We start from the raw sequence: 57,671 nt of genomic DNA, 5'->3' as shown, positions 1-57,671 counted from the left end.
AAACCGTGAAACGCTAACTCAACTCTACCGCACACTCGTTACCTCAAAACTTTTTGATGAAACGATTATCAATTTGCAGCGAGTTGGAATCATTTGTTGTTTTACGAGAGATTGAAAAAGAAAATCTAGACGGTATTAAACAAAAACTGGCGACATTAAAAAGTAAAATTGTACAACGAAGTTTTTCAGCCAATGAATTACGAGGCCACACCACAGCCTTCATAGAAGACCTTCAACAGCCCTATTAACTAGCCTGCCATCGCTTTAAATCGCTTAACGTATCAACATCCCAAAGCATCGGCAACAAGCTATATGTCAGTTTTGCACCTGTCAATGCCTTCAAGGTCTGGCTTAGTACCGTTGCTTCACCCCAATCAACCTGACTAAACATATTGTCGCGCACCTTGGTGCAACCAATTAATACAAAACCACCATCTTCTGCCGGCCCCAAAACCACCTTCGAGTCTGTCAGCAACTGAAAGGCTTCCATTAAATAATTGAGAGTAAAAACTGGGCAATCGGCACCAATCAACACAACCCTATTTGCCTCGTGAAGCCCTTGCTCAAGAGCATACTTCATCTTATCACCCAGGTTAGCGCCGCGTTGTTTGCGTAGGGCAAATTTATATTTCTTAGCAACCTGCTGAAAAAAGTCATGTTGTAAATCAGGCGCACACCATAGTTGGACGCTGTAATTACTGCTAGCAGCTAACTCAACAACACTGCTTAATAACGTTATATATACATCAGTTGCTGCCTTCACACCTAGTTCGGGTATCAAGCGCGTTTTTACAAAACCGTCTATAGGTGCCTTCGCAAAAATTTGCAGTACTGTATCAGCCATCAGATTTGCTATTATTGTTAGCTTGGAGCGTTTTATCCTAAACGCTAATCACCTATACTACCACGCTACAAAAAATATCCTTTCGTTATGAACCCAGATTTAGCTTCTCTTCAACCGTACCCATTTGAGAAACTCGCTAAACTCAAGCACGGTATTACACCACCCAATCAGTTAGAGCATATCGCTTTATCTGTCGGCGAACCCAAGCACCCTACGCCTCAAATAATTACCGATGCGTTGCTAAAACACTTACATACCCTTGGCCAATACCCAACCACAAAAGGGCTAGACGAATTACGTCAAAGCATTGCCGCATGGCTTTCTCAACGTTTTGATATAAACCCTAACGCGCTTGACCCAAACACACATATTTTACCGGTTAGTGGCACACGAGAAGCCCTCTTCTCATTCGCACAATGCGTTGTCCAACGAAGTGATAAGGCCATCGTTGCCATGCCAAACCCCTTTTATCAAATATACGAAGGGGCAACTTTATTAGCCGGTGCAAAACCATTCTTCATCAATTGTGATCAAGAAAACAATTACCTGCCCGATTACGACAAAGTAAGCACAAAAACATGGAAAAACTGCCAACTACTTTATCTATGTAACCCTGGCAACCCCAGTGGTGCAAACCATACCGAGGCACAACTAAGACAACTTATTGAACTAGCACACCGTTATGACTTCATCATTGCGGCGGATGAATGTTATTCAGAGATATACACCACTGAACACAATAAACCATTAGGTTTATTAGAGGTCAGCCAGAACATGGGCAACACAGATTTTTCACGTTGTGTTGTTTTCCATAGCCTGTCCAAGCGCTCAAACGCGCCGGGTTTGCGATCAGGGTTTATTGCTGGCGATGCTAAGGTTCTAAAAAGCTATTTTAATTACCGTACTTATCACGGCTGCACCATGCCAACGCTGACCCAACATGCCAGTATTGCCGCTTGGGGACACGAAGAACATGTTAATGAAAACCGCTTTCTTTATGCTCAAAAATTCAAAGATGTGCTGTCTATAATTGACGATAGCTTGGATGTAAAAGCACCCGACGCGGGCTTTTATTTATGGGCAAAAACACCTATTTCTGATATCGACTTTGCACAGCAACTGTTCGAAAAACAACATATCACCGTGTTACCTGGGCAGTTTCTAGCCCGCAATACAAACGACGGCAACCCTGGTTTAAATCATATTCGTATGGCGCTGGTAGCACCAGTGGGCGAATGTTTAGACGCCGCACACCGAATTAAACAATTCATACAAACTCTTTAAACTATCATTAAATTATAGGATTAACACATGCAAAACCTTGAAAACATTATCAATGAAGCTTTTGAAAACCGCGCTGACTTTGATTCAAAATCAGTCTCCTCAGAAATTCGCAGTGCCGTTGAACAAGCACTTGCTATGCTAGACAGTGGCGAAGGTCGTGTTGCAGAAAAAAAAGACGGCGACTGGGTGGTCAATCAGTGGTTAAAAAAAGCTGTTTTATTATCGTTCAAGATCAACGACAACCGCGTCATGGACCGTGATGAAAACCGCTTCTACGATAAAGTAGAGACTAAATTTGCTAACTACACTGAAGAAGATTTTAAAAATGGCGGTATGCGTGCTGTACCAGGTTCAGTGGTTCGTGCAGGTTCATACATTGCACCTAATGTTGTCCTCATGCCCTCTTTCGTTAATATTGGCGCCTATGTAGATAGCGGTTCCATGGTTGATGGTTGGGCAACAGTTGGCTCATGTGCACAAATCGGTAAAAATGTTCATTTATCGGGCGGTGTTGGTATTGGTGGTGTTCTAGAACCATTACAAGCAGGCCCTACCATCATTGAAGATAATTGCTTCATTGGCGCACGCTCTGAGATTGTTGAAGGCGTTATTGTTGGCGAAGGTTCCGTGATTTCAATGGGTGTTTACATCGGCCAAAGTACAAAAATTTACAACCGTGAAACAGGCGAAATTATGTATGGACGTATTCCTCCTTACTCTGTGGTTGTACCGGGCAATTTACCATCAAAAGACGGTACACATAGCTTATATGCGGCCATTATTATCAAAACGGTGGATGAAAAAACTCGCAGTAAAACTGGTTTAAACGATTTATTAAGGGATTAATATGCCCATCGTTATGTATGGTATTAAAAACTGCGACACCATTAAAAAAGCCAAAAAATGGCTGACTGATAATCGGATCGAGTTTACGTTTCACGATTACCGGCAAGATGGCCTAAACGAAGCTCTTTTAAGCGCTCTCGAAGGCCGCCTTGGTTGGCAAGCGATGATTAACAAACGAGGTACAACATGGCGCAAACTTGATGATGAGGTAAAATCATCAATCGATAGGGAAAAGGCCATTAGCATCATGTTAGAAAACCCCGCGATCATTAAACGTCCTATCTTAGATACCGGCAAAACCCTAGAACTTGGCTTTTCCGCTGATCAATACCAACAACTATTGTCTACATGAGTGATACATTAAACCTCACCCTTGCCTTACTTAAAAAGCAATCACTTACGCCTAACGATGCAGGCTGCATGGACTTGATGGCAGAGTACCTGCAAGAACGTGGCTTCAAAATAGAGTGGATGAACTTCGGCGAAACGCGCAATATGTGGGCAAGAAAAGGCAGCGAAGCGCCGTTATTTTGTTTTGCAGGTCATACCGATGTGGTACCCACGGGTCCACTAGAAGAATGGAGCACTCCACCTTTTGAACCTACCATCAAGGATGGCTTGGTCTATGCCCGTGGTGCCGCTGACATGAAAGGCAGTTTAGCGGCAATGATGACTGCTTGTGATCGTTTTATTACTGAACATAGCACTCACAACGGCTCTATTTCGTTCTTAATCACTAGCGATGAAGAAGGCCCCGCCCATGACGGTACTGTTAAAGTCATTGACACACTGAACCAGCGCAAAGAAAAAATCGATTTTTGTATCGTTGGTGAACCGTCGAGCCATAAACATTTTGGTGATATGGTACGCGTTGGTCGACGTGGTTCGATCAATGGTTATTTAACCTTATTTGGTAAACAAGGCCATGTTGCCTACCCCGAATTAGTCGATAACCCTATCCATGCCCTAGCCCCTATTTTGTCAAAAATAACGGCAGAAAAATGGGATGAGGGTAATGAATATTTCCCCCCAACTAGCTTTCAAATCTCTAATATTAATGCTGGAACCGGTGTTGAAAATGTTGTTCCTGGGCAACTTAATTTAGTGTTCAATCTACGTTTCTCGAGCGAATTAACACCCGAAGACATTAAACGGCGTATCACTTACATAGTGGACCAAAATTCAGATAATTATGAGCTTAGTTGGCAGGTATCGGGTTTACCATTTCTGACCGAGAAAGGAACATTAACCAACGCTGTTGAACAAGCCATTTATGAACTAACCGGCAGTACACCTGTTTTATCGACTGGCGGCGGCACATCTGATGGTCGCTTTATTGCCCCAAGTGGTGCCCAGCTCATTGAGCTAGGCCCCATTAACGAAACAATCCATAAGGTTAATGAATGCGTCCGTATTGACGATTTAGACACATTATCACTGACCTACTCTAAAATACTAGAAAATATTTTACTTTAACTACAAAACATAACTGGCTGATTTATATGAACTATGACTTTGATTTAATATCTATTGGTGGTGGTAGCGGTGGTATCGCTGGTGCGAATCGAGCAGCTTCTTACGGTGCTAAATGTGCAGTTGTTGAGCAAGCTAGGCTCGGTGGAACCTGCGTTAATGTTGGCTGCGTTCCTAAAAAGGTAATGTGGTTTGCCGCCTCGACAGCAGACATTATTCACTCGGCTAGCGATTATGGTTTTGACGCTTCACTCAATTCCTTTAACTGGCACTTGCTAAAGCAAAATCGAGACGCCTACATCAAACGCCTCAATGGAATTTATGGCAATAATTTACATAACAATAACGTCGAACATATTGAAGGAACCGCATCGTTTATTGATAGTCACACTATTCAGGTTGGTGACAAACAATATACGGCTAAACGTTTCCTCATCGCCACCGGGGGTAAACCGGCTATCCCCAATATTCCTGGTGCGCAATACGGTATTACATCGGATGGTTTTTTTGAACTTGAAAAACAGCCCCGCAAAGTGGCCATCATTGGTGCAGGGTTTATTGCCGTTGAGCTCGCAGGTGTCTTCCAAGCCTTAGGCACTCAAGTAACACTTATTATACGAGGTGACCACGCTCTTCGATCATTCGATAGTATGTTAGGTACTGAGTTAATGAAAGCCATGCAACACCAAGGTATTCAAGTTGAAACTCAAACCACACAAACGTCTATTGATAAAAGCCCCGAAGGAAAATTAACCATCAACACCACTACTGGCGTCGTTGACGGCGAATACGATGAAGTTATTTGGGCAATTGGACGTGAACCAAACACCGATTCATTATCTATTGAAAAGGCAGGTATTGAACTTGATAAACGTGGCTTTATCACCACCGATGAGTGGCAAAAAACATCTCAAGAGCATATTTTTGCCGTCGGCGATGTGACTGGGCGAGCTGCCTTAACACCCGTCGCTATTGCAGCAGCACGCCGCCTTTGCGACCGATTATTTAACGGCCAGCACGAGCGTAAATTAGATTACAACCTGATTCCTAGCGTCATCTTTTCACACCCGCCGATCGGAACAATTGGCCTCACACAAGAGCAAGCCATTGAGCAATTTGGCGATAACGTAAAAACCTACACCTCCACCTTTAACCCTATGACACAGGCGCTATCAGTTGATAAACAGCCCACCACTATGAAACTGGTAACCACAGGAAAAGAAGAAAAAGTGGTCGGTTGTCACCTGTTCGGTGAAAGCTCTGATGAAATTCTTCAAGGTTTTGCTGTTGCTATCAAAATGGGCGCAACCAAAAAGGACTTTGACGATACCGTTGCCATTCACCCAACAAATGCGGAAGAATTAGTGACGATGACCTAGCCTTTAATATCAATAGGCTCTTAGTCATCAACGGTCTTGTCACCAAAAAAAACACTAACCTAGGTGACACCGGGGCAGCATGAAAGGAGGTTAGCTCTAACCTCCTTTACGTCTTGCCTCACCGGCTTCAAATTCCGCTAATTGTTCAGGTGTTGCTGGTAATTGATATTTCTCTTTCCATTCGGCAAACGTCATGCCATACACAACCTCTCTAGCCGCTTCATAATCAATATCAACATCTCGTTCTTTCGCTTCAGCCATATACCATTTAGAAAAACAATTTCGGCAAAAGTCTGCCAAATTCATCAAATCAATATTTTGCACATCTGTCTTCGTTTGAAAGTGTTTAAGAATACGCCTAAAAGTGGCGGCTTCAATTTCTAATTGTGTTTGTTTATCCATCATTATTCTCCTTTTTAGGGTAAGTGGGGCCTTTCTAAATATTCATGTGATTGCATTTCAAGCAAACGACTGACTGTACGTTCAAATTGAAAAGCCAGCTTTTTACCTTGATACAACTTCTCAGCAGACACTTGTGCTGACATAATTAATTTAACATTATGGGCATATAACTCATCGACTAAATTAACAAAACGGTTCGCATGGTCATTACTCATATCATTCATTACCACAACGTCTGATATCAATACAGTGTGAAAACAGCGCGAAATTTCAATGTAGTCAGCTGAACCACGTGGAATATCACAAATGACTTGATAATCAAACCATACAACCCCTTCTGAGCAATGCTTTACATCAATAATCCGCCCCTCTATTTCAAGTGCTGACTCAGGTTCAACATCTGCAACGGTTAAGTGTTCAAACAACTCATTTAATACCTTGTCTGTTTGATCATCCAAGGGAGAATGATAGATTTCCGCCTGTTCTAATTCTCGCAATCGGTAATCTGTTCCACTGTCTAATTTTCTAACCTTACAGTTGGCCTTCAATGCCTCGATAGCGGGTAAAAACCTTGCCCGTTGTAGTCCATCCTTATATAAACCATCCGGCTCGATATTAGACGTTGCAACTAAACAGATACCACGCTTAAATAAAGCCTCAAACAAGCGGCCTAACAGCATTGCGTCGGTAATATCGGAAACAAAAAACTCATCAAAACACAACACCCTACAACGTTGTGATATTCCATCGGCCACCTTTTGTAGTGGATCTTCAACATTTTTTATCTCACCGAGTTGTTTATGAACTTTTTGCATAAACCGATGAAAATGTGTTCGCTGCTTTTCTTTAAATGGTAAAGAATCGTAAAAGATATCCATAAGATAGGTTTTGCCCTGCCCTACACCTCCCCATAAGTAGAGCCCTTTGGGCGCCAATAAAAGAGGTTCTGATTTGGCCTTAAATATAGAAAAAAAACCTTTCTTTTCAGTTAGCTGGGAGGGTGTATTGAGCAGCTCTTTATACAAATCATTTAAACACTGAATAATGATTTTCTGTGCATCATCTTTAATAAAACTTTTTTGCGCCAGATCAAGTTCATAGCGTTCTAATGGGCTCATAGTGAAATATCAATAATTGTGTTAAATTGTTAATTTGAAGATATTCAAGTCGTTACCAAGCCAGCAACTTAAATTAAGTATATTGTAGCAATTATCCCTCATGAACATTCAAGCAAATTTAACCGGTGTTAGCCTAATACCAAATCCTAAAAAGGCTGCCAACAAACCGACTGGCACACAGGAAGATTTAAATGAAAAGCACATAGCAAGTCAGGAGAAAAACAACCCGTTAACAACTAAAAACATTGAACGCGCTGAAATAATCCAAAAAATTGAAACGCTAAATGACAGTCAAAAAGCCAATATTCATATTGACAACCTAGACTACAAAAACCAAAAATCAATCCAGTCATACCTTGATCATCAGGCTCTAGAAAGCCAAACTCTACGCGATGAACTCCACAGTCAATTAGGCGTAGATTTTTCTGTTTAAATATACACCTCCTATACCATGAAACTTCTGACTGATTTTTTTCCAATATTACTATTTTTTATTGTCTACAAATGGCAAGGCATATACGCTGCAACAGTTGTCGCAATTATTGCGTCTGGCCTTCAGGTTGCTTCATTTTGGCTTAAAAATAAACGAGTCGATTCAACACATATAATGACTTTCTGCCTTATGCTTCTTTTTGGTGGCGCAACACTCTACCTACAAAATGAAACCTTCATTAAATGGAAACCCACAGTGATCAATTGGCTTTTTGCCTTTGCTTGCATTTCCACGCACTTTATTGGTAACACCCCTCTTGTTAAACGCATGATGAGCGGTGGATTAACACTTTCTGACAAAATTTGGACAAAACTAAATGGCATTTGGGCTCTTTTCTTTGTAGTACAAGGGCTTTTAAACCTGTATGTTATGTACAATTTCGACACAGATACTTGGGTAGATTTCAAATTGTTTGGAATGCTTGGGTTAACAATAATGTTTATTGTGGCTCAAGGCATTTACCTTACCAAGCACATCGAAGACCCTATAAACCAACCAGATAACCATAACTAGGAATTTTTCTACAGATAAAATGACAAACCGTACAGATATAATAAAAGACACTTTAAATAAGGCTATTCAGCCCGAGTTCATTCAAGTATTAGATGATAGCCAATCTCATGCAGGGCATGAAGGCGCTAAATCAGGTGGTGGGCATTTTTACCTGACCATTGTTTCTAATAAATTTGAAAATAAATCAAGAATTCAACGTCACCAGCTTATTTATCGAGCATTAGGTGACATGATGAAAAGCGACATTCATGCACTTAGCATTAAAGCCTTTACACCAGAAGAAAAACCGACAACAGGAGATTTAAATGAAGGGTAAATTAGTCATCATTGGTTCAATTTTACTAGCATCTATCGCCCCACAGGCATTCGCAAACGAAGACCCAACCATCGCTATTGTTAATGGACAAGAACTCAAACAATCAACCTTACAGTTTTACGCCCTAGAAAGGCGTCAAATCGATTCAAAAAACAATGTCCCAATGAACCAACTGGTTGATGATATCGTTAACATGCAACTCCTAAAAGAAGAAGCTCATAAGAATAAGTTAGACAAATCTTCTGACTTTAAGGCACGCATGAAGTTTATTAATTTAAGCATGCTTTCTCAAGTCGCTATGATTGACTTTCTTGACAACAACCCTATTCCTGAAGAGCGTCTAAAAGAAGAATATGATGCTAACATTAACGAAATGGATGTCACAGAACTTAAAGCTAGCCATATCTTAGTATCAGAAGAAGCGCAGGCGAAAGAAGTTATTGAGAAACTCAACAAAGGTACTCCATTCGCTACACTTGCCAAGGAATACTCAACAGGACCAAGCGGCCCAAAAGGTGGGGATTTAGGTTGGTTTGCTCCGCAACGAATGGTACCTGAGTTCTCGAAAGCCGTGCTTTCTTTGAAAGATAATGAATACACTAAACAGGCTGTACAAACTCAATTTGGTTGGCATATCATTTTACGCACTGGGAAACGTGATGGGACGCCGCCAACGTTTGAACAAGTCAAACCGAGCATTACGGCTAGTCTCGAACAAGAACATATTCAAAAACACATTAATGATTTAAGAAAAAAAGCAAAAATCGAAATCACACCACAAAAACCTCAATAGCCCTAAACACAACAGCATAGAGGCCATTTATCAAGGGCCTCTATGCTGCCCCCTACCTTTCTACGTTTACCCGCACCTCATCAATTAAGACGTGACCAGTTCACCTTATAAAACGCGTACTGCTCATCCTCTCACATCAGATAGATCTACTTTGTTTTAAATAAAAAACATACCCGCCTTCCCGCTCTCCCATCAAAAACCGAGCTGATCAATGATGGTATACCTGCCCATTGAGAAGCTTAAAAATCACCACCCCCTAACGTCTATAACAGCGCTAACAACTGGATTAAAACCTCGTATTATGTTATTTTGCGCGATTAAAATAACAATGGTTTTGAGGACAATTAATGCGCATAATTTTATTGGGTGGCCCTGGTTCCGGTAAGGGGACACAATCGCAATTTATCACTGAGAAGTACGGTATTCCTCAAATCTCCACGGGAGATATGTTACGAGCTGCCGTTAAAGCTCGCACACCATTAGGTATTGAAGCAAAAAAGGTTATGGATGTCGGCGGCCTTGTCTCTGATGAAATTATTTTAGGCTTAATCAAAGAACGATTAACAGAAGATGATTGTTCAAAAGGTTTCTTGTTAGATGGTTTCCCACGCACAATCCCACAAGCCATTGGCCTTGCAAACATGGGCATAGAGGTTGATCACGTCATACAAATTGCTGTCGATGACGAAGAAATCGTCCGTAGAATGGCTGGAAGGCGCGTGCACTTGGACTCTGGCAGAACATACCACCTTACTTATAACCCACCTAAACAAGAGGGACTTGATGACATTACTGGTGAGCCATTAATTCAACGTGCCGACGATCATGAAGACATTGTTCGCGATCGCTTAACAACTTACCACTCCCAAACAGCGCCACTTGTTGACTTCTATTCAAAGGCTGCTGAAACATCTGCAGTTAAATTCAGCACCATTGAGGGTGTTGGTGGTGTGCAAGACATTACTGCAAAAATATTCGCAGTACTCGACGACTAGGTGTTTGCCGAGCAAATTCTCGGCGATACAACAATAAAGCATTAGCTTAACTTTTGATTAAGCTGATAATTTCACTTAAAACTTAATGATTTTGCAAGGAATAACCTAAATGAAAACATATGATATTGCTGTTGTTGGCGCTACAGGCGCCGTTGGTGAAACGATGCTATCTATCCTTGAGGAAAGAAAGTTCCCTGTTGGAAATATTTACCCTTTAGCAAGCAGTCGCTCTGCTGGTGGCACTGTTCAATTTAATGGCAAAAACGTAAAAATCGGCAACCTCGCCGACTTTGATTTTAGTCAAGTTCAAATTGGTTTGTTTTCAGCAGGCGGTTCTGTTTCTGCAGAGTATGCGCCTAAAGCTGCCGCTGCCGGTTGTGTTGTTATTGATAACACATCACATTTCCGCTATGACGATGACATTCCACTCGTGGTGCCCGAAGTAAACCCAGAGGCCATCGCGCAACATACCAATAAAGGCATTATTGCAAACCCAAACTGCTCAACCATTCAAATGTTGGTTGCTTTAAAACCCATCTATGATGCGGTCGGTATTGAGCGTATAAATGTTGCCACTTACCAAGCCGTTTCAGGCACTGGAAAAAGCGCCATTGAAGAACTAGCTGGGCAAACAGCAAAATTATTAAATGGCAAAAATGCTGAGGCCAAAGTATACCCAAAACAAATAGCCTTTAATGCATTACCCCAAATTGATGTCTTCCAAGACAACGGCTACACCAAAGAAGAAATGAAAATGGTTTGGGAAACCAACAAAATTTTTAACGATGATTCAATCAAAGTTAACCCAACTGCTGTCAGGATACCTGTTTTTTATGGCCACTCTGAGGCATTGCACATAGAAACTAAAGAGAAAATCAGCGTCGAAAAAGTCCGTGAGCTAATGTCCTCATTTGACGGAATTACACTTCTTGATGAACGCATTGACGGTGGTTATGCAACAGCAGTTACCGAATCAGCAGGTCATGATGATGTTTATGTCAGTCGCATCAGAGAAGATATCTCTCATCCTAGAGGACTTAACCTCTGGGTCGTTGCAGATAATGTTCGTAAAGGCGCTGCATTAAACAGCGTACAAATTGCCGAAGTACTAGTAAAAAATTATCTTTAGTCTATAGTTGATATTAATAATATATTTCACTAATTTATGGATAGACGACTATCGTTAGTTTAGGAGCAACAAAATGAACAAGCCTACAAAAACTATTGCCGCACTTTGCCTGTTAAATTCTGCAAGTGCCCACGCATTAGGTGTCGGGGAAATTACAACGTATTCTGCCTTAAATCAGTTGTTAAAAGCGCAGATTCCGCTTGTTGGCTCCAAACAAGAAGACCCCAGCAATATAAAAATAGGCATTGCTTCAAGAGAGACTTTTGATAAAGCAGGAATTGATAGGCCACACTATCTAACCCAATTAAAGTTCACCCCTGTGCTAGGTAAAAACGGTGAAATTACCGTTGATGTTCGTTCGACTGCAACCATAAAAGAACCTTTCGTAAACTTTATTCTCGAAGTTGAATGGCCCCAGGGGCGTACATTAAAAGAATTTACTATTCTTTTAGATCCCCCCATCACAATGTCTGATGTTAGAACCAACCCACTAGAACTACCTCAAACACCCAGCATTACACCAGTAACACCCGTAAACGATGCATCGGTAACAACATATACACCTCCTACCACTACTGTGCAAACTGCACCTGCCAGTGAATATGGCCCAACAAAAAGTCGCGATACTATCTGGGGTATTGCTAAAAAACTCATTACTAATAATCGTACTGTCACTCATCAACAAATGATGCTGGCCCTTTATGACAATAACCCAGAAGCCTTCTACAAAGAAAATATCAATGCTTTAAAAAAAGGAGCGGTGCTTAAACTTCCAAGCACTGAACAGGCAGAAAGCCTCAGCCCTACACAAGCCAGCAATGAATATATTAAACACAATACACTCTGGTCTTCATCAACTACCGTCTCCAGTACGCCAGCGGCCGTTGCAAAACTAGACCAGAAAGACCAAGCCCTTGCAGCGACATCCGACGTTAAAAAAAAACTTGAAAATAACCTAGATGAGGCAAAACTAACCTTATTAACACCGAAGCAAGATACTGAAAAAAATATACCTATAGAAGGCAACACCACTGATACCCCAATAGGTTCAACAAGCTCTACAGAGCAAGCAAACATTGCCATTGAGATGGCTACAACCCTTGAAGAAGAAAACAAAGAGGTTAAATCACGTCTCAATGATTTAGAAAAACAAGTAGACAAACTACAACGTTTATTAGCTTTAAAAGATGAGCAGCTAGCACAATTACAAGCAGCAAAACCTGTCGTTGCTGAATCAACAGCAACAACTGTAAAGCCAGCCCCTATTGACACACCTGTCGAAAAAAAAGATAGCAAGGATAATGATAACACCCTTGCCCTTTATGGCGGCGGCGCGCTCCTTGTTCTACTTGGGCTATTTTTAGCACGTCGAAAAAAGCAACGTAAGGAAACACAGCCTGAGGACGTATTTTCTGATACACCAGCTGTTGTACCAACTATTGATACAGACAATACTGATACCTCATCTACTATACTCGAAGAAGAGCCTCTTTTAAGCGAATTCATACCCAGCGAATTCGGCAGCAGTGAACATACCCAAGAAGCGGACCCTCTAACAGAGTGTGATGTCTATATTGCTTATGGTCGATTCCAACAAGCAGAAGATCTTATCAAAAGCGCGATAGAATCAGAGCCAGAAAACCTAGCTCTTAAATTAAAATTGCTTGATGTTTACTTTTCATCCAATAACGCTGAAGCTTTTGAAGAACAGGCCAGTTCATTATCAGACCTAAAAGATTCAGACCCTGACGCATGGAATAGCATTGTTGATATGGGCATGGACATCTGCCCTGACTCACCACTATTTCTAGCACCAGCAGAAGAAAACATTGAAATTCAAGCAGCACCAATTCAAACTGATGACCTTGACCTTGACCTTGATTTAGAAATACAACAAGACATTGAGCCTGAAGAAGCTAACCACGACGAAGAACCAAAGAGTGAGTTTGAATTTGATTTTGACCTAATCAAAAATCAAGATACACCACAGGATCTGAGCAACCCTACCAGTGAGAGTATTGAAACCATGTTTTCATTAGCACAAGCTTCTCTCGAAATGGAAGACACAGAGTCGGCTCGTCAAACATTAGAAGAAATATTGGAGAACGGTAACGATTCCGACAAAGAAAAAGCACAAAAGATGCTCGATAGTTTGTAAAAAACCACCTTTAATGCGATCGTAAGCATAAAAGCTGCACCTCCCTTTTATGCTATAAAATGCTCAATACGAACGTACGTAGACAAACAGAACCGACCCTTTAATAAAGGCACCTTGCTCATTTGCAAAGAGTCTGCTGCTTGATTGTCATAAAGAACCCTACTTGAAAATACGTTTAATAATAACTAAACCTTGCGACTAGCGACTGCACAAACAAAGGCTCCATTACAGACGGTTTTCCTTTATAGGTTTTAATCATAAGGAAACTATAAAAGAGATGATTATTTCACGTAGAAAATTTCTAAAATTATTAGCGGTGGGTACCAGCACTTGTTTAACCTTGATATCTCCCCTCACTAGTTGGGCGGCATGGGCTAACGATGCCTTTAATGCCGACACTCTTAATAAGGCATACCAACATTTATTTGGCTCATCGACCCTCATTAACAGTAACGAGGTAAAGCTAAAGGCGCCTAAAACAGCAGAAAATAGCGATGCTGTTCCTATTTCGATCAAAACCAAGCTAAAAGGTGTCGACTCAATTAGTATTTTTGTACAAGACAACCCTCAACCTTTAACGGCGACCTTTCAAATCCCACCAGATACATTAGCATCTGTGTCGACCCGAATTCGTTTAGTTAAAACTAGCACCGTCATCGCTGTTATCAAAGCAGGAGACAAGCTATATAGTAGAAGCCAAGAAGTAAAAGTCTCATCAAGTGGGTGTACTCGTTAGCAACTTAATAATTCGTTATTAATCTCATCTTATTTGGAGATATAAATGAAAGTGAGAGCAAAAATAATAAATAACATCACTCATGTTAGGGTATTAGCTATACACCCCATGGAAACAGGTGAACGTATTGATAAAGACTCAGGCGAAAGGATATCCGCGAAATATATTCAAAAAATTAGCTGCGAACACAACGGTAAAGAAGTTTTTCTAGCACAATTTGGCACATCAATATCTCAAAACCCTTATCTGGCTTTCTCATTTAAAGAGGGTAAAAAAGGCGATATTTTATCGTTACGGTGGAATGATAATACCGGCGATGTAAAAAAGACTGACACAACCATTAAATAGCTTATTTCTAACTATTAACCTGTTGTTAAATAGGCATTAATAGCTTTATGTGCATGCCCTGCTTGCGACATTTCCATACGAAGGCTATCACGCTGACTCAATAAAAATTGAGTTAGGATTTTATTTTTATCTAGCACCAATTGAATACTTTCTGCCAATACTGCAGCTTCGATTTCTGGCGGTGTTTCAAACAAATGCTGTATGTCTGTATCGCGTGCTTTTTCAAGCTTTACCACTACATCCCATTCACCCTCTTGAGCTAGCTGAATGAGTTTTTCAGTATCCGCAAGAATAGAGTCAAGGCGTTGTAAATCACTTGGCATAAAAATTAACGTTGCGCAGCATCAGGGCTTATTGCATCCCACCCCATTTTAATTTGACTCAAAAGCTTACCCGCTTCATCAAGCAAGGCAGCATCATTCTTAATATTCGCCTGTAATAAAACGTGATTAATATATTCATAAAGTGCATCTAAATTCTTTGATATTTCACCACCTTGTTTGAAATCTAAACTCGCTCTAAGTCCTTCAATAATTGAAATAGCACTTCCAATTTGCTCACCTTTCTTAGCAACGTGCTGTTGCTTTAAAGCGCTTTTTGCAGACAATATTCGCGATAAGGCCCCATCCAATAGCATTTGGATTAACTTATGTGGTGATGCGTCCATTACACCACCATGTACGGATGTTTGTTGATACTGTTTTAATGCAGTTGCGCCATTCATAGGATTCTCCAATTATAAATGTACTTTAATTATTACTATTTGAATTATAAGCACCTGGTAAATTAGCCAGCTGCTGTGTTAAAAAATTACTCTGATTTTGTAAAGAACTTACCAGTATATCCATGGCGGTAAATTGACTTAATAGCCTACTTTCTAAGGACACTAACCGTCTATCTAGTGCTTCTCGCTGATCGGCAATATCATCCACGCTGACTTGTATACCGGCTGTTCTAGAATCAATGATTCCATTTGAGCCAATATAACCCTCAATAGCCATATCTAACGTATTGGCGATGCCATTACTCGCAGCAAATAATTGTCCAACTTGATCAAAATTACTGTCCAAAGCAGCGTTTAACGTCTCGCTATTTAAGGATAGCTTCCCCTCTTCATCTGTTGTAATACCTAGCTCTGCTAACGTGCTAAAAGGACCTGTAAGCCCAGTCACAGAAGAGGAAATTTCTTGTCTTATTAATGTACTAATACCGCGCAAAGTAGAGTCGCCCAATAGCAATCCTGCTGATTCTGTCGCCGCATCGTATGAACCCAGTGTATTAAAGGTATCAACTAAGCCGTTATAGTTGGCAATAAAGGTATCAATCTTAAACGTAATCGCCTCACGGTCTTGCGCAACCGTTAACTGCTCACCTGCACCAACTGAAACAGCATTAATCGTAATACCATCCAGCACATCCGAAAATGTATTGTTATTACTGCTGATTAATTGACCATCCACTTTTATTTGGCCATCTTGAGCTGCGCTTGGTGTATTTAATTGTGTATTGACTAAACGTGACAAACCAAATTCATCTGAATTTTCGCCATCACTATCGACTGCTGTTATTGTTATTGCATTATCTAAACCACTAGATGTTGCTGTAAAAACTAATTGTTGCCCCGAATCGACATTAATAATAGAAGCTGAAACACCTGTATTATCATTGGCAGCATTAATCGCATCTCTAATATCCGTTAGGGTATCTGTTGCATCAATCGTTAAAGAAAAAGAATCATCACCCTGGGTAAATGTTAGGGTGCCGTCTCCTATTGTATCCGTATCAGCAAAACCACTGGTTGTTATCAACTTGTGCGCTTGTGCTAACTGAACAACTTCAATGCCATATTGCGAGACATCCGCTGTTTCATCAGCCGTCGCAGTAAAAACCTCATCATTACTGGATAAAGCAGACCTGAGTTGAAAATCCGCTGTATCTTGCAAGTCTCGAACAGCCCCTTGAAAAATAGATAAAGCACTTTTCAAAGAACCAAACGCTGAAATATCACCTAAATATTCAGCTTCATTAAAGTCAAGCCTGTTTGATTTATCGACACCCTCTGCTTCAACCAACTGAGTGATCAATGTATTAACATCTATTCCAGACCCGATACCTGCTGATGAAATTGACATAATGGTTTCCTTATTTACATAATACTGAAATAACTATGCAAAAAGCTTGCCTCCTACGCACTTTCGTTTACCAACAAACCACGAGCCGCATCTTCTGATTGCGCCTTGTTTTCAGCCAAATACGCTGCCATTGCTAACACATCTTCAGACGGAAAATTCCGGATAACATCACCCGACTCCTTATCTGTTACCGTTATAACGGAACGACCAGTATCATCATGCACACTAAATTGTATAGATCGTTGAACGTTTTGAACAAAGCTATTCAAATCACTCACCGTTTCTTCAATTTTTTGTGCAGCTGATGACTGGCTACCGCTTACCTCTTCCGGCAAAGCTTGACCACCCATTGACTGATTACTTACCTTCTGTGCAATAACACTATCAGTTGATACGGTAACATTAGATGCCTTAGACGTTACCGCCTTTGGTGCCGAACTAACTAAATTTAATGTTTCCATAACTACCTCCTGTTTAGATTAATACTGGCTCTATTTTCATAAAGCCAGTATTTACCCTTAACGCCCTATTGCAACAAGGCTAATACGTTTTGTGGTAACGAGTTAGCTTGAGACAAAATTGACACACCTGCTTGCTGCAGAATTTGCGCTCTAGTCAACGCTGCAGTCTCTGCTGCAAAATCAGCATCTTGAATACGTGAGCGCGCTGCGCTTAAGTTCTCAGTCGTAGTTGCTAAGTTAGCAATGGTAGATTCAAAACGGTTTTGAATCGCACCAAACGTGCTTCGTAAAGAACTAACCGCTGATAACGCAGAGTCGACTTGACGAATGGTTGTTTCAGAATTTGCCACTGTATCAACCGATGCTGTAGACAAATCACCTGTTACAGCCGTAGATGCCGCTAAACCAATTGTTGTATTACCAACCGTGCCCGTTACTGCAATTGTATCGTTTGCAATAATACTTAGTGTATTATCCGTATTAAGTACAGCTTCAGCATTACCTGCCAATGAGGTATTAACAGCATCAACTAAACTTTGTACTGTTGAATACGTACCGTCTGAAACTGCAACTGAAGTTCCGGCACCGATCTGAATACTAAAGTCACCTGAAACTGTCACTGAGTTTGCAGCCACTAATGGCACATCAGTAACACCAGCTGTTGAACTAACAAGTTCAGCAGTAATTAGCGCTGCATTGGTACCACCAATTGCAAAACTTCCTGTAAAATTACTATCATCTGTTAACGTTATTTCAGTACCATTCACAGTTGCTGCGAATTCAGTCCCTGCTCTTGCAGCATTAATCACACCTTGTAGGTCTGCAGCACTCGTTATGTTGCTATTGAGTGTTACTGTTACCGCAGCATCTCCATCAGCATCATCAATTGTAAAAGTTCTGTTAGCTGAATTATCAGCATCTGAGCCTGTTACATCTTGCTGAACAGTTGCATCAGAAGCAGCAACTGTTCTACCTACTGTTGCTGCCAAACCAGCCGCTGTATCAGAAATAGTCGCTGTAGTAGTAGTTCCACCTGCATTACCTGCGCTCAAGCCACTCAGCGCCGTACCTGTGCCGGCTGACCCTGCATCAGTCACAGCTAAACCAAATGCAGCAACGAAGTCATCTACCGCATCTTGGGCTGTTGCACCGCCACCGAAATCGACATTAACCGTGACTGCCGTAGCGCTATCAACGGAACTAGCACTCGTAGAATCTGCGAGTGTAAATACAACGCCGTTTACTGTAACCGTATCACCAGCGTTAGGTGTTCCTGTAGAAAAATCTATTGTGTCAGTACCTGCAACTGCAGCTATAGAACTATAATCGGCAATTAAGTTGGCAGCATCAAATGTATAATCAGCAGCAGACCCAGTTACGGCGGCCGTGCCGGCCGAAATAATCGTCGATAAATCAACCGATGAGGTTGCCGTTGCAACAGCACCTAAGTCCGCTTGACGCGTGCTTGTTGACAAGTCCAAACTAATGGATTCACCCACATTTGCACCAACTTGAAACTGCGCAGAGCCAAATGTTCCATCAAGAATTTTCTGACCATTAAATGATGTTTGGCTTGATACTCGATCAATCTCTGCTAAACGTTGTTGAACCTCTAGATTCAACGCCGCTCTATCTGATGATGAGTTTGTTGAGTTAGCAGATTGAACAGCTAACTCACGGATACGTTGTAAGTTGTTACCAATCTCACCCAACGCGCCTTCAGCTGTTTGAGAAAGAGAGATAGCATCATTTGCATTTCGTGCCGCTTGGTTTAAACCACGAATTTGTGTGGTAAAGCGCTCTGAAATGGCAAGGCCGGCCGCATCGTCTTTAGCACTGTTAATACGTAAACCGGAAGAAAGTCTTTGTAACGACGTGTTTAACGAACTTTGTGATGTATCTAAGTTACGTTGCGCCGTCAAAGACGCAATATTACTGTTAATAAATTGAGGCATTTTATTGCTCCTATGTAAGCCTAATGCTTACTTTTTCTAAAACATGACGGATATATCTTTGAGTATGACTAGATATTCACCGCCTCCGCTTAAGGTATCGGCGCTATAAAAATATTCTTTAGGATTTATTTTAAGTTTTTTGTAGGTTACAACTAAGTGGCATCACCAAGCCTCAAACATCGACTCTATGAGTCAAAAATATTGACACCACATTTATAGAGTCGACCTAGGGTTTATTTAATTATAATAAATTAAATAATGATAAATTTTGCACTTTAACGAATGACTGCTGTGCTGCCTGCAAACTCACTATTTGAAGATTAAATCGACTGATCGCTTCTGCCATATCAAGGTCTTCAACCTGTGACTTTGCGCTTTGAAGGTTTAATAAGAAGTCTTGATTGGTTTCTTGTTGGCTATCTAGTGCATTTAGCCTTGCACCAATTTGAGAACGCACATCTAAAACACGGTTCAACGCGGTATCTAACTGATCCAAGTGATCATATAAAGGGATAGAAACATTTGTTGCACTGGCAGCGCTTGTAAGCGATACATCAATTGCCAGCTCTCCTTCACCTGGCGTGTTAGCAATGATACGGAGTGTATTATTAGTTTGATCGAGATCAACTGTTGAATCGTTACTGGCAACTGCCGCATTTAAAAGAGCAGCTACGTCATCGCCCGTTACAGCAGCAGAAATATCCACCGCTATGCTTGGTGGTGCAATCGCTGGCCCCGTCCCATCATCAAACTCATAATTAATACCGTTGATAGTCATTGACTGCGCATCTAAAGGCACCGAATTAAAGGTTAACTCTGTTTCTTCTACCGCCGGTCTATTGGTCGCTAAATCCGTCGCTAAACTGTATAACGTAGTGAACACATCCTCTGCATTGCCATTTTTATCTTGCAGATTAAAAAACAATTCTGCACCTGAATTATTGTCTGACACCGTACGGTTTTCACCAATCTGTATCAAACGCTGACCTTGATCGCCTTGAAAACTAAATACACCCGTGGCAGCCGAACCGGTAACCGCCTGTGTTTGTCCTTTAAAACCTGAATACAGATAATCACCATTAGCATCTTTGGTATTGGCGAGCGCCACCATTTCGTCAAGACGCTGAAACATCTCGTTTGCTATAGATTGTCGGTCAGCTGCCGTATTTGTATCGTTGTACCCCTGCACGGCTAATTCACGGACACGGTGTAAACTATTGGTTACACTTTGCAAGGTTGTATCAGACAACGACAAACGATTTTCTGCGTAATTTATATTCGTTTGAAACTGCGTGATTCGGCTGATGGATTGGTTAAAGTCGAGGACCTGAGCTGCACCCGACGGGTCATCAGATGGTGTAAGTATCCGTTTACCTAATGAGATTTGTTGCTGCGCTTGGTTAACTTGAGCCTGCTGAAACATAATCGCATTAATACCCAATTGTTGAGCAAGGCTTGTTGAAATTCTATCGACCATTATCTGAAAGCTCCTAATAGCGTTTCGAAAATTGTACGAGACGTTAACACAACTTGACTAGCGGCTTGATACGCTTGTTGAAAACGAATTAAATTAGCCGCCTCCTCATCTAAATTAACACCACTGACAGCATCTTTGGAGGCGATGGTTTGCGCCAAAAGACCATTTTGTGCCGCCGCATTAACTTCAGCCGACTGTGTCCGGCGACCCACATCAGCAATAACTTGACCGTAAACATCTTGAAATGAGGCGGTACCACCGGACAAGCTCAAATTCGTTTGCAACCCAGCAAGGAAGTGCCCATTTCGGTTATCACCCGTGCCACCTGAATTATCAACCAATGAGAAGGTATCACCCTCATCAGGCTGACCGGTTAGGGTAAAGCTAATATCGCCAAAACCAGCGACATTAACCGTATAGCTATCGCCGTTATTTGTTGCTGCATCGTAGGCCAAGGGCCCTCCCGTAGCATTACTAACCGTATATTGTTTCAATGTATTGTCATACGTTAAAACCACACCAGCCGGTAACGATGATGCTGATAAACCAGTCACCGCCACATTACTTAAACCGCCAGTTCCAGAGTTGCTGACGGTTTGCTCTGAGACAACCGGAAGCGCAACAGCAATATCTTTAGGGTCAGTTAACGCTAATGAGAAATTTTCAGCCGCATAACGTGTTGGGCTGATCACTCTATACTCATTATTAACATTTGCCGATGATAAATCGAAGGTTAGCCCATCGTAATCAACCGATGCTCCAGACGATATAACACCACTGATAGAGGTATTATCAGATAACCGTGTAATGTTATAGGCTGTATTTGGTAGCGCCGTCCCATCCGTTGTAACACGATAATCGCTATTAATTATTTGTGATGGATCGGAAACACTGACAGCCAATGAGCCTGCGTTGGCATCGGCCTTAACATGGGTAATATTTGCTGTACTAAAAAAGTTTAGCCCCTGTTCGCCCTCTAGGTCGATACCATTGGCATGTTGATTATTTACTGAGAATGACAGACCGATAGCTATTTCACCTAAGGCATGAACCGCTTCATCTAACACCTCATCTTTAAAACGTAAGGCGCCCCCTATTTCACCCCCTGTCATAAACTGGGTAATAGCTGTATCAGCGCCGCCCTGCTGAAAAATAACATCAACTCTAGTAGGGTCTAATGTAGACGGCTGCAAAGCCAGTGTATTGTTCGTATTACCTAAGACTAAAGTTTGCCCATTACCAATAAAAACATTGACCGCGCCATTTTCTTGCTCATTGGTTTTTACATTCACTAACTGAGACAAATCATCAATTAATTTATCTCGTTGATCCAATAAATCATTCGGCAAGTTACCATCCGAACCACCTAATGCGCTGGCGATCCTGTCATTAATCAGAGCAATATTTTCAGATAGGCTATTTACCTCGTCTATATTTCCCTGTAACGAACCGTTAACTTGCGTGCTAACACCATCAAACAATCGGTCTAATGTAGCAAAACGGTTTTCCAACACCTCGCCTTCAGTTAATAGCACTTGGCGTGCTGGAATAGATGTTGGATCATCTGCAACAGCTTGAACCGCATTGAAAAAATCTTGTAAGGCCGTACTTAACCCAATATTTTCATCCGCTAACACACCATCAATTTGGTTAGCAAAGTTTAAATAAGTCTCTAATTCAGACACAGCAGTACTACTGCTTCTATATTGTGTGCTTAAAAAAGCATCATAAAGCCTACTAACATTAGTCGCACTAACACCCGAACCAATATACCCAGCACCAGCCAGTTGTGGATTATTAGCATCTAACTCGACCCGTTGACGGCTATAACCTTCTGTTGAAGCATTGGCAATATTCTGACTGGTCGTGTCAAGCACACTTCTAAAGGCAGTTAAACCAGACAAGCCATTGTGTAATAAGTCACTCATAGGGCTGCTCTTTTTAAATGTTGATATGTCATATTATGTCTTCCATTGTTAACGTATCGGCCTAACTGGCAAAACCTGAAGCTGGAACGGTAAGACCACTAAGCTGCGCACGATTAAGGATCGATAGTATTTTTTGGGCATATGCAGGATCGGTTGCATACCCTGCTTTTTGTAGACCTTTTACAAACCCTTCGTTTGAATCTACTTGAGTTAATGCCTGCTGATAACGTGGGTTTTGTTGCAAGAACTGCACATAATCGTTAAAGCTCTCTTGGTAACTATCGTATGCTCGGAAAGTTGCTTGACGTTTTTCTGCAATACCATTTTCGTACTCAACCGTTTGTACTGAAACAGTTTTGCCTTCCCAGCCATGCGAGGCTTTTATACCGAATAAATTATGACTACTTTGGCCTATTTTATTTCGCATAATGTGTTTACCCCAGCCGGTTTCTAGGGCAGATTGGGCTAATAATACTTTGGCATCCACACCCAGCTCTTGCGCTGCTTGTTGTGCCTGCGGCCACATTTTATGAATAAAATCTTCTGGTGAGTTAATGGCTGTTACGTTACTTGAAGGCTCAGCCGTTTTCACTTCTTGTAAGGCCCCTTGAATTCTTCGTACCGAGGCTTCTCGATAATCAGACAACCCCTGTGCCGCCACCATGTTTTCGCTTTTTACTTGGCCACCCATTTGCTGAACAATCATATCCGCCAACCCCAAATGCCCCCGTTTGGATAAATCTAGAGAAATTTGATCGTCATACATCGATTCATAAAACTTTGTTTTTTCACCATCAATTAACTCGGAATCAGGCACCGTATCTCGCATGCTTTTAAGCATCATTTTTAAAAACACGGTCTCAAATTGACGCGCCACTTGCTCTAGGGCTTCTTGTTTTTCACCCTGCCCGCCAGTGGCCTTAGCTTTTAATTGCGCTAAGCCATTAAAGTCTGCATAAACATCTGCTTGTGAGCCACTTATATTCATTAGATAACAATCAGCTCTGCAGTTAATGCGCCTGCGCCTTTTAGCGCCTCTAAGATCGCCACCAAGTCACTTGGACCCGCACCCACTTGGTTAACAGCCCGCACAATTTCATCTAGCGATACACCAGGATCAAAAACAAACATGCGTTTATCTTCTTCGGTAACGGTTATATCTGTTTGTGGCGTGACAACTGTTTGCCCATCCGAAAACCCGCCTGGCTGGCTAACATTTAAACTCTCGTTAATGGTCACTGTTAAATTACCGTGAGAGACCGCCGCTGGACGTACTTTGACCTGATTGTTTATGACAACCGTACCCGTTCTTGAGTTAATAATAATACGCGCTGCTGATTGTGCCGGCTGCACTTCTAAATTTTCAAGCAATGACATAAAAGCAACCCGTTGAGCTGGGTCACGTGGCATATTCACTTTAACGCTGCCACCGTTTATTGAATGTGATGTTTGCGGACCAATAGCTTGGTTTATCGACATTGCTAAGCGATTAGCGGTTGTAAAGTCAAAGGTATGCAGGTTTAACGTTAAGGAATTACCATCATTAAAGGGGCTATAAACAGAGCGCTCTACTGATGCACCATTAGGGATATTACCTACGGTGGGTATGTTCACACTTATTTTAGAACCATCATTACCCGATGCACTCAAACCACCCACAACTAGATTACCTTGCGCTATCGCATATACTTTGCCGTCAGCACCTTTTAAAGGAGACATTAATAAGCTACCGCCGCGTAAACTTTTCGCCTCGCCAATCGCATTAACGGTCACGTCAATCATTTGCCCTGGTGTTGCAAAAGCAGGTAATGAAGCGTGAATAATAACGGCTGCAACATTTTTAGATTTTATTTGCACATTTGATGGGATTTTAACGCCCATTTGACTCAACATACTGCGCAAACTCTGGGAAGTAAAATCCCCCGATTTCACCTTGTCGCCGGTTCCATTTAAACCAACCACCACACCATACCCCACTAATTGGTTTGAGCGAACACCTGTAATAGAGGCTAGGTCTTTAATTCGCTCGGCATTAGCGTTTGTGATGCTCATTGCTAACAAAACCAATACTATTTTAAAATATCTCATCACCTTCTCCTAAAACGGGAACACCGCACTGATAAAGAAACGTGCTAACCAACCAATTTTATTAGCATCTGCCAGTGCACCTTCACCTGTATACATGATAGTGGCATCGGCAATTCTTGTAGATTCCACACTATTATCGGGGTTAATATCGGTTGGACGAATAATGCCCGATAAGCGAATATACTCATTACCCTGATTTAAACGAACACGCTTTTCACCACGAATTTTTAAATAGCCATTCGGTAAGACATCTATCACGCTAACGGTAATGCTACCGCTGAGGCTATTATTTTGTGTGCTTTCAGTCTCACCTGCAAAGTCACTCGCTGAAGCCAAACTGCTATCAAGATTCAAACCAAATTTAGAGGGGTCACTCATACCCAAAATGGTAGGCGTAGAAATTGAAGTACTGTTATCTTTTTTGATATCAGTATCGGCTTGTTTCTTTGCATTGGTTTTTTCAACCAAATTAATCGTTAAAATATCACCGATTCTTCTGGCTCTTATATCTTCAAATAAACTCACCTCATAACCCGCTTGATAGATAGAACCATTATTGCTTTGTGGCACTTGATAAGAGGTCGGCTTAGCAGGCACATACTCCGGATCGTGGCGAGGTTTACTCATATTATCCATCATCGCGCAACCGGATAGCATGAACACTAAGACAAAGAGTTTAAGGGTTTTCATTATCATGATTCCTTGTTTATAAATCCTGCATTAAACGTTGTAGCATTTCATCTGAATTTGAGATGGCCTTTGAGTTCATTTCATACGCACGTTGAGTTTCGATCATGCTGACCAACTCTTCTACAACGTTCACGTTAGAGGTTTCTAATGAACCACCTGATAACAGACCCACGCCTGTTTCGCCCGGTGTCGTTACCGTTGGGCTACCACTGGACAAAGACTCCCTAAACTGATTTTCACCAATGGGGTCTAGACCTGTTGGGTTAATAAAGTCGGCCAGTGTAATATTGCCTACCTGACTTGGCGTAGAATTACCGGCTTGTAAAACTGACACCGTGCCATCCACACCGACAGTAACACTTAAGGCATCTTCTGAAATGGAAATAGAGGGCTCTAATGGGTAACCGCCTGATGTTACCATTTGGCCATCGCCATCCAGTTTAAAGCTGCCATCACGTGTATAGGTAATACTGCCATCAGGTCTTAAAATCTGGAAAAAACCACGGCCATTTACCGCAATATCAAGCGAGTTTCCTGTTTGCTGAATAGTCCCTTGGGTATGCGTTTTTTCAGTAGCAACCGTACGAACCCCTGTACCAATCTGCAACCCCGTCGGCAAGATGTTATCTTGTGACGATTGCGCTCCAACTTGTCGTACATTTTGATACAACAAGTCTTCAAACACCGCTCTCGACTTTTTGTAACCGGTTGTATTAACGTTGGCTAGGTTGTTTGAAATAACCGACATCCGCGTTTGTTGCGCTTCTAGTCCCGTTTTACTAATCCACATTGCTTGCGTTGACATTTAACTCTCCTAACTGACGCGCATCAATTGAGCGCTTGCTGCTTCGTTTTCACTGACTGTTTTCATCATTTTGACCTGTAACTCAAAATTTCGAGCCAGCTCAATCATGCTGACCATCGCGTTGACAACACTCACATTACTACCTTCTACAGATCCTGATACCAAACGCACTTCGGCACTGGGTTGAGCATCTAGTCCGCTTTTTAATCGGAATAAACCATCCTTACCTTTTTCAACATCTGATAGCTCAGGGTTCACCAATTTAATTCTATCGATGGTTGATAATGTTGCCGCACTATCACCCAGTGGAATAATACTAATCGTGCCATCGCTTCCAATTTCCACCTTGTCAGCCTCTGGTATCGCCACAGGACCACCGCCACCCATCACTGCTAAGCCTGTACCGGTTGTTAGCACCCCATTGGGTGTAATTCTCAAATCGCCCGCACGGGTATAGGCTTCGGTGCCATCTTCTGCCTGAACAGCTAACCAGCCATCACCATTAATAGAGACATCTAAGTCTCGGCCTGTTGACTGTATGGTGCCGTGGTCAAAGTCTATTCCAGGGCGCTCAGCCATCGCATAGACATTCGACGGAAGCCCTGCGCCATATACTGGCATGCTTCTAAATTGAGACAAATCAGCTTTAAAGCCCGTGGTATTCGCATTCGATAAATTATGCGAATTCACCGCTTGCGCCAACATCGCTTGCTTGGCACCGCTCATTGCTACATAAAGGCTACTGTCCATTTAATTTCTCTCTTCTTGAATCAGTGATTATCGAATATTAATAATGGCCGTTTGGATTTCATTCTCAGTTGAAATCGCTTGAGCATTCGCTTGGAAATTACGCTGAGCAGTAATCAAACTCACCAACTCCGTTGCAATATCAACATTAGAGGCTTCAAGCGCACCAGATTGAAGTGAGCCAAAGCCTGCCGTACCAGCAGAACCAATCACTCGGTCTCCAGCAGCAAATGTATCGGCCCAAGACGTATCGCCTAATTGACGCAAACCAAGTGAATTGGGAAAGGTTGCCAACGCTACCTGACCTAACTCTGTGGATTGACCATTGGTGAACGTTGCAGAAACAATACCTGCCTCATCAACACTGATGCCGCTTAGACGACCAGATGCAAATCCATCTTGACTCAGTGAGTTAACAGCAAAATCGCCGCCATATTGGGTAGTATCCGAGTAATCAAAGTTTAACGCTAAGTTTGCAGCCCCATTACTCATTGGCAATGCATCAAAGGCAACATTGCCACTACTGGGCGTTGCCGCCTCAGCAATACTTTGAAATGAACCGAGGCTATCAAAGGTCATCGTCAAAAAGTCATCGGCTCCCGCATTTAATGTTAATGGGTTACCATCTACATACGTATGCACTTGCCATTCATTACTACTGGGGTCACTTGCAACGTAATACATCGTGGCAGGAAAATCATTGCCTAATGAGTCAAAAACCGTTGTTGATGTTGAATAGTTGTAACTATCCGCATCTGTTGCACTAAATTCTGTTGGATCAATCGGGAAAGTCGTATACGTTGATGGAACAGTTTGTTGAGAATCTAGGTTTAATGTTGGTTCAACACTGGTTGTTGCCGACGGTGCTGAGTCACCCGTACTTAACTGTAATGAGGCTAGGTTCCCAGTATTAAATGTACCATTACCATTTGATGGGAATGTTTGTAACTGTCGTCCAGAACTATCAACAACAAAGCCATCTTTATCGGTTGAATAAGCACCCGCCCGAGTATAAACATTAGTTCCATTATCACTTAGAACAAAAAACCCATCACCGTTGATCGCTAGATCTAAACTACTGGAGGTAAATTCAACATTACCTTGGCCAAACTGCTGCGACACACTGGCAACACGAACACCACTACCCGGTGTATTACCAGACACACCTGTAAAAGAGGTAGCAAACACATCGGCAAACTCTGTACGGGACTCTTTAAAACCATTTGTAGAGGCATTGGCAATATTGTTACCAATCACCGATAAATCAGTTGCTGAGGCATCAAGCCCACTTAATGAAGTACGAAATGACATAGTATTCTCCTAAACGTGTTTAAAATATTCTTGAAACATTGCTAAATGGCACACTGCCTAGACCCGACAGGTTCAGTTGCAATGGTTTACCTAGGCCGCCCAAGGTAACGCTGTCAACATCTGCCGAAATTTGTGTATCCAATTCAAAATTTTGACCGTCGATACGCGCTTTAGCATCAACGTTATAAAGCCCCGGAGATGCCACCGTTCCATCTGAACGTTTGCCATCCCATGAGAAAGCAACAGGGCCTGCAGATTGTGTTCCTAGTGGAATGGTCTGCACTATCTGCCCTGCTTGGTCAGTAATATTGATTGAAACGTCTGGTGAACTGGTCGGTAACGTCAGCTCTCCATCAATTGAGCCTCCCGTTGTTAAGACACCTGCCTGTAGCGGAACATTAACCCTTCTTCCCACTAAATTAGCTGCCTGTAGAGCTTGGTCATTTGATACAGATGACGCAAATTCTGAGAAAGAGGTATTCAATCCATCAATGCCAGTGACTGTACTAAATTGTGCCATTTGACCTAAGAAATCACCACTTTCCATTGGCTTCATGGGGTCTTGGTTATTTAGCTGTGTAACCATCAGTTTGAGGAAATCGCCCTGCCCTAGATCACTGTTTGATTTACTGGTATTTGTCGCCGTACTTTGTTGAGCAAGGCCTAAACTTTGTAGCGTATTAAAATCGACTTCTGACATGGTTATTCTCCGTTACTGACCAATTTTTAATGTTTGTTGTAAAAGTTGCTTTGCCGTATTTAGCACTTCAACATTATTTTTGTAGCTTTGACTTGCAGACATCATGTTGGCCATTTCTTCAACCACATTAACGTTTGGCTTAAAAATATATCCGTCTTGATTCGCCATTGGGTGTTGCGGCGCATATTCGCTGCGAAGAGGCGACTGGCTTTCGACCACGCCCAATACGCGAACTTTTTTTGCGGCCGATTGTTGGTTAGCCATTGCTCCGTCTAACACTTCAGCAAAAATTGGCTGGCGCGCACGATATGTCTCACCGGTACTGCTGCTTACCGTTTCAGCATTCGCCATATTGCTGGCCACCAAATTTAAGCGGGTTGTTTGTACGCTCATTCCGCTACCTGCCACATCAAAAATATTATATAAAGACATGCTTATTCACCCCTTAGTGCTGAAAGGTAACTGGAAATTTTGCCGTTCACAAAACGCAGAGACGTTTGATAGTCCATTGCATTTTGCGCATACTTTGCTTGCTCAACCTGTGCATCCACCGTGTTACCGTCTAGCGAAGCGCTTAACGGTGTACGATAAGCAAGAGCAACCGTCGCGGGTGTTTTATCAAACCCAATATGCTGATGATGTGTTTGTGTCACATGACCTGCCGCTGTGTTGAGCCTGTTTAAAACTGACTTAAAATCAAAGTCTCTTGCTTTATAGCCTGGCGTATCGGCATTAGCCATATTAGAGGCTAATACTTCAGCGCGTTTAGAACGATAAATAAGCGCTTGTTCGTGTACACCAAATAATGAGTCAATCGTTGTTGCCATCTGTCACTCCTGTTTCGTTGAAAACAATAAAGCAGAAACCATGCCATTTTTTTAATCTAATTAAATCAATAGGTTATAAAAATAAAAGGGTGGGTAAATAGCGGCAAGAACGGCAAAAAAGCGGCAAAGCGGAAAGCATTGAGAACAAAATTACATACTTTTAATGACGAGGGTAAGCTTGTACCAATCACCCCTTCCTCTGCATTACCTTATATAGAACTATCTAAACGGTTCGTTATTATCATCTCCGGTTCCATTTTAGAAATGTCTTTATTACGGCATATTTAATGCATATATATTTCTAACCTATACATCGTCACGATATTGCACATAACGTTTATGAAATCATTGTTAACACTAATCACTTTCTTACTGCTGTTTTCTCCGCTGCTCTTTGCAACAGAACAACCGTTTGAAGATCATCAAAATATTCTGGACAATGCACATACCTATTTAACCGACAGACTGGCTAAGCAACATTTAGAACACAGTATTACCGTTCAAAACATAGACTCACGTCTCAAACTCAAAAAATGTTCTTCAGAGATTGACATAAGCCTCACCCAAGCGCCTGTAAAACCAGGAAAAAATACATTAAAAATTGAATGCATATCGCAGACTCCTTGGCGAATATTTATGACGGCACAAGTTCAACTTTTCAGCCATGCTCTGGTTTTTAACCAGCCGTTCAACAAAGGGCACCTTCTTAAAGAATCTGACGTTACATTAAAAAAAATTGAACTGACAGGACATCGATCCGCTTACTTATCAGAGTCTAAACATGCGATAAACCATGTCTTAAAAAGGCGAGTTCGCCGAGGCGATCTTGTCAGTGTCAATATTTTGTCAACCCCAACCCTTATTAAAAAAGGTGACAACATCACAATCATTGCAAAAAACAAAGGCTTCCAAATCAGCATGAAAGGCATTGCATTGATGGCCGGAGGCAAAAATGACAAAATCAAAGTGAAAAACATTAAAACCAAAAAAATCATCCAAGGAATTATTTCTGATTCGCAAACTGTTAGAGTAAGCATATGAGAGCGTCTATTAACCATCAAGTTTCCTTACAAATCGCCGATACAGGTGATGCATAGCCACAGGAATTATTATGTCTATTAATATCAAAAAAACCGGCCATAAATCAGCTCAGAGCCCTGTTAACAAAGCAAACAACACCAAGAAAAACACCAAAAGTAGCGCCAAAAAAGCTACTAAAACAGCTGATAGTGATAGTATTGATTTAACTGAAAACGCATCCAAACTCCAACAAATTGAACAGTCTCTTCAAGACATTCCTGTTATTGATACCGGTCGTGTAGAGGCCATTAGCCAATCCATTGAAGAGGGTCAGTACAACATCGATAATGAAAAAATAGCTGATCGAATTATTAAAAGTGAAACAGCGCTTCACCTTAAAAAGAAATCATCATGACAAAAAAACCAACTGATCAACTCATTGAACTAATACAACAGCTTGAGCACATCTCAGGTCAATTAAACAGCACCTTAAAAAAAGAACAAGCCGTTTTGAAGCTGAAAGACAGTCAACAATTATTGGAACTTTCTGACGAAAAAAAAGCCTTAGTTACCCACCTAGAAAACCACACCAAAACCACGCATATTTTTTTAAGAAACATGAATATCAACAAAGGTCTTTACGGTTTTTCAGACGCCCTTTCCAGCTTAGCATCTGGAGGTATCAAGACATTACTAGAAAAAGCCTGGTCCAACATTCAAGCTTTAGCGGAAGACAATAAAAAACTGAATCAAATAAACGGCTCCATTATTGAGCTTAATCGTCGACACACCCAACGCTCACTGGATGTTTTACGTGGACAAGCGAGCACAACCACATCTACATACGGGGCAGACGGCCATGCCGCTAACAGTAAAGTATCAAGAAACATCTCCATTGCTTAATTACACGTGAACTTTATATCCAGTCTAAAGTCATTATTGCGCTCAGAAGAAGAGGAACAAACACCCAACCCTAACCCAAATTTTATCGTTCGGCCCTCTCGTATTAAACACATGTTGCAAATTCTAATGGAGTCGCATGTACAAGTTTCGCTGGTATTCGATAATCAATTAGAGTGCACCAGTAGATTACTTGACGTATCAACAAACGAATTAATACTCGATCAATTAAATAACCGAGCCGCTCATCTTAAAATGCTACCCGGCACGGTTATACAAGTTAACGCCAAGCATCACGCCGTTCCTTTTAATTTTAGCTCAACTATTACCGGCACATTGCACGATGGCAGCTACCTGATGGCGATGCCCGAAAAAATATATCACCCCCAAAAAAGATCCTTCTTCAGAGTACCCATTGAGAATATCGAAAAGTATAAATTTACCGCTGCCATTCAGTTTTCTGAAAACCTTATTTCAGGCTATGTTTACGATGTTAGCTTCGGCGGTATTTGCATTGCGGTTTATTCAAACTCTTATGTGAAAAAAGGCTCTATTCTAACGCCTGCCAGCATGACCCTTAAAGACGGTAGCACTATTCAGTTAGATTTAACCGTTTGCTCTGTAAAAAAGTCTCCGTTAGAAGGCTTTACACGCGTCGGCTGCGAATTCCTTAACTTGACCAGCCAAGAAAAAAGAGAGATCCATAAATTTATTACCGCATGTGAACGCGAACGCGCAAAAAAATAGCCTCCCTCAAGTTCACAAAGCTATAAAAATAAGCGTTTTGCGCTATCCCTAAAAAGCCCAATAGTGATATTATTTGACGCGAATTAATCAGGGTTCCATTTTTAAAATACATTTGACAATTCTTTAATATGGCCTCGGTAGCTCAGCTGGATAGAGCGCACCCCTCCTAAGGGTGAAGTCGCAGGTTCGAATCCTGCTCGGGGCACCACTATAGTGCTAAATATTAAGCATTAACAAAATGAGTAATTTAAACCCTTATCTTTTCTTAAAACTCGATTACACTTACAAACCCCTACATAAATTTAGACAGACGGAATATTTTAATGAACAATTTAATGCAGTTATTTAAAAGCACTTCCGCCCTAAATGGTGCTAATGCAAACTTTGTTGAAGACCTATATGAGCAATACCTCAATGACCCAGAATCAGTTGATGAGCAATGGCGAGAAAAGTTTCATTCCATACGATCGAATGCTGAAACAGTTGATATCCCCCATTCATCTATTAAAAAACACTTTTCTAACCTCGCCAAGGCTCCCACCGGAGTTCGTGTCATTCAAGGCGGCCTTTCTTCAGAGCAATTAGCCAAACAAGCTGCTGTTTCAAGACTGATGAATTCATATCGAATTAATGGTCATAAACAAGCTAATGTAAACCCACTAACACCACCAAAATCACAACTAATTGCTGAATTAGATATCGCTTTTCATGGGTTAAGTGAGCTTGACCTTAATACGCAGTTTGACACAGGTACCTTACACAACACACCTGAACAATTAGCACTGAAAGATATTCTGCCAATACTCAAAGAAACCTATTGCAACAGTATTGGTGTTGAATATATGCACATTAGCGACACTGAAATGCGCTCTTGGGTAAGACGCCGTATGGAAGGCCCACGCGCTCGCCTAAACCTTGAGGCCGATCAGAAAAAATGGCTACTAAAGCTACTGACCGCCGCTGAAGGCATTGAAAACCACCTGCACAGAACCTATGTTGGGCAAAAACGTTTCTCACTAGAAGGTGGGGAAAGCTTAATTCCGATGCTTGATGAAATGCTTCAACGACTAGGTGAGCATGGCGTCAAAGAAACCGTTATAGGCATGGCTCACCGTGGCCGGTTGAATGTTCTCGTCAATATTTTCGGTAAAAAGCCATCCATTCTTTTTGAAGAGTTTGAAGGCAAGCGTTCTGCCTCTCCAGCCAAAGACGGCTCTGGCGACGTAAAGTATCACATGGGCTTCTCCTCGGACATTAATACGCCAGGAGGGGAAATGCACCTTGCCTTGGCTTTCAACCCTTCTCATCTAGAAATTATCAACCCAGTTATTGAAGGCTCAGTACGTGCAAGACAAGATCGACGCGGTGAAACAGGCGAAGATGAAGTTGTTGCTATTCAAATACATGGTGATTCGGCTTTTTCTGGTCAAGGCGTGATCATGGAAACGTTGCAAATGTCTCGTACCCGTGCCTATGGCACAGGCGGCACGATTCACATTGTTATCAATAATCAAATCGGCTTTACCACCAGTAACCCTGCTGATACACGATCAACATTGTATGCTACCGATGTGGCTAAAATGCTGGAAACTCCTATTCTGCATGTTAATGCAGATGACCCAGAAGCCGTTTTGTTTGCAGCTCAGCTAGCCGTTGATTTCCGTCATGAGTTTAGACAAGACATTGTTTTAGACATGGTTTGTTATCGCCGACGTGGCCACAATGAAGCGGATGAACCGGCTGTGACTCAACCATTGATGTATAAAACTATTCGTGAGCTACCGACTACGCGTAAAATTTACGCCGATCGTGTTGTTAATGAAGGCTCATTATCTGCCGACGTGCCGAAAAACTTAGAGTCGGAGTATCGTTCTTCTCTAGAAAAAGGTGAAATTGTCTCACGGCCAATTTTAGAACATAAAGTTAACCCGTTTGTTGCCAAATGGAATGCCTTTTTATCAAGCAAGTGGGATGACCCGTGCGACACCACGGTACCTGCCAAAGAGTTTCATGAGATCTCCGACCTCATGCTTACCTTACCACCGGAATTTTCACTTCAAAACCGAGTGGAAAAAGTACTAGAAAGCAGAAAAAAAATGTCTGTTGGCGCCTTACCTATCGACTGGGGTTATGCTGAAAACATGGCCTATGGGACATTACTAAGTAAAGGTAGAAATATTAGAATGACGGGGCAGGACGTAGGCCGCGGAACATTTTTCCACCGCCATGCCGTTTTGCATAATACACAAAATGGTGAGACCTATACCTCGCTAAGACATATGTTTCTAGAACAAGGTAGATTCTCTCTCTATGATTCTTTTCTATCTGAAGAAGCGGTTCTAGGTTTCGAGTATGGCTACTCCACAACAGAACCCGATGATCTAGTTATATGGGAAGCACAATTCGGTGATTTCGCCAATGGTGCACAAGTGCTGATGGATCAATTTATAAGCTCAGGTGAAACAAAATGGGGACGTATCTGTGGTCTTGTTATGTTATTACCTCATGGTTACGAGGGCCAAGGTCCTGAACATTCATCAGCCCGTTTAGAGCGTTACCTACAATTATGCGCCGAACATAATATGCAAGTTTGTGTTCCATCGACACCAGCACAGATCTTTCATTTATTACGCCGCCAAACATTGAGTTACTTCCGTAAACCACTGATTATAATGAGCCCTAAGAGTTTACTGCGCCACAAACTAGCAACATCTACCTTAGAAGAGCTCACTGAAGGCAAGTTTCACCCACTGATTCAAGAAGTGGATGATATTGATCCTGATAAAGTCACAAGACTGATCGTCTGCTCTGGAAAAGTCTATTATGATTTACTCGAACAGCGCAGAAGCGATGGCCTTGAAAACGTTGCTATTTTCAGAGCCGAACAGCTTTACCCATTCCCTATCGATGAGCTACATGAGTCGTTTGAGCAATACCCTCAATTAAAACAACTCGTTTGGTGTCAAGAAGAGCCCAAAAATCAAGGTGCCTGGTACCAAATTAGACATCGGTTTTTTGATTTACTCAGCGAGAAGCTAGAACTTAAATATGCAGGTCGGCCTATGTCAGCATCACCAGCCGTTGGTCAATTTAGCCTACATGTTGAACAGCAACAAAAATTAATCCATACAGCACTTTATTAAAAAATAGACTTTAAAAAAAAGGAATAAACATGAGCATTGAAGTCGTAGTACCTAGCCTTCCAGAATCCGTTGCCGATGCCACTTTAGTAACTTGGCATAAACAAGCCGGTGACACCGTTTTAAAAGATGAAAATCTAGTTGACCTCGAAACAGATAAAGTAGTTTTAGAAGTCCCTGCCCTGTCCGATGGTGTGTTAGCAGAAATCATTGAGCCAGAAGGTTCTACTGTATTAAGTGGCCAATTGCTGGCTCGCATAGAAGCTGGTAGCGCCAAACCAGAAACCCCAAGCCCAAAAGCAACACCGGCAAAATCAGAACCAGCAACAACGACTTTACCTGCTGAAAAAAATTCAGGTTCAACTGAAGCACTTAGTCCTGCTGTTAGAAAACTCGTTGCTGAGCATGGATTAGACCCCCAACAAATTGCAGCCTCAGGTAAAGGCGGCAGAATCACCAAAACCGATGTGCTAAACCATATCAAGCAACAGTCTAGTAATGGCGTCACAACAGCTTCAGCAACCATGAGCAATTCGGCACCGAGCAAAGCGGCTAAGGCAACACCAATGCCAACCTTACCAACAAGTGAGCGTGCAGAACAACGCGTGCCGATGACACGCCTTCGAGCAAAAATTGCAGAGCGCTTAATTCAAGCTCAGCAAAACACGGCTATGTTAACAACGTTTAACGAAGTAAACATGCAGCCTATTATGGACATTCGCAGTAAATATAAAGATCAATTCTCGAAAGTTCATGATACAAAATTAGGCTTTATGTCATTTTTTGTTAAAGCAGCCGTTGAGTCACTTAAGCTTTTCCCATCAGTCAACGCCTCTGTTGATGAACAAGATATTATTTACCATGGTTATTATGATATCGGCATTGCCGTTTCATCACCTCGCGGCTTAGTAGTGCCGGTACTGAGAGATGCAGACCTGAAAAATTTTGCCGCCATTGAAAGCGGTATTGCTGAATTTGGTATCAAAGCCCGTGATGGAAAATTAGGCATCGATGATCTAACCGGCGGTACATTTACAATCACTAATGGTGGTGTATTTGGATCAATGATGTCGACTCCTATTTTGAACCCACCACAAAGTGCTATTTTGGGTATGCATGCCATTAACCAACGAGTGATGGTAGAAAACGGTGAAATGGTTATACGTCCTATGATGTATCTAGCCTTATCTTATGATCATCGAATTATAGATGGTAAAGAAGCAGTGTCCTTTTTAGTCACTATAAAAGACTTCTTAGAAGACCCCGCAAGATTACTGTTAAACGTTTAATAGGGAGCATCCCATGAGTTTAGATAATAAATTTGACGTTGTTGTCATCGGCGGTGGACCGGGTGGTTATGTCGCCGCAATTCGTTGCGCTCAACTTGGCCTAAAAACAGCCTGCGTTGATGAGTTTACTGATAAAAACAATAAAGCATCCCTTGGTGGCACCTGCCTAAATGTCGGTTGCATACCGTCTAAAGCTCTACTTGAGTCCTCACATCATTATGAACAGTTAAACCACGGCTTAGATGAGCATGGTATCAAAGTAACTGGGCTGAAGATTGACGTGCCCACAATGATCAAAAACAAAGACGATATCGTAAGTCGTCTTACCGGTGGCATCAGTGGTCTCTTTAAGGCTAATAAAGTCACCAGCTTTCATGGTCGCGGAAAATTACTGGCTGGGAAGCAAGTCGAAATCACTAGCAACACTGATGATGTTTCTGTTATTTCAGCAGACAGCATTATCTTAGCAACCGGCTCACGCCCTATCGATATCCCCTCTGCCCCTGTCGACAACATAAATATTGTCGACTCCACTGGCGCACTGAATTTTGATAAAACACCTAAAAAATTAGGCGTAATTGGGGCCGGTGTCATTGGCCTAGAATTAGGCAGCGTATGGAACCGCTTAGGGTCGGATGTTGTGTTACTTGAAGCCCAAGATGAATTTTTACCGGCAGTAGATACAAAAATAGCAGCAGAAGCCAAACGGCAATTTAAGAAACAAGGACTTGATATCAAAATGGGTGCTCGCGTTACCAAGGCGACCACAAAAGCTAAAAAAGTAACTGTCAATTATGAAGATGCTTCAGGCGAACATACCATAGAACTGGACAAATTGATCGTATCGGTTGGTCGCAGGCCCAACACAGATAATTTATTTGCTCCAGAGTCTCCAATTGAACTTGATGAACGCGGTTTTATTGAAGTTGATGAGATCTGGCAAACAAGTCAACCTTGTGTTTATGCGATTGGTGATTTGATTCGTGGGCCGATGCTTGCTCATAAAGCTTCTGAAGAAGGCGTTGCCGTCGCTGAAGTCATTTACGGTGAAGAACCTGAAATAAACTACGATGTTATTCCAAATGTTATCTACACTGGTCCTGAAATTGCCTGGGTTGGGCAAACCGAACAACACCTTAAATCTGCAGGTATAAAAGTAAAAATAGGCACGTTCCCTTTTGCAGCGAGTGGTCGTGCTCAAGCCCTAGGCGATACCACGGGTATGGTCAAAATCATCTCTGATGAAGAAACAGATCAAATTCTAGGTGTGCACATTATCGGTGCCCAAGCTTCTGAGCTTATCGCTGAAGCAGTATTGGCGCTAGAGTACTCTGCTAGCACTGAAGATCTCGCATTAACCATTCATGCCCATCCAACACTTTCTGAGGCACTGCATGAAGCTGCCCTCGCTGTTGATAAGAGAGCATTGCATATCCCTAATCGTTAAGTTGTAATAGTTAAGGTTGTTTATTGAAGTACGTCAATACCATCATCAAGACGATGTTGACGTACTTCAACACCTCCCCCTCCCCAGCACTAATCAAATAGCACATTATTTAATTATTACCCATTGGCTAGGCTCATTAAGAATATGATTTTTCAGAGCATAAGTTTTTCTCTTCTCCCAAAATTAAGGCTTTACAAACAGGGACAATTATATTAATTTTATTAACTTAATATAATAATTTAAGTTAATCTACTAACTTATTGATTATTAGGTATTTAAAAATCCAATGGAGTACCGGATGAGTTTAACCCTAACACAAGCAGTCCCGCAAAATGAAATCGCCACATGCGAGCTTCTCCTCGATTATTTAGAAAAAATTGGTGTTGAATATGTTTTCGGCATTCCAGGTGGTGCTATCGAACCACTCTACAATGCCTTAGCTAAAAGTGAGAAACGTGGCGGCATAAAAGCTATCACCGCTAGACATGAAACAGGGGCTGTTTTTATGGCCGACGCCTATGCAAGAAATACCGGGAAACTAGGTGTCTGCTGTTCCACTACCGGCCCAGGTGCAACAAATATGGTCACCGGTGTTGCTTCCTCATTTGAAAATAACACCCCGTTACTTGTTATCACTCCTCAAGCATCTCAGGATAAAGTAGGTAAAAAGGCTCTCCAAGAATCTGGAGATACAGGGGTTAATATCCCTGGAATGTTTCAGTTTTTTACCAAATACAATAGTTATGTAACGCATGTGGGGCAATTTGAGCATAAACTTGTATCTGCTATCATGTCTGCTTTTAGTATGCCAGGAGGCCCAACACACCTGAACATTCCAACTGATGTATTAAAAAGCCATATCCCTCCTAAACAACATCCAGTCAATATAAATAATTTATTAAGCCGCCCCTACTTAAAAGACGAAAAAGCTATACAAGCTCTTATAAGTGAACTTCGTCATTCAAAAAAGACTATTTTCGTAATCGGTGCAGGCGCTAAAGGTTGTAGCCGATTAATAACCGATTGCATTAATGATTTAGGTATTGAATTTGTTGCTACACCTGATGGTAAAAGTTTTATTAATCCTTACCACCCAGCCTATAAAGGTGTTATTGGTTTTGCCGGACATAAGAGTGCTAGTAAAGCACTTCAATCAGATGCCGTTGACTCTATTGTCCTTATTGGTTCTTCTTTAGGTGAGTTTAACAGTAATGCATGGGACCAATTATCTTTATTGAACAACAAACTAATACATATTGATAATAACGAAGATAACCTAACAAGATCTTCTATGGCGAAGCTCCAAGTAGGCGGTCATATTCCAACTATCTTAGAAGCCATTTTAGAAAATAATAGAACGCAAATTAAAAATAAAGAAAAAATCTCAACTAAGTCCGTTATAGATAAAACTCAATTATTCGCTGATATATGTATAGATAATCAAAAAAAACTCCATTTTGAGCTTGATGACTCTACAAAAACCAAAGATCGGTCTAGCCCATTAAAACCACAGTTTTTAATGGCGCAGCTAACTCAACTTTTCCCACCTAATACCCGTTACTTAGCTGATAATGGCAATAATATGGCTTGGGCAGTTCATTATTTAAACCCCTATGACAGGCGCTTTAGTGGCCGCCGATCTTCACAAAGAGACCAAAAAGATAGACGAGCATTTAGCGCCGGGTTATTACAAATTAACACTGAGTTTTGTTCAATGGGTTGGTCAGTTGGAAGCGCCATCGGTACTGCACTAGCGCACCCAAATGATCCCGTTCTTTGTATTGTTGGTGACGGCAGCTTCCTCATGTCAGGTAACGAAATAACAGTCGCATTACAAGAAAAGTTAAATATTATTTTCCTTGTGATGAACGATCAACATCTTGGTATGGTTAAACATGGTCAACGATTAAATAAATCAGCCGATATAGCCAACACATTACCGAATATTAGTTATGCTTTAATGGCATCAGCCATGGGCATCATGAGTCATACCATTGAAACAGCCGTTGACTTACTGCAGCTCGATACCAATAAAATTTGTGAACGTAAGGGGCCCACTCTACTCGACGTTAGAATAGATGCAGAAGAAGTTCCCCCTATTGCTACGCGCTTAAAAGGGATGAAGTAACAATGGAACAAGAAAAAATAAATACTAAAATTTGGTTTGAAGAAGAAGAACCTGACAACCCATTTGCCGCCAAAACATCTTACTGTTCTGGTTACGATGTTTATGGTGATTTATTGGGTAAAATCTCTTGGCCCGAATACATTTTTTTATTATTTAAGCTTGAAAAACCCTTACCCTGGCATTCTAAACTATTAGAGGCTATCGCTATTGCTATTGCCAATCCGGGCCCTCGTGATTTAGGTGTCCGTGCTGCTATGAATGGTGGTGTAGGCGGTTCAACCGCCGCTTCCTGTTTAATGGCCGCCTTAGCACCCAGTGCTGGCAAAAATGGAGGGGCAAGGGAAGTTTATCAAGTGATGCGCTTATGGCAACAGTGTGAATTTGAATTAACTCAATGGAAACAAAGTTTATCCAACTATCAAGATGAAGAAGAAATTGAAGTTTGGCCAGCTAGTGAACACACCCCTGGCTTTGACCCGTATGGGGCAAGTTGTGCCACCCCCGTTTTACAAACATTGGATCACTTAACGTCCATATACTCTGACGGAGCTCTCAGCTATTTATCAGCTAATCGACAGATATTTGAAAAAGCTGCTGATGCACCATTAGGCATGACTGGTGTCATAGCCGCAGCCTTCACCGACTTAGGTTTTACGGATGAACAAGCAGAAATGCTATACCTTTTGCTTCGCCTTCCTGGCGCTGCAGTACACTCACTTGAACAAAAAAAACTGGGCTGGCGTAAATACCCATTTTTTGGAAATGGCTTAACTCTCACTAACGACCCTGGCCCATCAAATTCTAACCAAACATCCCAAGACGAACTATGAAAGGTCCGATAACACTTAAGCAGGCTGAAGATAATTGGCAAACCAACATGGGCGTTTTCGTCAATGGAGAACGTGCTATTTATCGTGGAAAAGATATATTTAACGAATTGGCCGATATTAATTGGTTTAAGTTAATTATGTTTGGTATCACTGGACGTGAATTTAGCAACCAACAAATAAAACTTTTTGAAGCCATTCAGGTAATCACCGTTAGTTACCCTGAGCCAAGGCTATGGAATAACCGCATCGCCGCCTTATCAGGTAGCGCAAGATCTACGGGTATATTAGGCTTATCAGCGGCCACTGCATGTTCAGAAGCAAAAATTTTTGGAAACCAAGCAAATATTATCGCCATTGACTTTATTAAACGTGCAAAAAAAGCTATTGAGGCAGGTGCAGATTTATCTGAATTTGTTATTAGTGAGCTTAAAAATAAACGAGCTATTGGTGGTTATGGTCGCCCCTTAGTTGATTCTGATGAACGAATCGCACCTTTATTAAATAGAGCTAAAGAGCTTGAACTTGCTAATGGCCCACATGTCAAGTTGGCCCTAGACATAGGTAATATTTTATCTAAAAGTCGTTATCGGCAAATTTTAAATGCAAGCGGTTTAGCTGCAGCATTAATGGCTGACCAAAACTTTGGGCATCGCGAATACTATTACGCAACCATGCTAGCTTTTTCTGCCGGTATTATACCCTGCTATATTGATGCAGCGAATCACAAAGAAGGCAGTTTCTTCCCGCTAAGCTGTCAACGACTAAACTACAAAGGACATGACGTAAGAAGCTGGTAATTTTTAAAATATCCGCTAACCTTAAATAAAATAATATTTTTGTTCCCCCCATGAAAAAAACACATGCTTGGTTACTATTAACCTTCCTCTCCACCTTTGGAGCTAATTCATACGCATTTGATGAGAGCGAGAATGCCTTAGCAGACATATATGGCGATGAGGATTATATATATATAGCCACAGGGCGAAAACAAACAGTATCTCAAGCACCTGCTGTTGCAAGCACAATTACTGCTAAAACCATTCGTCAAATCGGCGCACGTGATATTGATGAAGTATTAGAAACAATACCAGGCTTGCATGTCTCTTATACTGCTGGTGGCTATAACCCTATATACCAAATACGAGGAATCACATCAAACTTTAACTCCCAAGTTTTAGTGCTTATCAATGGGATCCCTATCACCAATATATTTACTGGGAATCGCTCTCAAGGGTGGGGAGGTATGCCGGTTGAAAATATCTCTCGTATCGAAGTTATCAGGGGACCAGGTTCTGCTATTTATGGGGCTGACGCGTTTGCTGGAACTATAAATATCATTACTAAAAATTCCACTGAAATAGATGGGCTAGAAATAGGCGCGTCCGCAGGAAGCTTCGATGAATACCGAGGCTGGATACAATACGGCGGTTCGAAAGCCGGTTGGGACACGGCTTTCTCTGCTCAAGTTTTAGATACATATGGCCAGCACGAAAACGTAAACTCAGATTTCCAAACAACCCTTGATAATCTTACTGGAACCTCTGCCTCTTTAGCGCCAGGTAATATTAATTTAGGACGCCGCGCATTAGACACTCGAGTTGATATCTCTAAAGCCAATTGGCAATTACGTTTAGGGTATCAAGCCAGAAGAGACGGTCAGGTAGGTGCAGGGCTTTTTCAGGCACTTGACTCTGCTGGTGAAGCAGATGCTGATCGCTATAATGCGGACGTTACATATAAAAACACAAGTTTCTCAGAAAATTGGGACTTTAAAGCGCAATACAGTTTTTTTAACAGCATCACTCGATCCGACTTAGTATTACTCCCACCAGGTGCTAATACCACCGGAATTCCGAGCCATACGTTTCCAGATGGTGTTCTAGCGAAGCCCGACATATACGAGCGCCATAACCGCATCGACTTATCAAGCTTTTATACCGGCCTAAAAAACCATGATGTTCGTCTTGGTATCGGCTTTCACCATCAAGACCAATACAAAATTGAAGAAAAGAAAAACTATTTACCATTTGGCCCAGCCTTAATCCCTCTTGGCGAACTAGTTGACGTCAGTGACACGACCCCTTTCAACCAAGAAAAAACACGTAAAATTTACTATGGTTTTGTACAAGATGCATGGGACTTTGCTCCTGATTGGACTTTAACTGCCGGCCTACGCTACGACCATTATTCCGATTTTGGCGACACAATTAATCCACGACTAGCCTTAGTCTGGCAAACCAGTTATCGCTTAACCAGTAAGCTTTTATATGGACGCTCTTTTCGTGCCCCTTCATTTGTTGAACAGTTCAATATTAATAACCCTGTTGCTTTGGGCAACCCAGATCTAGACCCTGAGGTTATTGACACCTATGAGATTGCCTTTGATTATAATACATCCAACAACCTAAAACTTAGTTTGAATTTATTCTACTATCAAATGGATGATATTATTCGTTTCGCCCCTACAACAGCTAGCAATACTGGCAAACAAACAGGGCACGGCTTAGAAATGGAAGCAAACTGGAATGTAACAAACAAGCTTTCCATCTATGGTAATTATGCCTACCAGTCTTCTGAGGATAAAGACACTAATAGCGATGCCGCAGATGCCCCTCAACAACAACTTTATCTGAGAGCCAATTATGACATATCGCCCATGTGGTCAATCAACTCTCAACTAAACCATGTCCGTGATAGGCAACGTGCTGCAAGCGATTTACGCCCAGACATAAGCAATTACACCACCATTGATTTAACTCTACGTGCAAAAGGACTTAACCCTGACATAGAACTTGCTTTATCGGCTAGAAATTTACTCGATGAAACAGTCAAAGAGCCATCCGAAGCACCTGGAAGCATCCCCGATGACCTGCCTCTTGCTGGCAGAGCTTTTTTTGTTGAACTGAGAAAATCTTTTCATTAAACCGATAAAGCTGTCGATAATGGCAAATAAACAATAATCAGGGATGATTAAACAACATGATATATTTTAAGATATTTTATAGTACCGCTCTACTTGCCATACTTTTTTATACAACGACAATACTTGCTGATGACACATTAGAAGCTAGCGCTACCTTCAACATCACTGTTGTTTACCCTGATGTTAGAAAACCTTATAGTACACTTTTTGAATCTATTATTAGTGGCATTAAGGAACAGCCTAAGCTAAACGTACAAACACAATTAATGGATAACTCAATGCTGGAGACAGATATCCTAAATTCTCTTAGACAAGAGAGCCCAGACGCTGTTATTTTATTAGGTGGCGGCAGGCGAGCACTACAAGAAAAAATAAACTCTCTTTATAAAACAACCTATGGTGCCTTATTTCTTTCTGACCATGATATCAACAATGGCCGTTATGGCATTTCTATGACCCCAGACCCCACTCTTCTCTTTTCTGAATTAAAAAAAATACAACCAACAGTCAAGGAAATTCATGTTGTTTTTGATCCAAAAACTAATGGTTGGTTAGTTCAAAGAGCCATTGAAAACACCCCGAACACAGGAATAACCGTCATTCCATACGAAGCCTCAAGTTTGCAACAAGCGGCCCTAATTTATAAAGAGATTGCTCGCAATAATGACCATACTAACAGTGCTTTATGGCTTATACACCATGATCCCACCTTTGATAGTAAAAGCTTATTACCACGAATTTTATCGGACGCTTGGAAATATCAACAAGTCGTCATATCCACTAACCCCTCACATGTACGAAGAGGGGCTTTATTATCACTGCTACCAGATAGTCAACAAATAGGAAGAGATTTAGCCACCACCACAGTTCGATTATTAAGTGGGCAAAAAGCATCACCCGTTACGCCAATGCAGTCATCCCTAGTTGTTGCGAACCTTAGAACAGCCAAACATCTTCCAAACACCATTCGTTTAGATCAAAAAACTAATTTTGCTTTGACCTACCCAAGAGCCTCAGCAAATGATTAAAACGTTTTACAAATTTTTAACACAACGTAGTTTTAAAAACCTCCTAACGACAACCTACTTTATTGGCATCATACTTTTAATATCCATTGCCACTTTAATCACCTCCAATTTATCGTCTAAAAGTGTTCATGACAGCCTTAATCAAACTGGACTCCAGCTTGTTGAGTCATTAGGAAATAACAGTCGCATCGCCCTTCTCTATCTCAGTCAGGATGAAGCTGAATTAGTCGTAGAATCAATCCTCTCCTTCCCGGATGTTAAAGCAGCAGGGATCTATGATGACAAAATGCAAGTAATCTACCAAAGTAGTGACCTGTTAAGTGCAGGCACTAACACCTTACCAGTAGAATCAACGTCTTTAGATTATGAAAATGAGCATGAGTGGAGCTATAGCTCACCTGTTTATAGTACGCTCGATGAAGAAACATTACTTTATTCAGATAGTGAATTTAAGCCAGAACTTCTAGGTTACGTGCGCCTAACGGTTGGAAAAAATGTACTCAGGTCGCTTAAAAGTGATTTTTATAAGTACAACTTAATGGTGATAGGTAGCTTAGCCCTATTATTATTGTGGGCTCTTTTATTCATCACAAAACGTATTAGCAAACCAATCGATAATTTAGCTAAAAATATGCTAAATGCTGCTCAAGGCAAGCGAACTGAACGCAAAGGTATCGGTAGCACAGAAGACATTATGCGCATGGAACAAGCCTTTACAGACATGATGCATATTTTGGAAAATCGTGAACAAGAACTCATTACTACGCGTGACATCGCTATTGAGGCAGCTAAAGTCAAAAGCGAGTTTGCCGCCAATGTCAGTCATGAACTGAGAACGCCTTTAAATGGTATTTCAGGCATGCTAGAACTATTATCTGATATGGACCTTAACGTCCAACAGAAAGAATACCTAAAGGTTGCCTCTAGCAGTGCAAATTCATTACTAAGCCTTATCGATGATGTTTTAGATTTTTCCAAATATAACCAACAAGATGTCGACTTACACGAAGAATCGTTTAATTTACGTAACACGTTGGAAAACTCCATTACCCTACTCAGCGCTCAAACTCAGCACAAAAACATTTCTATCGCCTATTTTTTAGATGCCGATGTACCTCTTCATCTAATTGCTGATGAGTTGAGGCTCCAACAAATCATACAAAATTTACTCGGTAACGCCATTAAATTCACTCCGGCTGGTGAGGTGAGCATTTCTATCTCAACCTCAGCATTGAATGAAAACAACCTAACCTTATTATTTGAAGTAAAAGACACCGGCGTTGGTATCCCTCAAGAAGTTCAAAATAAAATTTTCACTGCCTTCTCTCAAGCCGATAACTCTACTACTCGAGAATATGGTGGAACAGGCTTAGGGCTTGCCATCAGCCGACAGCTAGTCACTATTTTTGGCGGTGAAATGGGCGTAAAAAGCAAAGTTGGTAAAGGCAGCACTTTTTGGTTTACTGCTAATTTTACTGTCGACATGCAAGCCGAAGCCTTTGAACTATCAAGCGCTGAAATATCACCCACTCAACCTAATGTTTTAACGGTTAGCGATGATGATTTTTCTCACCGTTTTATCGTTCAACAATTTCAAGCATCACCTTTTCATGCCGACCATGTCACTGATGGGATGACAGCTATAAAGAAACTACGTCAACACGAAACTTTATCAAAGCCTTACGATTATATTTTAATTGATAATCTTCGTTCAAACATTAGCCAAACAGCCTTAATTCGTATGATTAACGCTGACCATACTTTAGCCAACACAAAGATAATTGTCCTCATCGCTAACCAGTCAAGTCAGCTTAATGCAACAAAAGAGCTCAACGTATTTGGGCATATTACTAAACCAATTAAACAATCTGATTTATTATTGCATTTACGCTCAACCGTTGAATCAAAACCAACATTATTACCTGAACAGCAAGCACTCAAAGAACCCCTACCAGACTATTCATTTAAGAAAATTCTTGTTGTTGAAGACAATAAAGCGAATCAACTGGTTGCTAAAGCCATGCTAGAACGCTTCCACTGTAATGTAACCTTGGCTAACGATGGTCTTGAGGCATTAGAGCTTTTTTCCAGCCAGTCCTTCGACCTTATTTTGATGGACTGTCAAATGCCAGAGATGGATGGTTATGAAGCAACATTCCAAATACGTGAACTTGAAACTGTCGACAAACACACACCTATCGTTGCACTAACAGCCAACAAACAAAACGCTGACCGAGAACAATGTATCGCGGCGGGAATGGATGACTTCATGTCAAAACCATTAACACTGCCCACATTAAAAACCACCTTACTGAAATGGGTTACGCAAGAAGCTGCACAAACCAACCCTATCGAGGACAGTGAAGACAAACCTCTCATACAAACAGTCTTGGATGAAAAAACATATTTAAAACGGCAACAAAACCTTGGAGCTGAGTTCAAAACTACTTTACAGTCTTTCCTTGAGCAAACCCCTCTCAGCTTATCCCGCTTAACAGATAGTGTCTCAAAGCTCGATAGGATTGCTATAAAACGTCTTGCAGAATCTGTTAAAAATAGCGCTTTCGATATTGCTGCACTACGCCTTTCACAAGCCTGCAAGAAATTAGAAAGTGCTTGTGATGATGGAGAAGCTAAATTTCTAGGCCTTCAACATAAAATAATTCTATTTGAGGCTGAGTTAGTTATCAAAGAAGTCTCTATAAGACTAAACAACAGTGAGACTGAAAACCCAGTCGTCAGTCAACACCTTAACCCTGCTAGGGTTTTATTAATAAACGCTGACAAAAGAGACCGCTTTTTAATCAAAAATGCCTTGGAAGATAGTGGCCACAATGTAGATGAAGTAATTAACAATTATCAGGGGATGCTTTATTGCGAACGAAATAAACCTGATATCGTTATTTTAAATCATGATTTATCTCATGATGACATTGAGCTTGTCAAAACGTGTGAGGTTTTTAATAGCAGCGGTATTCCTTTCACTATCACCTCAAACTTAGAGAGTGAAACCTCGATTAATAATGCATTTAAAATGGGAGCACTCGATTATTTTTCAACACCATTAAACTTGTCTCTTTTTATTCATCGGATTAATCGAATATTAGCCACCAAACAAACTGAAAAACAAATATTTAACTTAGCGCATAAAGATCATTTAACAGGCCTAATGAACAGGTCTTTATTTACTAAGAAAGTTTCTGAGCTGATCAACAAACACGAGCGCGAGCATAAAATAATGGCCGTTATTTTCCTCGATTTAGACCGTTTCAAATTAGTCAATGATTCCTATGGCCATGAAGCCGGCGATTTACTGCTTAAAATTGTTGCTGAGCGCCTCTCAAGAAGTGTTAGAGATGTCGATATCATTTCAAGGTTTGGTGGTGATGAATTTGTTGTCGCTTTAACCGATGTTAAATCACATCAAATAATCGAAACCCTAGCACGTAAAATACAAAACAACCTCTCAAGGCCCTTTGTTTTCTTAGAGAAAGAAATGCACGTTAGCGCCAGTCTTGGCATCAGTGTCTATCCAAGTAGCGGCAAGACGGTCAGTAACCTGATAAAGAACGCCGATATTGCCATGTATTTATCCAAGCAATCAAAAAGCCCTTACGTCTTCTTTGACGATACGATGTCCGAGAGCATTAACCAACGTTTAGTCATAGAAAATGAACTACGTAATGTTATTTTACGCGATGAATTAAAGGTTTTTTATCAGCCACAATTTAGCGCCACAAACGGCGAGCTTATCGGTATGGAAGCCCTCGTCCGCTGGCAACACCCTAAAAAAGGCCTAATTCCACCGAATAACTTTATCGGTTTAGCTGAAGAAACAGGGCAGATTCATATGATTGGCGAGTGGGTTATGGAAACAGCCTGCAAAACGTTAAAAAACTGGATTGACCGAGGGGCAAAACCAATTAGAGTTGCCGTTAATTTATCTACACTTCAGCTAGAAGATGACGGCATCGTAAACAAAATATCGTCTATTCTAGAAACCACTCGGCTTCCACATAAGCTTCTTGAATTAGAAATAACTGAAAGCTCCGTTATGAATAACGAACAACTGATGATTGAAAAGCTAAACACATTAAAAGAGTTAGGTATCAAACTTGCCATTGATGACTTTGGAACGGGCTACTCTTCTTTAAGTTACTTAAAACGTTTGCCAATTAATTTATTAAAAATTGACCGCTCATTTGTTAATAACTGCCTGCTTAACTCAATAGATTCTGACATTATACGGACGATTATTATTTTGGCTCACAGTATGGGTATCGATGTCATTGCAGAGGGAGTTGAAACAGAACAGCAAAGCACGCTTCTAAAAAGCCTCAATTGTGATTTCGTACAAGGCTATTTATTTGGCAAGCCAATGCCTAGTGAAGAGTTCGAAAAGCTTATTTTCAACAACGTAAGAGATAACGTATATCCGATCACTTTGTTACAATAAGTTTTTTAACCAAACAGGGTGTTTTAATGACCATTATCAAACAAAATGACCTTATTGAAAGTATCGCAGCTGCTTTTCAATTTATCTCTTATTATCACCCAAAGGACTACATTCAAGCGTTAGGCCAAGCGTATGAGTTAGAAGAGTCACCCGCTGCAAAGGATGCAATGGCACAAATTCTTCTTAATTCACGCATGTGTGCGATGGACCACCGGCCCATCTGTCAGGATACCGGTATAGCAAATATATTTTTGGAAATCGGCATGAATGTCCAATGGGACAGCAGCATGAGCGTCGAAGATATGTGTAATGAAGGAGTAAGACAAGCTTACCTCCACCCCGACAATGTATTAAGAGCCTCTATCGTCTCTGACCCATTAGGCGCAAGAAAAAACACAGGCGATAACACGCCCGCCGCTATTCACATGAAAGTAGTGCCGGGTGATACCGTCAGCATTCATGTTGCCGCTAAAGGCGGTGGCTCTGAGAATAAATCTAAATTTGTCATGCTGAACCCGAGTGACAGCCTTGTAGATTGGGTACTTAAAACGGTACCTACCATGGGGGCTGGCTGGTGCCCACCTGGCATTTTAGGTATTGGTGTTGGTGGCACTGCGGAAATGGCCATGAAACTAGCCAAAGAATCGTTAATGGAGCATGTTGACATTCAAGAGCTTAAAGACCGTGGCCCCAGCAATCGTGCCGAAGAACTTCGCCTAGAGCTATACGAAAAAGTTAATGCTCTCGGTATAGGTGCACAAGGCCTTGGTGGTTTAACAACAGTGTTAGACGTAAAAATCAACCATATGCCCACACATGCCGCGTCTCTACCTGTCGCAATGATTCCAAATTGCGCGGCAACTCGTCACGCACACTTTGTTCTCGACGGATCTGGCCCATCCTATATAGAACCACCCAAGCTTGAAGATTGGCCAGAAATTGCCTGGACACCCGATGCAAAAACTAAACACGTTAATCTGGATACTGTCACTGAAGAAGAAACGCATACTTGGCAGCCTGGCGACCGTCTACTGTTAACTGGTCACATGTTAACCGGCCGCGATGCTGCACATAAGCGCATTGCTGACATGTTTGCCAAGGGTGAAAAGTTACCAGACGGTGTTGATTTCAAAAATCGTTTTATTTACTACGTTGGCCCAGTTGACCCTGTGAAAGATGAAGTTGTTGGTCCAGCAGGCCCAACAACAGCAACCCGTATGGATAAATTTACCGAGATGATGCTCGATAAAACCGGCTTACTGGGTATGATTGGAAAAGCTGAACGTGGTCCTGATGGTATTGCCGCCATTAAAAAACATAAAGCCACCTATTTAATGGCTGTTGGAGGCGCTGCTTATCTTGTCTCTAAAGCAATAAAAGAAGCTAAAGTTATCGCTTTTGATGACTTAGGAATGGAAGCTATCCGAGAGTTTTATGTTGAAGACATGCCCGTAACCGTAGCAGTCGACTCTACCGGTGAATCAGTACATAAAACAGGCCCTGCTTTATGGCAGTCGAAAATTGCTGGTATTCCGGTCGTTAGTGAATAAAAAGTTCGACACACAAAAAAGCCAAGCGTTATGCTTGGCTTTTTTGTGTTTTCTCTTTTTTCTATCACTTAATTCTTGTTAAGTAATTCAATGGAACCTGGGTTTTGAAAACCACGTGGTAATTTAACACCACGCTGGGCCCGTTTTCCTTTATAAGCATCTAAATCAGATAATTTCAAATTAATATGTCGTTTACCCGCATTAATACGAATAGCTTGCTGCTCATTGACCACACAAAAACCGATCACTTTATCATCCCCTGATTTTAAATCTTTAGTCGGGATTTGAATCAGCTTATTTCCTTTACCGCGGCTTAATACCGGCACTTCACTCACAGGGAATATTAATAACCGGCCTTGTTTACTGACAATCGCAACCCAGCCCTCTTCAGCCTCGTATAACGCTGGTGATAGTAGCTTTGCACCTTCTGGTATTGTTAATAAAGCCTTACCTGCTTTATTTTTAGTTTGTAAGTCATTCAGATTTGTAACAAAACCATAGCCAGCATCAGATGCCAGCATAATATGCTCATCTACACCTGCAATAACATCCGTAAACATAGAACCGGCAGGTGGTTTCAAACTACCGGTGATCGGCTCGCCTTGCCCACGTGCTGATGGCAACCCATGAACTGGTAAGTTATATACCCTGCCTGTTGAGTCTAAAAAGTAAACCCAGTGATTGCTGCGGCCTTTTGCCGATGCTAAGTATTCATCACCTGACCTAAACGTTAAACTCTTTGGGTCAATATCATGGCCCTTAGCGGCACGAACCCAGCCTTTTTGTGAAATAACAACCGTCATAGGCTCATTGGGAATAAGCGCTCGCTCATCTAACGCCTGTGCTGCTGACCGATTGACAATCGGCGAGCGCCGAACATCTCCATACAATTGAGCGTCTGCCTGAATTTCTTTTTTAACCAATGTCCGCAAACGTTGTTTTGAGCCTAGAATTTTTTCTAACTCATCACGCTCCTTCGTCAATTCTTCCTGTTCTGCACGAATTTTAAACTCTTCTAACTTTGCTAACTGACGCAATTTAATCTCAAGAATCGCATGTGCCTGAACATCAGTAATATTAAATTGCTGCATTAATGCATCTTTAGGATGATCCTCTTCTCGAATAACCCGAATGACTTCATCAATATTTAAATAGACAATCAATAATCCATCTAAAATATGTAAGCGATCATTTACTTTATCTAAACGATGCTCCAAACGTTTTCTAACGGTTTCAAGCCGATAAGTTAACCACTCCGCTAATAATACTTTCAAGTTTTTAACTTGCGGTTTTCCACTTAAGCCGATTACATTGAAATTGACACGGTAGGTTCGCTCTAAATCGGTTGTTGCGAAAAGGTGCGACATTAATTGCTCGACACCAACTCGTTTAGAGCGCGGCACAATAACTAATCGTGTTGGGTTTTCATGGTCTGACTCGTCTCGTAAATCTTCTACTATAGGTAGCTTTTTGGCACGCATCTGTGACGCAACTTGTTCCAGCACTTTCGCCCCAGATACTTGATATGGCAGCGCTGTCACAATAATTTGACCTTGCTCCATTTCATAACGCGCTCTTGCACGTAGACCACCTGAGCCTTTTTCATACATTGCACGAATCTCATCACGCGACGTGATTATTTCGGCCTCTGTCGGAAAGTCCGGTCCTTTTATATGTTCCATCAGCGTATCGATATCTGCCTTTGGTTCATCCAATAGGCGGATACAAGCGCTCGCCACTTCATTTAAATTATGTGGCGGTATATCTGTGGACATCCCTACGGCAATCCCTGTAACACCATTTAATAACAAATTGGGTAAGCGTGCAGGTAACAACTTAGGCTCTTGTAAAGTGCCATCAAAATTATCGGTCCACTCAACCGTGCCGTGCCCTAACTCGCTCAACAAACTGTTTGAATAAGGCGCTAAGCGTGATTCTGTATAACGCATCGCCGCAAAAGACTTTGGGTCATCTGGTGAGCCCCAGTTTCCTTGCCCATCTACCAATGGGTAACGGTAAGCAAACGGTTGCGCCATGTGCACCATCGCTTCATAGCAAGCGCTATCACCATGCGGATGGAATTTACCCAATACATCACCCACTGTTCGCGCTGATTTTTTAAATTTTGCGTTATTAGATAGGCCTAATTCAGACATCGCATAGACGATACGGCGCTGAACAGGTTTAAGACCATCTGCGATATGTGGCAATGCACGGTCTAAAATAACGTACATGGAATAGTCCAAATATGCTTTTTCAGTAAATGTTTTTAATGGCAGCGTTTCAATGTTTTCAAAAGATGTTGTCGTCATAATGTTCTCTTATATATCTGCCAAATTACCACTTTCTTCTAACCATGCTTTACGGTCTGAAGCACGTTTTTTTGCAAGTAACATATCCATTTTGGCATGGGTTTGATCACCCGATGTCATATCTAGTCTCACTAAGCGACGTGTATCCGGGTCAAGTGTAGTCACCCGAAGTTGAGCAGGGTTCATTTCACCTAAGCCTTTGAAACGCTGTACATTAATTTTGCCTTTTAATTTTTCAGCCGCAATACGATCTAACACACCTTCTTTCTCGGCTTCATCTAGGGCGTAAAACACCTGCTTACCCACATCAACTCGGTATAAAGGCGGCATCGCCACATAAATGTGCCCTGCTTCGACCAATGCCGAAAAATGCCGAACAAATAAAGCACATAACAGAGTGGCAATATGTAGCCCATCAGAGTCCGCATCGGCAAGAATGCAAATTTTATTGTAACGTAAGGATTTTAAATCTAAGGAGCCGGGCTCCACACCGATTGCTATTGAAATATTGTGTACTTCTTCCGAGGCTAAAACATCAGCAGGGTCTACTTCCCAGGTATTTAAAATCTTTCCTCGTAACGGCATAATAGCTTGAAACTCACGATCACGCGCCTGTTTAGCAGAGCCGCCTGCAGAGTCCCCCTCAACTAAAAATAGTTCAGAACGATCGGAGTCTTGGGATGAACAGTCTGCTAATTTTCCTGGCAAAGCTGGGCCGCTGGTCACTTTTTTACGAATAACTTTTTTACCCGCACGTTGCCTATTTTGTGCACGTTGAATAGCAATCTGGGCAATTTCTTCACCTATAGCGGGGTGTTGATTTAACCACAGACTAAAACTATCTTTAGCCGTTCCCAAGACAAAAGCTGCACATTCTCTAGATGTCAGCCTTTCTTTTGTTTGGCCTGAAAACTGTGGGTCTTCTAACTTGATAGATAGCACATAATGACAGCGCTCCCAGACATCATCTGGCGTAATTTTAACCCCGCGAGGGAGTAACGATTGGAATTCGCAGAACTCTCTGACCGCTTCGGTCAATCCTGTGCGTAAACCATTAACATGCGTACCACCTTGTGATGTAGGCACCAAGTTTACATAACTTTCAGTAATCCCTTCACCGGCATCTGTTGACCAAGCAACTGCCCACTCAACCGATTCGCGTTCGCTACTCGCACCCGACACAAAGCCTTCTGGCGGCAATAAAGTTAAATGTTTTAATTCACCTAATAAATAATCGGTTAGGCCATTTTGATAAAACCACTCTAATTTTTCAGCATTGATTTCATCCTTCAAATAAATATGCAAACCAGGGCAAAGGACGGCTTTGGCTCGAAGTACATGTTTCAACTTAGATAACGAAATCACAGCCGAGTCAAAATAAACAGGGTCTGGCTTAAAATGAACAGATGTACCGGTGTTTCGCTGTCCTACTGTTCCAAGCTCTGCCAAATCTGCTACTTTGATACCATTCTCAAAAGCCATGTGCCAACGCTTACCAGTACGCTTAACTTCCACATCAACCCGAGATGACAACGCATTAACCACAGAAATGCCAACGCCGTGCAAACCACCAGAAAATTGATAGTTTTTATTTGAAAACTTTCCGCCAGCGTGCAAACGGGACAGAATTAATTCGACACCTGGAACACCATGTTCTGGGTGAACATCCACTGGCATCCCTCGTCCATCATCGTCAATTTTGACCGAGCCATCTTTATATAAAGTTACGACTATTTCACTTGCAAAACCCGCAATTGCTTCATCGACACTATTATCAAGTACCTCTTGTACTAAATGATTAGGTCTCACCGTGTCGGTATACATCCCCGGTCTTTTTTTAACTGGGTCGAGCCCCGTTAGGACTTCAATGTCAGAAGCTTCGTATTGACTATTCATAAACTGGGTTAATGACTCGTTAAAGTATAAATGAAGGCCGGATTCTAACCATTAAGTCTAATTCTAACAAGCTCACATGCCGGCTTATAATCATAATTGCTGGCGCGAATGATCACACCTCTAATTGATTCAAATGTTCACTTGAATAATAAAGGTTTTGAACTAGTATACATTGATATAAAAAAAATTATTAACGTTAGGGAGATAGTTGTTTTGAAGGATAGGGATGAACTTTTTAATAAAATCCATGACACTCTGAAGTTGCCTCTGTCCGGATATCATCAACTTACAAAGTCACTCGAGTTAGTTCTAGAGTACTTGGAGGTAGATCGTTGTTCATTACTCTATCCTTGTACAGCCAATGCTTCAACACATATGATTCCTATTGAAGTAACCACAGCCAACTACCCTGGTGCCAATAAATTAAAAACCGACCTCTCAACAACCTCACTTTTTAAGCATATTAGCCAAACTGTTGAAAATACAACCGAGCCGGTCTCCTTTGACCTTAAAAATATCGAGTCAACTCAATTATCAAAGGTATATAAAGACTTCTCTATAAAAGCACAAATCGTTAAGCTTATTGAACAGGCTAATGGTGAAAAGTGGGGTCTCTCACTTCATCAATGTAATTCAACACGGATTTGGGACGCTGAAACGAAAGATATAATAAATACAGTCGCCGAGATGATCCGCCCTATTCTTTCAACGCTTGTAGATATTCCAACACTCTTAAGTCTTGTTGAGTCTGCAACAGAGGCGATAGACAATTCCTCATTGCCGCAAGTGCTATACAACATGGATAGGGAAATTGCTTATGCTAATGAAGCCTATTGCCAATTGCATAAACGCGATTTAAATGATTTGCTACACCAGCATGGTAAACAATTTTTCTCCGAAGAAGAGCACGATAGGTACGATCAGCTTTTTGACGATATTTTAAAATACGGTAACGCAAACAATAATAGTACAAAAATCACAGGGGATGGTGAAACTATTCACACCGAATTTCACGGCTCCTTATTGAATTATAATGGTAGCCGACACTATCATGTTTCGCTCTATGACCAGACCGAAAAAATTAGAAACCAGCAACAACTCCAATCATACAGTGATATCCAACACGCTATTATGGAAGCCAGTGATGACGGTATGCTGGTTGAAGATACAGATAGAAAAGCTATCGCCATTAACCAGACTTTTTTTAATACCTTTGATATTCCACCCAGCTTACTAAAAGAAAAGAACAACCAAACACTAGAAATGTTAAAGGCTGGCATGGATAAAATGCAAGACGCTGAAAAGATCGCGCAAAATGTGTTGTCCTTAAGTCCTTCTTCAGAGGTTAAGACATCAACACTCATTTATTTAAAAAATGGCACGATATTAGATTTAGCGTCTTTCCCTTTAATTCACGATAAGACCATCAAAGGGCGTGTTTGGTACTTTAAAGACATCACAGAAAACACACTACTTACACAAAAGCTAGGCTTCGAAGCAACACATGACCCCCTAACAAAACTCGTTAATCGTCGTGGTTTCGATGAAGAACTTAGTCGCTCTATTAATGACTTAAAAGACAGTAATGCCGTTCATGCTTTACTCTACCTTGATTTAGACCAATTCAAAATAATTAATGATAGTGGTGGCCATGCAGCAGGAGATATGGCACTTATTGAAGTCAGTCAATTACTCTTGAAACAAGTCCGCTCGGCCGACCTGCTCGCAAGAGTAGGTGGAGATGAGTTTTGCATTTTATTAAAAGACTGCCCACCCGATGCAGCTCATGCATTAGGTGAACAAATCAGACAAGATATCGAAGACTTTATTTTCATATCCGGCGATAAAGAATATAACCTAGGCGTCAGTATTGGCATTGTTACCATTGATAAGAGCTTTAATTCATATGAAGATGTTCTCAAACTGGCTGACACATCGTGTTACCTTGCTAAAGAGGCAGGGCGTAACCAAATTCACATCCACACGAATGCAGATCAAGCAGTTGCGTTACGATTACAACAAAATAATATAGTCAGTCAAATAAATGATGCACTTAA

51 protein-coding genes and 1 tRNA gene (1 of these 52 only partly in view) are annotated in these 57,671 nt (G+C 41.4%); 31 read left to right on the top strand and 21 right to left on the bottom strand.

What is annotated here, in order from left to right:
* The first annotated feature begins 56 nt into the window (after window positions 1–56).
* Window positions 57–248 (top strand): hypothetical protein, encoded by a 192-nt coding sequence (locus tag CYCME_RS13075; protein WP_041932907.1) that lies wholly within the window; start codon window positions 57–59, stop codon window positions 246–248.
* Here the strand turns inward: CYCME_RS13075 and CYCME_RS05325 are convergent.
* Complete coding sequence (locus CYCME_RS05325; protein WP_020932346.1) at window positions 245–844, bottom strand: TIGR04282 family arsenosugar biosynthesis glycosyltransferase; 600 nt, start codon at window positions 842–844, stop codon at window positions 245–247. The genes CYCME_RS13075 and CYCME_RS05325 overlap by 4 nt on opposite strands.
* Before the next feature lie 87 nt (window positions 845–931).
* Here CYCME_RS05325 and dapC point away from each other — a divergent pair, with 87 nt between their 5' ends.
* From dapC to gorA, 5 genes are read left to right on the top strand one after another with little or no spacing between them, the layout of a single operon-like run.
* Entirely contained in the window at window positions 932–2,128 is a 1,197-nt protein-coding gene (gene dapC / locus CYCME_RS05320) for a succinyldiaminopimelate transaminase (protein WP_020932345.1), read from the top strand.
* 27 nt (window positions 2,129–2,155) lie between these two features.
* A complete protein-coding gene (dapD, locus tag CYCME_RS05315) occupies window positions 2,156–2,974 on the top strand; it encodes a 2,3,4,5-tetrahydropyridine-2,6-dicarboxylate N-succinyltransferase (protein WP_016390095.1) in 819 nt (272 codons plus the stop codon).
* 1 nt (window position 2,975) lies between these two features.
* Complete coding sequence (locus CYCME_RS05310; protein WP_020932344.1) at window positions 2,976–3,326, top strand: ArsC family reductase; 351 nt, start codon at window positions 2,976–2,978, stop codon at window positions 3,324–3,326.
* The gene (gene dapE, locus CYCME_RS05305) at window positions 3,323–4,450 is read left to right on the top strand and encodes a succinyl-diaminopimelate desuccinylase (RefSeq protein WP_020932343.1); all 1,128 of its coding nucleotides are present in this window, start codon (window positions 3,323–3,325) and stop codon (window positions 4,448–4,450) included. Before CYCME_RS05310 ends, dapE begins: the two co-directional genes overlap by 4 nt.
* A gap of 26 nt (window positions 4,451–4,476) precedes the next feature.
* Window positions 4,477–5,826 (top strand): glutathione-disulfide reductase, encoded by a 1,350-nt coding sequence (gene gorA, locus CYCME_RS05300; protein WP_020932342.1) that lies wholly within the window; start codon window positions 4,477–4,479, stop codon window positions 5,824–5,826.
* A 96-nt stretch (window positions 5,827–5,922) separates the two neighbouring features.
* Here gorA and CYCME_RS05295 read toward each other — a convergent pair whose 3' ends face one another.
* A complete protein-coding gene (locus tag CYCME_RS05295; RefSeq protein ID WP_015006195.1) occupies window positions 5,923–6,231 on the bottom strand; it encodes a DUF1244 domain-containing protein in 309 nt (102 codons plus the stop codon).
* Between the two features lie 11 nt (window positions 6,232–6,242).
* The gene (gene zapE / locus CYCME_RS05290; protein WP_020932341.1) at window positions 6,243–7,346 is read right to left on the bottom strand and encodes a cell division protein ZapE; all 1,104 of its coding nucleotides are present in this window, start codon (window positions 7,344–7,346) and stop codon (window positions 6,243–6,245) included.
* A gap of 100 nt (window positions 7,347–7,446) precedes the next feature.
* On the opposite strand from zapE, the gene CYCME_RS05285 reads away from it, so the two are divergent.
* The 9 genes from CYCME_RS05285 (at window position 7,447) to soxZ (ending at window position 14,827) form a co-directional block, all read left to right on the top strand.
* Window positions 7,447–7,779 (top strand): hypothetical protein, encoded by a 333-nt coding sequence (locus CYCME_RS05285; RefSeq protein WP_016390089.1) that lies wholly within the window; start codon window positions 7,447–7,449, stop codon window positions 7,777–7,779.
* Window positions 7,780–7,797: 18 nt separating this feature from the next.
* Window positions 7,798–8,352 (top strand): septation protein A, encoded by a 555-nt coding sequence (locus CYCME_RS05280; RefSeq protein WP_015006198.1) that lies wholly within the window; start codon window positions 7,798–7,800, stop codon window positions 8,350–8,352.
* Window positions 8,353–8,371: 19 nt separating this feature from the next.
* On the top strand, window positions 8,372–8,668 hold the full coding sequence (locus CYCME_RS05275; RefSeq protein ID WP_015006199.1) for a BolA family protein: 297 nt from the start codon (window positions 8,372–8,374) through the stop codon (window positions 8,666–8,668).
* On the top strand, window positions 8,658–9,461 hold the full coding sequence (locus CYCME_RS05270) for a peptidylprolyl isomerase (protein ID WP_015006200.1): 804 nt from the start codon (window positions 8,658–8,660) through the stop codon (window positions 9,459–9,461). Before CYCME_RS05275 ends, CYCME_RS05270 begins: the two co-directional genes overlap by 11 nt.
* A gap of 347 nt (window positions 9,462–9,808) precedes the next feature.
* Window positions 9,809–10,456, top strand: coding sequence for an adenylate kinase (adk, locus tag CYCME_RS05265; protein ID WP_015006201.1), 648 nt, complete (start codon window positions 9,809–9,811; stop codon window positions 10,454–10,456).
* A 109-nt stretch (window positions 10,457–10,565) separates the two neighbouring features.
* A complete protein-coding gene (locus tag CYCME_RS05260) occupies window positions 10,566–11,585 on the top strand; it encodes an aspartate-semialdehyde dehydrogenase (protein WP_015006202.1) in 1,020 nt (339 codons plus the stop codon).
* A 73-nt stretch (window positions 11,586–11,658) separates the two neighbouring features.
* Window positions 11,659–13,743, top strand: coding sequence for a FimV family protein (locus tag CYCME_RS05255; protein ID WP_020932339.1), 2,085 nt, complete (start codon window positions 11,659–11,661; stop codon window positions 13,741–13,743).
* A 277-nt stretch (window positions 13,744–14,020) separates the two neighbouring features.
* Window positions 14,021–14,479, top strand: coding sequence for a thiosulfate oxidation carrier protein SoxY (soxY, locus tag CYCME_RS05250; RefSeq protein WP_020932338.1), 459 nt, complete (start codon window positions 14,021–14,023; stop codon window positions 14,477–14,479).
* Between the two features lie 45 nt (window positions 14,480–14,524).
* Window positions 14,525–14,827, top strand: a complete 303-nt coding sequence (soxZ, locus tag CYCME_RS05245; RefSeq protein WP_020932337.1) for a thiosulfate oxidation carrier complex protein SoxZ — start codon at window positions 14,525–14,527, stop codon at window positions 14,825–14,827.
* 14 nt (window positions 14,828–14,841) lie between these two features.
* Here the strand turns inward: soxZ and CYCME_RS05240 are convergent, their stop codons facing one another.
* The 16 genes from CYCME_RS05240 to flgB form a co-directional block, all read right to left on the bottom strand.
* Window positions 14,842–15,150: a flagellar protein FliT gene (locus CYCME_RS05240; RefSeq protein ID WP_020932336.1), complete on the bottom strand. Its 309-nt coding sequence runs from the start codon at window positions 15,148–15,150 to the stop codon at window positions 14,842–14,844.
* 5 nt (window positions 15,151–15,155) lie between these two features.
* Window positions 15,156–15,551 carry a flagellar export chaperone FliS gene (gene fliS / locus CYCME_RS05235; protein WP_020162352.1) on the bottom strand — a complete coding sequence of 132 codons (396 nt, stop codon included), beginning with the start codon at window positions 15,549–15,551 and terminating at the stop codon, window positions 15,156–15,158.
* Window positions 15,552–15,576: 25 nt separating this feature from the next.
* The gene (fliD, locus tag CYCME_RS05230; RefSeq protein ID WP_020932335.1) at window positions 15,577–16,959 is read right to left on the bottom strand and encodes a flagellar filament capping protein FliD; all 1,383 of its coding nucleotides are present in this window, start codon (window positions 16,957–16,959) and stop codon (window positions 15,577–15,579) included.
* Window positions 16,960–17,012: 53 nt separating this feature from the next.
* On the bottom strand, window positions 17,013–17,420 hold the full coding sequence (locus CYCME_RS05225) for a flagellar protein FlaG (protein WP_020932334.1): 408 nt from the start codon (window positions 17,418–17,420) through the stop codon (window positions 17,013–17,015).
* Between the two features lie 65 nt (window positions 17,421–17,485).
* On the bottom strand, window positions 17,486–19,375 hold the full coding sequence (locus CYCME_RS05220) for a flagellin (protein ID WP_020932333.1): 1,890 nt from the start codon (window positions 19,373–19,375) through the stop codon (window positions 17,486–17,488).
* Between the two features lie 241 nt (window positions 19,376–19,616).
* Window positions 19,617–20,852: a flagellar hook-associated protein FlgL gene (gene flgL / locus CYCME_RS05215; RefSeq protein WP_015006211.1), complete on the bottom strand. Its 1,236-nt coding sequence runs from the start codon at window positions 20,850–20,852 to the stop codon at window positions 19,617–19,619.
* The gene (flgK, locus tag CYCME_RS05210) at window positions 20,852–22,780 is read right to left on the bottom strand and encodes a flagellar hook-associated protein FlgK (RefSeq protein ID WP_020932332.1); all 1,929 of its coding nucleotides are present in this window, start codon (window positions 22,778–22,780) and stop codon (window positions 20,852–20,854) included. The genes flgL and flgK overlap by 1 nt, the downstream gene beginning before the upstream one ends.
* Window positions 22,781–22,841: 61 nt before the next feature.
* Window positions 22,842–23,768: a flagellar assembly peptidoglycan hydrolase FlgJ gene (gene flgJ / locus CYCME_RS05205; RefSeq protein WP_020932331.1), complete on the bottom strand. Its 927-nt coding sequence runs from the start codon at window positions 23,766–23,768 to the stop codon at window positions 22,842–22,844.
* Window positions 23,768–24,868 (bottom strand): flagellar basal body P-ring protein FlgI, encoded by a 1,101-nt coding sequence (locus CYCME_RS05200; protein ID WP_020932330.1) that lies wholly within the window; start codon window positions 24,866–24,868, stop codon window positions 23,768–23,770. The genes flgJ and CYCME_RS05200 overlap by 1 nt, the downstream gene beginning before the upstream one ends.
* A 9-nt stretch (window positions 24,869–24,877) precedes the next feature.
* A complete protein-coding gene (gene flgH, locus CYCME_RS05195; RefSeq protein ID WP_015006215.1) occupies window positions 24,878–25,558 on the bottom strand; it encodes a flagellar basal body L-ring protein FlgH in 681 nt (226 codons plus the stop codon).
* Between the two features lie 16 nt (window positions 25,559–25,574).
* Window positions 25,575–26,363, bottom strand: a complete 789-nt coding sequence (gene flgG / locus CYCME_RS05190; RefSeq protein ID WP_020932329.1) for a flagellar basal-body rod protein FlgG — start codon at window positions 26,361–26,363, stop codon at window positions 25,575–25,577.
* A gap of 9 nt (window positions 26,364–26,372) precedes the next feature.
* Window positions 26,373–27,113 carry a flagellar basal-body rod protein FlgF gene (gene flgF, locus CYCME_RS05185; protein WP_020932328.1) on the bottom strand — a complete coding sequence of 247 codons (741 nt, stop codon included), beginning with the start codon at window positions 27,111–27,113 and terminating at the stop codon, window positions 26,373–26,375.
* A gap of 27 nt (window positions 27,114–27,140) precedes the next feature.
* Entirely contained in the window at window positions 27,141–28,421 is a 1,281-nt protein-coding gene (gene flgE, locus CYCME_RS05180; protein ID WP_020932327.1) for a flagellar hook protein FlgE, read from the bottom strand.
* Window positions 28,422–28,440: 19 nt separating this feature from the next.
* Window positions 28,441–29,121 carry a flagellar hook assembly protein FlgD gene (locus CYCME_RS05175; protein WP_020932326.1) on the bottom strand — a complete coding sequence of 227 codons (681 nt, stop codon included), beginning with the start codon at window positions 29,119–29,121 and terminating at the stop codon, window positions 28,441–28,443.
* 12 nt (window positions 29,122–29,133) lie between these two features.
* Complete coding sequence (gene flgC / locus CYCME_RS05170; protein ID WP_020932325.1) at window positions 29,134–29,553, bottom strand: flagellar basal body rod protein FlgC; 420 nt, start codon at window positions 29,551–29,553, stop codon at window positions 29,134–29,136.
* A 2-nt stretch (window positions 29,554–29,555) separates the two neighbouring features.
* Window positions 29,556–29,948, bottom strand: a complete 393-nt coding sequence (gene flgB, locus CYCME_RS05165) for a flagellar basal body rod protein FlgB (RefSeq protein WP_016390083.1) — start codon at window positions 29,946–29,948, stop codon at window positions 29,556–29,558.
* A 339-nt stretch (window positions 29,949–30,287) separates the two neighbouring features.
* On the opposite strand from flgB, the gene flgA reads away from it, so the two are divergent.
* From flgA to CYCME_RS05090, 15 genes are all read left to right on the top strand, one after another.
* The gene (flgA, locus tag CYCME_RS05160; protein WP_020932324.1) at window positions 30,288–30,989 is read left to right on the top strand and encodes a flagellar basal body P-ring formation chaperone FlgA; all 702 of its coding nucleotides are present in this window, start codon (window positions 30,288–30,290) and stop codon (window positions 30,987–30,989) included.
* A gap of 70 nt (window positions 30,990–31,059) precedes the next feature.
* Window positions 31,060–31,383, top strand: coding sequence for a flagellar biosynthesis anti-sigma factor FlgM (flgM, locus tag CYCME_RS05155; protein WP_020932323.1), 324 nt, complete (start codon window positions 31,060–31,062; stop codon window positions 31,381–31,383).
* A complete protein-coding gene (locus tag CYCME_RS05150; RefSeq protein ID WP_020932322.1) occupies window positions 31,380–31,871 on the top strand; it encodes a flagella synthesis protein FlgN in 492 nt (163 codons plus the stop codon). The genes flgM and CYCME_RS05150 overlap by 4 nt, the downstream gene beginning before the upstream one ends.
* Before the next feature lie 6 nt (window positions 31,872–31,877).
* Entirely contained in the window at window positions 31,878–32,615 is a 738-nt protein-coding gene (locus tag CYCME_RS05145) for a flagellar brake protein (protein ID WP_041932906.1), read from the top strand.
* A gap of 131 nt (window positions 32,616–32,746) precedes the next feature.
* A tRNA-Arg gene (locus CYCME_RS05140) sits at window positions 32,747–32,823 on the top strand.
* Between the two features lie 115 nt (window positions 32,824–32,938).
* Window positions 32,939–35,758 carry a 2-oxoglutarate dehydrogenase E1 component gene (locus CYCME_RS05135; protein WP_015006226.1) on the top strand — a complete coding sequence of 940 codons (2,820 nt, stop codon included), beginning with the start codon at window positions 32,939–32,941 and terminating at the stop codon, window positions 35,756–35,758.
* A gap of 29 nt (window positions 35,759–35,787) precedes the next feature.
* Window positions 35,788–37,044: a 2-oxoglutarate dehydrogenase complex dihydrolipoyllysine-residue succinyltransferase gene (gene odhB / locus CYCME_RS05130; RefSeq protein WP_015006227.1), complete on the top strand. Its 1,257-nt coding sequence runs from the start codon at window positions 35,788–35,790 to the stop codon at window positions 37,042–37,044.
* Between the two features lie 13 nt (window positions 37,045–37,057).
* The gene (gene lpdA, locus CYCME_RS05125) at window positions 37,058–38,491 is read left to right on the top strand and encodes a dihydrolipoyl dehydrogenase (RefSeq protein WP_015006228.1); all 1,434 of its coding nucleotides are present in this window, start codon (window positions 37,058–37,060) and stop codon (window positions 38,489–38,491) included.
* Window positions 38,492–38,789: 298 nt separating this feature from the next.
* Window positions 38,790–40,619: a thiamine pyrophosphate-binding protein gene (locus CYCME_RS05120; RefSeq protein WP_041932905.1), complete on the top strand. Its 1,830-nt coding sequence runs from the start codon at window positions 38,790–38,792 to the stop codon at window positions 40,617–40,619.
* A 2-nt stretch (window positions 40,620–40,621) separates the two neighbouring features.
* Window positions 40,622–41,449, top strand: a complete 828-nt coding sequence (locus CYCME_RS05115) for a citryl-CoA lyase (protein WP_020932317.1) — start codon at window positions 40,622–40,624, stop codon at window positions 41,447–41,449.
* Window positions 41,446–42,246, top strand: coding sequence for a hypothetical protein (locus CYCME_RS05110; protein ID WP_020162360.1), 801 nt, complete (start codon window positions 41,446–41,448; stop codon window positions 42,244–42,246). The genes CYCME_RS05115 and CYCME_RS05110 overlap by 4 nt, the downstream gene beginning before the upstream one ends.
* A gap of 50 nt (window positions 42,247–42,296) precedes the next feature.
* Complete coding sequence (locus CYCME_RS05105) at window positions 42,297–44,372, top strand: TonB-dependent receptor plug domain-containing protein (protein ID WP_020932316.1); 2,076 nt, start codon at window positions 42,297–42,299, stop codon at window positions 44,370–44,372.
* A gap of 56 nt (window positions 44,373–44,428) precedes the next feature.
* A complete protein-coding gene (locus CYCME_RS05100) occupies window positions 44,429–45,400 on the top strand; it encodes an ABC transporter substrate binding protein (RefSeq protein ID WP_015006233.1) in 972 nt (323 codons plus the stop codon).
* The gene (locus CYCME_RS05095; RefSeq protein ID WP_020932315.1) at window positions 45,393–49,856 is read left to right on the top strand and encodes an EAL domain-containing protein; all 4,464 of its coding nucleotides are present in this window, start codon (window positions 45,393–45,395) and stop codon (window positions 49,854–49,856) included. Before CYCME_RS05100 ends, CYCME_RS05095 begins: the two co-directional genes overlap by 8 nt.
* A 26-nt stretch (window positions 49,857–49,882) precedes the next feature.
* Window positions 49,883–51,406 carry a fumarate hydratase gene (locus CYCME_RS05090; RefSeq protein WP_020932314.1) on the top strand — a complete coding sequence of 508 codons (1,524 nt, stop codon included), beginning with the start codon at window positions 49,883–49,885 and terminating at the stop codon, window positions 51,404–51,406.
* Window positions 51,407–51,474: 68 nt separating this feature from the next.
* Here CYCME_RS05090 and parC read toward each other — a convergent pair whose 3' ends face one another.
* Window positions 51,475–53,718: a DNA topoisomerase IV subunit A gene (gene parC, locus CYCME_RS05085; protein WP_015006236.1), complete on the bottom strand. Its 2,244-nt coding sequence runs from the start codon at window positions 53,716–53,718 to the stop codon at window positions 51,475–51,477.
* 9 nt (window positions 53,719–53,727) lie between these two features.
* Entirely contained in the window at window positions 53,728–55,614 is a 1,887-nt protein-coding gene (parE, locus tag CYCME_RS05080; protein WP_020932313.1) for a DNA topoisomerase IV subunit B, read from the bottom strand.
* Window positions 55,615–55,722: 108 nt separating this feature from the next.
* Between parE and CYCME_RS05075 the strand changes: the two genes are divergently transcribed.
* A protein-coding gene (locus tag CYCME_RS05075) for an EAL and GGDEF domain-containing protein (RefSeq protein ID WP_020932312.1) crosses the window boundary here: on the top strand, window positions 55,723–57,671 show its 5' portion. It continues 748 nt past the right edge of the window; 1,949 of the gene's 2,697 nt are visible here — the first part of the coding sequence; it begins with the start codon at window positions 55,723–55,725; the stop codon falls past the right edge of the window.

It is taken from the genome of Cycloclasticus zancles 78-ME, assembly GCF_000442595.1.
Classification (GTDB): Bacteria; Pseudomonadota; Gammaproteobacteria; order Methylococcales; family Cycloclasticaceae; genus Cycloclasticus; species Cycloclasticus pugetii.
The sequence above is the reverse complement of the archived record's forward strand: the minus strand, read 5'-3'. Positions and strand labels throughout refer to the sequence as shown.

Excerpts from the sequence above, each read along its gene's own strand:
- CYCME_RS13075 (WP_041932907.1), top strand. The coding sequence starts at position 57 with ATGAAACGATTATCAATTTGCAGCGAGTTGGAATCATTTGTTGTTTTA.
- CYCME_RS05325 (WP_020932346.1), bottom strand. The coding sequence starts at position 844 with ATGGCTGATACAGTACTGCAAATTTTTGCGAAGGCACCTATAGACGGT.
- dapC (WP_020932345.1), top strand. The coding sequence starts at position 932 with ATGAACCCAGATTTAGCTTCTCTTCAACCGTACCCATTTGAGAAACTC.
- dapD (WP_016390095.1), top strand. The coding sequence starts at position 2,156 with ATGCAAAACCTTGAAAACATTATCAATGAAGCTTTTGAAAACCGCGCT.
- CYCME_RS05310 (WP_020932344.1), top strand. The coding sequence starts at position 2,976 with ATGCCCATCGTTATGTATGGTATTAAAAACTGCGACACCATTAAAAAA.
- dapE (WP_020932343.1), top strand. The coding sequence starts at position 3,323 with ATGAGTGATACATTAAACCTCACCCTTGCCTTACTTAAAAAGCAATCA.
- gorA (WP_020932342.1), top strand. The coding sequence starts at position 4,477 with ATGAACTATGACTTTGATTTAATATCTATTGGTGGTGGTAGCGGTGGT.
- CYCME_RS05295 (WP_015006195.1), bottom strand. The coding sequence starts at position 6,231 with ATGATGGATAAACAAACACAATTAGAAATTGAAGCCGCCACTTTTAGG.
- zapE (WP_020932341.1), bottom strand. The coding sequence starts at position 7,346 with ATGAGCCCATTAGAACGCTATGAACTTGATCTGGCGCAAAAAAGTTTT.
- CYCME_RS05285 (WP_016390089.1), top strand. The coding sequence starts at position 7,447 with ATGAACATTCAAGCAAATTTAACCGGTGTTAGCCTAATACCAAATCCT.
- CYCME_RS05280 (WP_015006198.1), top strand. The coding sequence starts at position 7,798 with ATGAAACTTCTGACTGATTTTTTTCCAATATTACTATTTTTTATTGTC.
- CYCME_RS05275 (WP_015006199.1), top strand. The coding sequence starts at position 8,372 with ATGACAAACCGTACAGATATAATAAAAGACACTTTAAATAAGGCTATT.
- CYCME_RS05270 (WP_015006200.1), top strand. The coding sequence starts at position 8,658 with ATGAAGGGTAAATTAGTCATCATTGGTTCAATTTTACTAGCATCTATC.
- adk (WP_015006201.1), top strand. The coding sequence starts at position 9,809 with ATGCGCATAATTTTATTGGGTGGCCCTGGTTCCGGTAAGGGGACACAA.
- CYCME_RS05260 (WP_015006202.1), top strand. The coding sequence starts at position 10,566 with ATGAAAACATATGATATTGCTGTTGTTGGCGCTACAGGCGCCGTTGGT.
- CYCME_RS05255 (WP_020932339.1), top strand. The coding sequence starts at position 11,659 with ATGAACAAGCCTACAAAAACTATTGCCGCACTTTGCCTGTTAAATTCT.
- soxY (WP_020932338.1), top strand. The coding sequence starts at position 14,021 with ATGATTATTTCACGTAGAAAATTTCTAAAATTATTAGCGGTGGGTACC.
- soxZ (WP_020932337.1), top strand. The coding sequence starts at position 14,525 with ATGAAAGTGAGAGCAAAAATAATAAATAACATCACTCATGTTAGGGTA.
- CYCME_RS05240 (WP_020932336.1), bottom strand. The coding sequence starts at position 15,150 with ATGCCAAGTGATTTACAACGCCTTGACTCTATTCTTGCGGATACTGAA.
- fliS (WP_020162352.1), bottom strand. The coding sequence starts at position 15,551 with ATGAATGGCGCAACTGCATTAAAACAGTATCAACAAACATCCGTACAT.
- fliD (WP_020932335.1), bottom strand. The coding sequence starts at position 16,959 with ATGTCAATTTCATCAGCAGGTATCGGGTCTGGAATAGATGTTAATACA.
- CYCME_RS05225 (WP_020932334.1), bottom strand. The coding sequence starts at position 17,420 with ATGGAAACATTAAATTTAGTTAGTTCGGCACCAAAGGCGGTAACGTCT.
- CYCME_RS05220 (WP_020932333.1), bottom strand. The coding sequence starts at position 19,375 with ATGCCTCAATTTATTAACAGTAATATTGCGTCTTTGACGGCGCAACGT.
- flgL (WP_015006211.1), bottom strand. The coding sequence starts at position 20,852 with ATGGTCGATAGAATTTCAACAAGCCTTGCTCAACAATTGGGTATTAAT.
- flgK (WP_020932332.1), bottom strand. The coding sequence starts at position 22,780 with ATGAGTGACTTATTACACAATGGCTTGTCTGGTTTAACTGCCTTTAGA.
- flgJ (WP_020932331.1), bottom strand. The coding sequence starts at position 23,768 with ATGAATATAAGTGGCTCACAAGCAGATGTTTATGCAGACTTTAATGGC.
- CYCME_RS05200 (WP_020932330.1), bottom strand. The coding sequence starts at position 24,868 with ATGAGATATTTTAAAATAGTATTGGTTTTGTTAGCAATGAGCATCACA.
- flgH (WP_015006215.1), bottom strand. The coding sequence starts at position 25,558 with ATGAAAACCCTTAAACTCTTTGTCTTAGTGTTCATGCTATCCGGTTGC.
- flgG (WP_020932329.1), bottom strand. The coding sequence starts at position 26,363 with ATGTCAACGCAAGCAATGTGGATTAGTAAAACGGGACTAGAAGCGCAA.
- flgF (WP_020932328.1), bottom strand. The coding sequence starts at position 27,113 with ATGGACAGTAGCCTTTATGTAGCAATGAGCGGTGCCAAGCAAGCGATG.
- flgE (WP_020932327.1), bottom strand. The coding sequence starts at position 28,421 with ATGTCATTTCGTACTTCATTAAGTGGGCTTGATGCCTCAGCAACTGAT.
- CYCME_RS05175 (WP_020932326.1), bottom strand. The coding sequence starts at position 29,121 with ATGTCAGAAGTCGATTTTAATACGCTACAAAGTTTAGGCCTTGCTCAA.
- flgC (WP_020932325.1), bottom strand. The coding sequence starts at position 29,553 with ATGTCTTTATATAATATTTTTGATGTGGCAGGTAGCGGAATGAGCGTA.
- flgB (WP_016390083.1), bottom strand. The coding sequence starts at position 29,948 with ATGGCAACAACGATTGACTCATTATTTGGTGTACACGAACAAGCGCTT.
- flgA (WP_020932324.1), top strand. The coding sequence starts at position 30,288 with ATGAAATCATTGTTAACACTAATCACTTTCTTACTGCTGTTTTCTCCG.
- flgM (WP_020932323.1), top strand. The coding sequence starts at position 31,060 with ATGTCTATTAATATCAAAAAAACCGGCCATAAATCAGCTCAGAGCCCT.
- CYCME_RS05150 (WP_020932322.1), top strand. The coding sequence starts at position 31,380 with ATGACAAAAAAACCAACTGATCAACTCATTGAACTAATACAACAGCTT.
- CYCME_RS05135 (WP_015006226.1), top strand. The coding sequence starts at position 32,939 with ATGAACAATTTAATGCAGTTATTTAAAAGCACTTCCGCCCTAAATGGT.
- odhB (WP_015006227.1), top strand. The coding sequence starts at position 35,788 with ATGAGCATTGAAGTCGTAGTACCTAGCCTTCCAGAATCCGTTGCCGAT.
- lpdA (WP_015006228.1), top strand. The coding sequence starts at position 37,058 with ATGAGTTTAGATAATAAATTTGACGTTGTTGTCATCGGCGGTGGACCG.
- CYCME_RS05120 (WP_041932905.1), top strand. The coding sequence starts at position 38,790 with ATGAGTTTAACCCTAACACAAGCAGTCCCGCAAAATGAAATCGCCACA.
- CYCME_RS05115 (WP_020932317.1), top strand. The coding sequence starts at position 40,622 with ATGGAACAAGAAAAAATAAATACTAAAATTTGGTTTGAAGAAGAAGAA.
- CYCME_RS05110 (WP_020162360.1), top strand. The coding sequence starts at position 41,446 with ATGAAAGGTCCGATAACACTTAAGCAGGCTGAAGATAATTGGCAAACC.
- CYCME_RS05105 (WP_020932316.1), top strand. The coding sequence starts at position 42,297 with ATGAAAAAAACACATGCTTGGTTACTATTAACCTTCCTCTCCACCTTT.
- CYCME_RS05100 (WP_015006233.1), top strand. The coding sequence starts at position 44,429 with ATGATATATTTTAAGATATTTTATAGTACCGCTCTACTTGCCATACTT.
- CYCME_RS05095 (WP_020932315.1), top strand. The coding sequence starts at position 45,393 with ATGATTAAAACGTTTTACAAATTTTTAACACAACGTAGTTTTAAAAAC.
- CYCME_RS05090 (WP_020932314.1), top strand. The coding sequence starts at position 49,883 with ATGACCATTATCAAACAAAATGACCTTATTGAAAGTATCGCAGCTGCT.
- parC (WP_015006236.1), bottom strand. The coding sequence starts at position 53,718 with ATGACGACAACATCTTTTGAAAACATTGAAACGCTGCCATTAAAAACA.
- parE (WP_020932313.1), bottom strand. The coding sequence starts at position 55,614 with ATGAATAGTCAATACGAAGCTTCTGACATTGAAGTCCTAACGGGGCTC.